This is a genomic window from Allobosea sp. (assembly GCF_017308015.1).
Taxonomy (GTDB): Bacteria; Pseudomonadota; Alphaproteobacteria; order Rhizobiales; family Beijerinckiaceae; genus Allobosea.
This window is the reverse complement of record NZ_JAFKFW010000019.1, coordinates 1-55,632: the sequence shown is the minus strand read 5'-3', so window position 1 is coordinate 55,632 and position 55,632 is coordinate 1. Positions and strand designations below refer to the sequence as shown.

Genomic DNA, 55,632 nt, shown 5'->3' with positions numbered 1-55,632 from the left:
ATAAAAAACCGGCCTTCGAGGCCGGTTTTCCCTACTCGATGCTCCGAAGCCGTTCAGGCCCGGACCCTGCTCCGGTCCCGCCGCCGGTCGGCCGCGGGCTGATAGGCGATGCGGGCATGGTGGCTGCAATAGGGCAGGCCGGTCTGCGAACGTGCACCGCAGAACCGGAATTCCGGAGTCGTCGGATCGCCCATCGGCCAGCGGCACATATATTCGCGCAGGTCCATGATGGTGACCCGCTCCGAGAACGGAATCACAACGTCCTCGGACGGCAGCGGTGCAGCTTCGACCTCGATCTCCGCCTCGGGGGCGAATTCCGGCGCAAGCGCATGGGCGCCGCGCGTCGGGGCGGAGGCTGCGCCGGCCATCGGATGGCTCGGCGAGCGGGCGGGTGCCTTGCGCGGGGCGCTGTTGCGTGGCGCGGCGGGCTGCGCCGCGCTCTTGGCCCGGCCCGAGAGGCCGAGGCGGTGGACCTTGCCGATCACCGCGTTGCGCGTGACACTGCCCAGCTCGGCGGCGATCTGGCTGGCGCTCAGCCCGTCGCTCCAGAGCTTCTTGAGCTGCTCGACGCGCTCTTCCGTCCATGCTCCGGCTTCGTTCATCCGCATCACCTGTCTTGTCCGGCCGGCCCCTCGCGGAGCCTGCCTTTAAGGGCGCTTCGTGACGGAATCCGGGACCGGCGGCTCCGTCGCAGGGACAAAGCCGTTGCTGCCGCAACAGACGGTACAGGAGGCGCCGCACGAAATGTCGTATCTGACGAAGACGACCATACAAGCTGCGGTGACTCGCGAACAAGAGTCGGCGAATCCGAATTGGGCTTTTCCCCAGACGATTCGCGATTGCAAGGTCAAGCGAATCCTTTCGGCAACACTGTCCCAGCGGCATTCAATTGACAGTCGCGGCCGCCTTAAGCATATTTATCCACAAGGTGACGCCGCCCTCGATCGGGCGGCGCTTATGTTTGGCGGATCAAGGTTCCGACGATGCGGATGACGGCGCGACGAGAGGTCCGGAGCTGGGTGCGACGATAACGTCGCCGCCGGGTCGCATCATGGCTGCATCATGCAGCGTCCATCCCCGGATCGTCGTTCACCGTCCAGCGCCAATCCGATCTCACCCCGTCCCCTTCGCGAGGATCTTCGTCTCATGGCTCCCGCCCCAGTTTCCGCCAGCCAGTCCGTACTCGTCCCGACCTATGCCCGTGCCCCCGTCGCTTTCGAGCGCGGTGAGGGCCCCTGGGCGATTACGGCCGATGGCACCCGCTATCTCGATTTCGGCGCCGGCATCGCGGTCAACGCGCTCGGCCACGCCCATCCGCATCTCGTCAAGACGCTGACCGAGCAGGCAGGCAAGATCTGGCACACCTCGAATCTCTATGGCGCGCCGGATGGCGAGCGGCTGGCGCGGCGACTCTGCGAGGCGACGTTCGCCGAGCGTGTCTTCTTCACCAACTCGGGTGCCGAGGCGAACGAGTGCGCCATCAAGATGGCGCGGAAATACCATGCCGCGAAGGGCCATCCCGAACGCTACCGCATCATCACCTTCGAGGGTGCTTTCCACGGCCGCACGCTGGCGACAATCGCCGCCGGTGGTCAACAGAAGTACATCGACGGCTTCGGCCCCAAGGTCGACGGCTTCGATCAGGTGCCCTTCGATGACGAGAAGGCGCTGCGTGCCGCGATCACGCCGGAGACGGCCGCGTTGATGATCGAGCCGATCCAGGGCGAGGGCGGTCTGCGCTCCGTGCCGGCCCGCTTCCTGAAGCTCCTGCGCGATCTCTGCGACGAGCAGGGCCTGATGCTGATCTTCGACGAGATCCAGACCGGCGTCGGCCGCACCGGCAAGTTCTTCGCTCATGAGATGTATGGCGTCGCGCCCGACATCATGTCGATCGCCAAGGGCATCGGCGGCGGCTTCCCGATGGGCGCCTGCCTCGCGACGGAGGAGGCGGCCTCGGGCATGACGCTCGGCACGCACGGCACCACGTTCGGCGGCAATCCGCTCGCCATGGCGGTCGGCAATGCCGTGCTCGACGTGGTGCTGGCGCCCGGCTTCATCGAGCGCGTCGGTCAGATTGCGCTCCGGCTCAAGCAGTCGCTGGCCGAGCTCAAGGACAAGCATCCTGGTGTCATCGCCGAGATCCGCGGCGAGGGCCTGATGCTCGGCCTCAAGCTCCACACGCCGAACACCGATTTCGTCAACGAGGCGCGTGCCCAGGGCCTGCTCGTCGTCGGAGCCGGCGATAATGTCGTGCGCCTGCTGCCGCCGCTGATCATCACCGAAGCTGATATCGCGGAGGCCGTGTCGCGTCTCGACAAGGCGGCATCCGCCGTCGAGGCCGCGCTGAAGCGCCCGGCCGCCGAATAAGCTCACCCCAGCCCCCACACCAGCGAAGCGAAGGAAGCGCCCGTGACGCGCCATTTCCTCGATCTCTCCGATTTCTCCGGCAGCGAGCTGCGCGCGATCCTGCGCACGGGCGAGGAGATCAAGGCGCGACGCCGTACCCCCGCCGCCGCCGGAGATCGCCTGCTCGAGGGCAAGGTCGTCGCGACCATCTTCGAGCAGCCTAGCCTGCGCACGCGCGTCTCCTTCGATGTCGGCATCCGTGAACTCGGGGGATCGCCGATGATGGTCGCAGGCCACGAGATCGAACTCGGCGAGCGCGAGACCATCGCGGACACTGCGCGCGTGCTGTCGCGCTATGTCGACGCGATCATGATCCGCATCCTGGATCACGACTCGCTGGTCGAGATGGCGAAATACGCGACCGTCCCGGTGATCAACGGCCTGACCAAGCGCCAGCATCCTTGCCAGGTGATGGCCGACGTCATGACCTTCGAGCAGCGCAAGGGAGCGATCGAGGGCAAGCGCATCGCCTGGACCGGCGATACCAACAACGTGCTGACCTCCTGGGTTCATGCCGCCGGCCGGCTCGATTTCGAGTTGGCCGTCGCGACGCCGGAGGAACTGGCGCCACCTCCGGCCCTGATCGCCTGGGCCAGAAAGCAGGGCGCGAAGATCAAGTTGACGAACCGGCCCGAGGAAGCGGTCGAGGGCGCCGACTGCGTCATCACCGATTGCTGGGTCTCGATGGGCGACGAGGAAGGCACCCGCCACAACCTGCTGCGGCCCTATCAGGTCGATGAGAGGCTGATGCAGCGCGCCGAGAAGGACGCGATCTTCATGCACTGCCTGCCGGCCTCGCGCGGCGAGGAGGTCACGGACGCGATCATGGACGGCCCGCAATCGGCCGTCTTCGACGAGGCCGAGAACCGCCTGCATGCGCAGAAGGGCATTCTCGCCTGGTGCTTCGGCGGAGTGGCGGCCTGATGGCCGTGGACGACACCATGAGCACCGCCGGGCTCGACGATCGGGTCATTCCCTTCGCCGTGCCCGATCTCGACGTGCGCGGCCGCGTCGTGCGGCTGGGCGCTTCGATCGACACGATTCTCGAACGCCACGCCTATCCCGAGCCCGTCTCGCGCGCGCTCGGTGAGGCGGCTGCACTCACCGTCCTGCTCGGAACGGCACTGAAATTCGAGGGCCGCTTCCAGCTCCAGACCAAGAGCGACGGCGCCATTTCCATGATGGTGGTCGATTTCAACGCGCCCGACAATTTCCGCGCCGTCGCCCAGATCGACGAGGCCAGGCTCGTCGAGGCGATCGCGCTCGACAAGGTCTCGACCGGCGAGCTGCTCGGCGAGGGCCATCTCGCCATGACCGTCGACCAGGGCTCGGCCACGACGCGCTATCAGGGCATCGTCGCGCTGAAGGGCCAGAGTCTCGAAGAGGCCGCGCATCAGTATTTCCGCCAGTCCGAGCAGATTCCGACGCGGGTTCGGCTCGGCGTCGGCACCGTCACGACGGGCGGGCGCCCGCAATGGCGGGCCGGCGGCATCCTCGTGCAGTTCATGCCGCATTCGCCGGACCGCCTGCGCGCGGCCGACATGCATCCGGGCGACGCGCCCGAGGGCCATCAGATCCTGGGCGGCACCGATCCTGACGGCATCGCCGACGATGCCTGGGCGGAGGCCCGCTCGCTGGTCGAGACGGTCGAGGATCACGAACTGCTCGACCCGACGCTGGAGAGCGAACGCCTGCTCTATCGCCTGTTCCACGAGCGCGGTGCCCGCGTCTTCGAGCCGGTCGTCGTGCACGAGGCCTGCCGCTGTTCGCGCGAGCGCGTTCTGTCGATGCTGCGCGGCTTCGCGCCGGAAGATCGCAAGGCGATGATCGCCGATGACGGCAAGCTCGGCGTCACCTGCGAATTCTGCTCGCGGCGCTATTCCTTCGACCCGGCCGAGGTTGAGGAGGGGCAGGCGGCGGGTTCGGAATAATACTCGAACCGCGACGCGACTCCTCTCCCGTAGGGAGAGGAGCAGGGGTGAGGTGTAGTCCCCTGGACCAGCGAAACTCTGTCTCACCGCTGCGCAGCGACCACCTCACGGCAAGCACGGTGAGCGGCCGACCCCTCACCCTAGGGCAGTGGGTTTCCGGCGCTTCAATGCCACGTTCTGTGCAGGCCGATCGCTGGAGAACCGGCCCGAGCATGACGCGCTCTACCCCGCCTGGCACTCCGCCATCAGCTTGCGCATGAAGGTCTCGCCGGCGGCCAGTTGCTCCAGCGTGATGTACTCGTCCGGCTGATGCGCCTGGTCGATCGAACCGGGGCCGCAGACCACGGTGGGCAGCCCCGCATGCTGGAAATGGCCGGCCTCGGTGGCATAGGCGACGGCGATTGTGTGGTTGCGGCCGGAGAGCCGCATCGCGAGCCGCTCGGCCTCCGAGCCGGGATCGGGCGCCAGTCCCGGCACGTCCGAGGTCATCTGCGTCTCGATCGCGGCACTCGGCGCGGTCGAACGCATCCGCGCCAGCACCTTGTCGGCCACCTTGGCGAAGCGGGCCGGGCCGGCCTCGGGGTCGGAGCTCGGCACCGTCCGGATCTCCCAGAGGATCTCGCTGCGATCGGCCAGGATGTTGCGGGCGATGCCGCCATGGAACGTGCCGATATGGATGGTGTCATAGGGCGGGTCGAAGCGGCCGCTCGTGTCCGGCCGCTGCTTGGCGTCCTCCGCCATCTGGTCGAGTTCGGCCGCGAGCAGCGCGCCGGCATGGACGGCGCTGGCGCCGAGTTGCGGCTTGGAGGAATGCGCTGCAAAGCCCTTTACCACGGTCTGGAAGGTCCGCACGCCCTTATGCGCGTCGCAGATGTCGAGCATGGTCGGCTCGCCGACGATGACGGCGCGCGGTCGCGGCAGGGTCTTGCCCATGGCATTGATGCCGTCGACCACGCCGAGGCAGGTCACCTCCTCGTCATAGGACAGGAAGAGGTGGATCGGCGTCTTCAGGTTCGCCGCCAGGAAATCCGGCACCAGCGCGAGCCCGAGCGCCAGGAAGGCCTTCATGTCGACGGCGCCGCGGCCATAGGCCTTGCCATCCTCGACATGCAGCGTGAACGGGTCGCGGCTCCAGGCCTGGCCGGCCACCGGGACGACATCGGTATGGCCGGAGAGAACGATGCCGCCGCGATCCTGCGGGCCGACGGTCGCGAACAGGGCGGCCTTGTCGCCGGTTTCGTTCGGGAAGCGCACGGAGGATACGCCCCAGCCGGCGAGGTAGTGCTCGACGAAATCGAGAAGGGCCAGGTTGGACTTGTCGCTTACGGTGTCGAAGGCGACGAGGCGGGCGAGCATCTCGAGCGGCGTATGGCGCTGCCCGGCAGGAGCGGAGGCGGTCAATGCAGAACCTTCTTCACATAGGGGGAATCGAGCGGGAAGAGCGGTACCTCGACATCGAAGATCGTGCCGCTCTCGTCCTGCATGGCGTAGAAACCGTGCATCGAGCCGTCAGGCGTCGTCAGCGGGCAGCCCGAGGTGTAGTGGAAGCTCTCGCCAGGTCGCAGCACAGGCTGCTTGCCGACCACGCCCTCGCCGCGCACCTCATGGACCTCGCCGCGTCCGTCGGTGATGAACCAGTGCCGGGTCATCAACTGCACGGTCTGTGTCGAGAGGTTCACGATCTCGATCGCGTAGGCCCAGAAATAGCGGCCCTGCGCGTGCGAGGATTCCGCATCCATGAAACGCGGCGCCGCGGTCACACGCACGCCATGCGTCTGGGCCTGGTACATCGAAGGCTCCGCCTTGGCCGGTCGCGGTCTTGCCGCTCTGATGTGTTATCGGCCGTCCGGCGCCAGCGTCAATGCGGGGCTGCGGTGATTCTGGCGTGGACAACCCGCTGGCCCATGCATGCCTCGCATCCACCATGCTTGGCCTTCAGGGTCTGCTTCGCTAGCTATGATCGATTATCCCCTGCGGAACGCGCATGCTGACCTTCAAGCCCGGCATCCAGCCCGACAGCTCCATCCGTGCCTTCATCGAGGCGGGTGCGATCACGCTCGCCCGGCCGCCGGCCGAGGGGCAGATCCAGCCCGCGAGCCTGGATCTGCGCCTGGGTGCGCGGGCCTACCGCGTCCGCGCCTCGTTCCTGCCGGGTCCGGGGCGCACGGTGCGCAGCCGGATCGAGGATCTCTCGTTGCACGAGATCGATCTGACGCGAGGCGCGGTGCTTGAGACGGACTGCGTCTATATCGCCGAACTGATGGAAGGCCTGCGCCTGCCCAAGGGCCTGCGCGCCGCCGCCAACCCGAAGAGCTCGACCGGCCGGCTCGACGTCTTCACCCGCGTCATCACCGACCGTGCCCGCGAATTCGATCTGGTCGAGGACGGCTATGAAGGCCCGCTCTTCATGGAGATTTCGCCGCGCACCTTCCCGGTGCTGGTTCGCTCCGGCTCGCGCCTGTCGCAGATCCGCTTTCGTGCGGGCGAAACCCGGCTTGACGACCGCGCGCTCGGCGAGATCCACCTGCGCGAGACGCTGGTCAGCGCGGCCGAGCCCTCCTTCCAGGGTGGTGTCGCCGTCAGCGTCGATCTCTCCGGTTTCGACGGTCTGCTCGGCTATCGCGGCAAGCACCACACGGCGCTGATCGATGTCGATCGTGTGGGTGCCTATCGTGCCGCCGATTTCTGGGAGCCGATCCATGATGACGGCTCTGGCAGCATGATCCTCGATCCCGGCCAGTTCTACATCCTCGCTTCCAAGGAGGCGGTGCATGTCCCGCCGGACTATGCCGCCGAAATGACGCCCTTCGATGCGCTGGTCGGCGAATTCCGCGTGCATTATGCCGGTTTCTTCGACCCTGGTTTCGGCCACCGCGCAGCCGGCGGCCAGGGAGCCCGCGCCGTGCTCGAGGTCCGCTCCCGCGACGTTCCCTTCATCATCGAGGACGGCCAGATCGTCGGCCGCCTCGTCTATGAAAGCATGGCGGCCCGCCCCGAGGCACTCTACGGCGCCGATCTCAAGTCGAACTACCAGGGCCAGGCCCTGAAGCTGTCCAAGCACTTCAAGGGGTGAGCGGACACCGGCTTCGGTCCTCTCGCGCTTGCTGGCGATTCCCGGATGACACCCGGCTTCGGACCCGCTATGAACGCGGGCCTGCCGCGCGCTGCTTCGCCAGCGTGGAGGGCATGCGGGCGTAGTTCAGTGGTAGAACGTCAGCTTCCCAAGCTGAATGTCGTCGGTTCGATCCCGATCGCCCGCTCCAATTTCCCTTGAAGCTTCAGCATGTTGTGGCGGCCTGCCGCTAAATTCGCGTTCCCCAACCCCTGTTCAGTGGTTGTTCTGCTCGCCGCGGAGCGCGACTCGCGCCTGTGCGACCTTGCGGCTCTTGCCGATGGCGCCGCGTGAATAACGCGCCGTCGTCGTGGCCTGGGCATGGCCGATCGAGCCGCGGATCGTGTCGAGCCCGGCGCTGGCGTCCTCGGCCTCGGTGACCGCCCCGGCCGCCTTCCAGCTTGCCGATGTGCCATTCACTGATGCCCGCACGCTCCTCGGCTTGCTCCCGAGACGGGTCGCACTCTTTCCGCAAGCGCGAAAATTCTCTCCGACCAACTTGCGAGTATCCGTTGGCGGCATTCCTGCCGGCACCAGGTTGCTGGACCTTTGCATGGTCGACCATCAGGCTCCGGCTTATAGCCACGGTGGCGGCACCGTTTCCCACGATGGGAAAAGCTTCGCAAAGATTCCCGGCGGCGCGCGCGGCGATACCTATGTCGGTCCCAGCTCTCCGCCGCGACAAATCCGTGATTGCGAATGGATCGTCATCGTGCACGGCGTCAGCGGCAGGGCTTTCGCCGTCATCTGCTCTGCGGTGCCCCAGCATTGCGTGCGCGATGGGCATCCCCGTCGCTGCTGCAGGTTGTCAGCGCTGCCGAGCCGGCGCAGACGGAACCACGGCGCATGACATGGGTGGGACGCGCTGGCCGGGGTCGCCGAACGGAAGCTCGTTGAAACATGGGGGACTGATCACATGGACATCCGTCAGCTTCGATACTTCCTGGTCATCGCGGAAACCGGTTCCCTTTCCGCGGCCGCGCGAACGATCGGAATTGCTCAGCCTTCGCTGAGCCAGTACATCATCAAGCTCGAAGCAGAGCTCGGCATTCAACTGCTTCATCGGTCGCCCTTGGGCGTCTCCTTGACCGAGGCCGGTCAGTTCCTGGTTGAGCGCGGCGGGCCGATCGTCACCGCAACCGAGACCCTTGTCGCCGACCTGAGCAATCTGGCGCGTACGGTTCGGGGAGCGGTTCGCTTCGGTGTGCCGAGTTCCGTGAGTATGGTTCTCTCGGTGCCGCTGGCGGAAACCATCCGGATCGAGTTCCCCGAAATCCGCTTTCGCGCAATGGACGCCATGAGCGGCTACATCGAACGCTGGCTGCTCGAAGGGTCGATCGATCTCGGGATGCTCTACGATATCCATAACCCGCGGCTCAACGCGTTGCCGATCCTGACCGAGGAGTTGTATCTCGTCACCGCGCCGGATTGCTGGCCGGATCCTGCCGGTCCCGGGGGGGTCGCCCAGGTTCCTATTACCTTCCGCGACTGCCAGAATCTCGAGTTGATCCTGCCGAGTCCCAGCCATGGGCTGAGAACGCTGATCGACCGCTGTGCGCGGGAACATCAATTGACGTTCAATATCGCTGTCGAGATGGACTCGTTGAACCCGATCAAGGATCTGGTTCTGCGAGGCTCCGGCTTCTCGATCCTTCCGCAGACAGCCGTTCAGCGTGAAGTCGCACGCGGAGATCTGATGCTCGTTCCCATTCAGGACCCCGCTCTCCGCCGCACGATCTACCTCGCCAACAATCCCCTCCATACAAGCTCGCGGGCCACAGCCGAGGTGGCACGGCTGGCTGTCGACGTTTCCGCCGAACTTGTCCGGAACTCCCTGTGGCTCGGGCGTCTGAGTGAGGAGGTTACAGGGTATAGATAGCGCCTATACCCCCCAGTAAGAATCCGTATTTTGCGAACAGATAAAAAATCGAGACACTCTCCCCAACTGAGCCTGCCGGCTTTTGAAAGTACGGAACAACCGTAACTGGTTTGGGCGGCTCGTGCCGATCCGTCCGGGGAGAGATATGCAGAAAACATCCTACGACATAAGCGGCTTAACCATTGTAACGCCGAGGAACTACGGTAGAATATTTGCTGTACTCTGCATTTGTCTTGCTCTCGCTGGGATCGCCCACGCTTTTGCCGTCGGTCAGATCGAGTGGAGCTATGTCGCGGAATTTCTGACATTCCCTGCAATATTGACCGGGTTGGTGAACACCGTCGTCATGGCCATTCTCGCCATGGTGGTCGGCATCGCTCTCGGCGTCATATTCGCCATCATGCGGCTTTCCGACAATCTCGTCCTGAGAAATGTCGCGATCGGTTATATCTGGTTCTTTCGGGCCGTCCCTGCTCTTCTGCAGCTTCTGATCTGGTTCAACCTGGCGTTGATATTCCCCAATTTTGGGATTCCGGGGCTGTTCTCAGTCAAGACCGTTTCGGTGATGACGCCGTTCCTCGCGGCTCTTCTCGGGCTTGGGATTCAGCAAGGTGCCTTCACGGCTGAGGTCGTTCGGGCAGGCCTGCTTTCTGTCGACCGCGGCCAATACGAAGCAGCGCAGTCGATCGGCATGACGCGCATGATGATGCTTCGCTACATCATCATGCCTCAGGCAATGCGTGTAATTGTTCCTCCAATCGGGAACGAATTCATCGGGATGGTGAAGCTTACATCCCTGGCTAGCGTTATTCAATTCAGCGAGATACTTTATAGTGCTCAAACAGTTTACTACGCGAATAATCGTGTAATCGAGCTGCTGATCGTATCGGCTATCTGGTACGTCATCGTCGTGACGATTCTGAGCTTGATACAGATCTGGATTGAGCGCCATTTCGATCGTGGCATCCGGCCAATCAACCATAAGAAGTGATGGATGCATCATGAAGCACTCCAAAACTGGCGAGCCTCTCGTCGTCGTCTCCGGCGCCAAAAAGAGTTTCGGTCATTTCGAGGCTCTGAAGGATGTCAGCCTTTCCGTCGAACGCGGCGAAGTCCTGTGTGTCATCGGCCCATCCGGTTCGGGCAAGAGCACCTTGCTGCGTTGCATCAATCTGCTCGAGCGCATTGAAGGCGGGGCAATTTTTATCGACGGGGAGATGATTGGTTATCGCCGGTCGGCGGACAAGCTCTACCCGCTGCAGGATGCTGAGCTGGCTCGCCAGCGCCGCAAGACGGCGATGGTCTTCCAGAGGTTCAACCTGTTCCCGCATCTCACGGCCGCAGAGAATATTGCTGTCGGGCCTATCCGTGTTCTCAACGAAAATCCCAAGGCCGCCCGCGAGCACGCTCTCGCCTTGCTGGACAGCGTCGGCCTGGCTGCAAAGCGGGATGCCTATCCCGCCGAGCTATCGGGCGGCCAGCAGCAGCGCGTGGCGATCGCGCGTGCTTTGGCGATGCGCCCGCAACTGATCCTGTTCGACGAGCCAACTTCGGCGCTCGATCCCGAACTGGTGGGAGACGTGCTGAAAGTCATTCGTGATCTCGCGGCCAGCGGCATGACCATGATCGTCGTGACGCATGAGTTGGGTTTCGCGCGCGAGGTCGGCCATCGCGTGGCCTTCATGGATCATGGCCGCATCGTGGAGATCGGCGATGCGCGCGCGGTGCTCGAAAATCCGGCGCAGCAGAGAACCAGAGAGTTCATCGCCGCGGTCAGATCCTGATCTGGAAAACAAGTTCACCAAGGAGGAACATGATGAAAATTGCTGTCTATGGCGCCGCTTGCGTTCTGCTCTCGTCGATGAGTATGCCGGCATTTGCCCAGAGCGCTTCCGCGCCGCAACTGGACCGGAAGACGATCACCATCGCCAATGCGCCGTTGTATCCGCCGATGGAGTTCAAGGACACCAAGACGGGTAAGCTCGTCGGCATCGATATCGATATCGGAGAGGCGCTCGGTAAAAGGCTGGGTCTGACGCTCAAATGGGAAGAAATCGGCTTTGAGCAGCAGCTCAACTCCCTGGCGACCGGACGTGTCGACATGATCATGAGTGGCATGTTCGATCTTCCGAGCCGGCGCGAGACGCTCGATTTCGTGAATTATCTGACGTCGGGCGCACAGTTCTATACCCGGGCCGATCGCGCAGCCGAGATCAAGTCGGAAACGGATCTCTGCGGCAAATCGGTGGGGTCCAGCCGGCGCACGACCTTCCCGGCCGAAATCGCAAAGTGGAGCGCGGCCCATTGTGAGGCCGCCGGCAAGCCTGCGATCAAGATCGTCGGCACCGAAGGCTCGGCTGATGCCAGGACACAGCTCCGGCAGGGGCGCATCGATGCTGCGGCGCAGGGAAGCGAGACGGTTCCCTACATGCTCCAGACCGAACCGAACACCTTCATCGCAATCGGCAAGCCCTTCACCGAGGCGCTGCTCGGCATGGCCTTTACCAAGAAGGATGCTGCGCTTCGCGATGGCATTGCCGGCGCGCTGAAAGACATCATGGCGGACGGCACATACAAGGCCATCCTGGCGAAATGGGGGATGGAAGCGAACGCCATCCCGGTGCCCATGGTCAACAGCAAGCCGCTGAACTGAGCGACTCGACGGGCCTGCGGATGACGGTCGTCACCCGCAGGCCCGGTTGTTGCCGCTCAAACTCATCATGAACGCTCTGGATATGACGCAAATCTCGGATGCTCACGGTACCTGGTCATCCTGCTGCGGCCTGCGGATGACAGCGCCATCTTTGCCCGGGAGGCTCCAGGCCGCCTATCCAGCCGATCTTGGGCGAGTTGGGTATCGCGGAAGGCGCGGACCTCGGCGCTCCGGGGAGCGCCCAGTCTGCGATGAGACGAGCGGGTGCCGAAGGAGTTCCCGGACGGGATCGCGGGAAGCGGGGATCGCAGCGATGCTTGCGAGCTTCGCGTCCTCCCGGCCGTACCGGAAGACCGGAAGCTGACCCCCGGCATATCGGAAAATCACCGGATTGCGGCGAGCACGCGAATTCACGGCCCCCCGCAGATCGTTTTACGGCACGACAAAAGGAATGACATGATGAGCGATCCCGTTCGCGAAGCCCTGGTTCAACGTCTCGAGACCGACGCCGAAGAAGCCATTGCCTTTCTGCGGGGCTTCCTGCGGTCCCGTTCCGCCAACCCGCCGGGGGATACGACCGAGGCGGCCGACCATATCGGTGCTTATCTGGACAAGGCCGGCGCTCCCTGGCGCTTCGAGGCGGCCGCTCCCCATCTTCCCAATGTCGTCGGCACCTTCGAGGGCGGCCGCAGCGGTAAGCATCTCGTTCTCAATGGTCATATCGATGTCTTCCCGCCCTTGGACGAGACCGGCTGGTCGGGCGATCGTCGTGACGGCAAGATATTCGGCCGGGGTGCGGCGGACATGAAGGCCGGAACGGCCGCAGCGGTCCTCACCTACGCCTGGCTGCACGACATCAGGGACAAGCTTCCCGGTAAACTCACCCTGACCGCCGTCTCCGACGAACAGACCGGCGGAGCGCTCGGCACCCGCTGGCTGCTCGAGACATTGCGGGATGAGGTTCTCGGCGATTGCTGCCTGAACGGCGAACCCTCGGGGCTCAACAATGTCCGCTTCATGGAAAAGGGAACCCGCCGATATCTGATCACGGTTCGGGCGCCGGGGGGCCATGGCGGCTATCCGCACCTGTCCCGCAATCCCAACAAGATCATCGCGACGATCATCTCCGAGCTCGACCGGCGGCTTCACATGCGTCCGGCGACGCTGCCGGAGAACATTGCGCGGTTGCTGACGACCCCTGAGGCGATCGCCACATTGGAAGCCGGCATGGGCCCGGGCGCCGCCGACGTCGTGCGCAGCATGACGTTCAATCCAGGCGTCGTGAAGGGCGGGCTGAAGGTCAACCAGATTCCGCACGAATGCTCGGTGGAGATCGATATCCGCATTCCGGTCGGCATCGATTTCGACAAGGTGCATGAAGAAGTCGTCGAGGTTTGCACCAAGAACGACGCCGAATGGGAGCTGATCGCAACCCACTCCTATCCAGGCAGCCTGGCGGACCCCGAAAGCCTGATGATGACGATCATTCGCGACAACGCCGAGGCCGCGACGGGCAAGCGCCCGATCCCGATGTCGTCGCTCGGCGGTTCGGACAGCCGTTACTGGCGCTGGGAAAATGTTCCCGCTTATCTCTACGGGCCTTCGCCGGTCACCATGGGGCGTGCCGACGAGCACGTGACGGAAGCGGAGTACCTCGCCGTGCTGCGCGTTCATCTGCTGTCCTCCTACGACTACCTGACACAGTCGGCCGACCAATAGGCCGGCGAGCGCGGGAGGCAGCTTGGCATTGGCCGCCTCCCGCCGACGGCATCGCTGTCCCCTTCGGGAGATGGCGTCCGGCTGCATTCCTTCTGATCGTGGGTCCGCAAGATGAACGGCGCTGAAAGTCTGGTCCAAACCCTGGTCAAGGGCGGGGTCGACACATGTTTCGCCAATCCCGGTACATCGGAGATGCACTTCGTTGCCGCGCTGGATCGCGTCGGCGGGATGCGCTGCGTGTTGACGCTGTTCGAAGGGGTCGCATCCGGTGCCGCCGACGGTTATGGCCGCATGACCGACAAGCCTGCAGCGACCTTGCTGCATCTCGGGCCGGGGCTGGGCAATGCGTTGGCCAACCTCCACAATGCCCGAAAAGCCAGGACGCCTCTGGTCAATATTGTCGGAGATCACGCGGTTCATCATCGCAGCTACGATGCGCCGCTCACCTCGGACGTCGAAGGGGTGGCTCGCCCGATGTCCGACTGGGTGAGAACATCGACCGATGCACGCTACGTCGCGGATGACGGGGCCGATGCTGTCGCCGCCGCCCTGTCGGCTCCCGGCGGGGTCGCGACGCTGATCCTGCCGGCCGATACGGCCTGGAACGACGCGACCGGCGTGGCTGCCCCCCGTCCAGTGAAGCCCGCTGGGATCGTCGATGCGGCTGCGGTCTCCGCCGCAGCGAAAGCCCTGAGATCCGGCGAGCCGACACTGATCTTCTTGGGGGGACGGGCGTTGCGCGCCGCTCCGCTCGATGTCGCAAGCCGCATTGCCGCAGCCACGGGGGCGAAGCTCCTGGCGCCAAGTTCGAATCCGCGCATGGAGCGTGGCGCCGGCAGGGCGCCGATCAGGCGGTTGCCCTATCCGCTCCAACTGGCCCTGCAGGAATTGAGTGCGTTCAAGCATATCATCCTCGTCGGCGTTCAGCAGCCCGTGGCGTTTTTTGCCTATCCGGGAATGCCCAGCCTGATCGCTCCTCCCGGCAGCTCAACCCACGTGCTGGCCTCGCCGGCCGAGGATTGTGTGGATGCGCTCGCGCGTCTCGCTAGCGAACTGAATGCCCCAGGGCGGGCGGCGCTTGTGCCGCCGCAAGCTCCCGCCGCGCTGCCTGCCGGGAAGATCACCGTCGAGAGCATTGGCGCGGCCATTGCTGCGCTGATTCCGGAAGGCGCGATCGTCGTTGACGAGGGCATCAGTTGCGGACGTGCGATCTACCCGGCGAGCTTCTCGGCCCCGCCACATGATTGGTTGCAGCTCAATGGCGGTTCCATCGGCATCGGCATGCCTCTGGCGACCGGGGCCGCCATCGCCTGCCCCGGCCGCAAGGTCATCTCCCTCCAGGCCGATGGCAGCGGAATGTATACGCTGCAGGCGCTCTGGACTCAGGCGCGCGAAACGCTCGACGTCACGACAATCATCTTCTCCAACCGGTCCTATGCCAGCCTCGAGGGCGAGCTCATCAATGTGGGGGCGCTCAATCCCGGCAAGACGGCGCGCGCGATGCTCGATATCGGCAGCCCGGATCTCGACTGGGTCAAGCTTGCAGGGGGAATGGGTGTCGAAGGCGCGCGCGCCGAGACAGCGGAGCGGCTGATCGATCTTCTGCAGGCGAGTCTGCGCCGTTCGGGCCCGTTCCTCATCGAAGTCATGGTCTAAGTCGCATGAGCCGCTCGAACAGCCTCGCCATCGATGTGCAGCATTCGTGGAGCGATATCGCGCAGCGGGAGCACAGCTTTTTCTTCAGAGTGTTGTTATCAATGATATAAAGTATTTATTCAGAAGATGACCATGTTTACTTGTTGAGAGATCAGATTTTAGAGCAAAATTCTAAATTAATTTGAGCAATTGTTGGCAGCTTGAGAGGATTTATGTTTGGATGTCGTTAGAGTGCCATAATACCATATTCTGGCGCTCCCTGCTGTTCGTTCCGGCGAACAAGGCCCGCTTCGTGGCAAAAGCCAGGATTTCTGACGCCGATGCCATCATAATCGACCTGGAAGACGCGATCCTGCCCGGGCAGAAGGCGGATGCCCGGGCGCAGGTTCCGGGCATGGTCGCAGATCTGAGCTCGGCTGGTCGAAACGTTCTCGTGCGGATCAACCGGCCGCTGCCGCTGGCCATCCGCGATATCGAAGCGTCGGTCTCCGCGCAGGTCAGCGCGCTCGTGGTTGCGAAAGCATCGAGCGCCGAGCACCTGGCCCTGATCGGCGAGGCCGTTGCCGAATCCGAGGCGCGGCTCGGTTTGCCCGAGGGGCACACCAGGCTCGTGCCACTGATCGAGACGGCCGGCGGCGTTGCGCGGATGGAAGAAATTGCGTCATCTCCCCGCGTCGTCGCCATGGCCTGCGGCGACGAGGATCTGGCGGCGGATCTCCTCTGCGAGCCGGATTCCGAGACGATCGTTGCGATCAAGCATCGGCTGGTGCTGGCTGCGGCCCTGAAGAATGTCTGGCCGCTTGGTCTTCTCGGCTCCATTACCGAGTTCAGGGACACCGAGGCCTATGGCGCGTCCGTCCGTCGCTCGCGCGAGGCGGGGCTCCGCGGGACTCTCTGCATCCATCCCGCGCAGGTCGCGATCGCAAATCATGGTTTCGCGCCGTCGTCATCCCTTATCGAGCAGGCTGCGCGGGTGGTCGAAGCGGCGGAGGCTGCACAACGCGCCGGTTCCGGCACGGTCGGTCTCGATGGAAGAATGATCGATGCGCCGGTGCTGCGTCGCGCCTGCCAGATACTGGCGGCGGCCCGCAGCTACGGGGCGAGCCCGGCCGGCAACGGGAATCCGGCTCCCGGTGACCGAAGCATACGCTGAAGATGCATCCCGTGTCCCAGAACCGACCGCCCCGATCTTCCTGACGGACATCCGCTATGACGAGCCGATTCAAAATCAAAGATGTCATCCTGGCCCGAGGCAATGGCAGCTTCTTCTACGACGACCAGGCCGCTATTCGTGCCGGCGCCGTTCAGGACGGCGCCTGCTATGTCGGCCAGGTCCTGACACCGGGCTTCACCTCGATCCGGATGCCTTCGCGTTCGTTGAGCATCGGCCTCGTCCTGGCCGATGACGCGATCGTCTGGGGCGATATGATGAGTGTTCAATATTCCGGGGCGGCCGGGCGCGACCCGTTCTTCCAGCCCGAGGCTATCGAGGCCTTGATCGCCAGCGTCATGGTGCCTCGCCTGCTCGACGCCGACATGTCCGGCTTCCTCGCGGCATGTGCGGAGGTGTTCGCGCCTCACGCTGGCCGCCGGCTTCCGCTGGCCGTCGAATACGGCGTCAGCCAGGCGCTCCTGCGCGCGACCGCGCATGTCAAAGGCGTAACCCTCGCCGAAATCGTCTGCGCCGAATTCAGCCTGCCGCTTCCGTCCAGGGCGGTCCCGATCTTCGCGCAGAGTGGTGACGCGCGCGAGATCAACGTCGACAAGATGATCCTGAAATCGGTCGATATCCTGCCCCATGGACTGATCAATTCCCGGGAGAAGTTCGGCCCGTCCGGGGCCACCTTCCGGGACTTCGTCAAATGGGTCGCAAACCGAACCGGCGAGATCGGCGAAGCCGGCTATCGGCCGATCCTGCATTTCGATGTCTATGGCTGGATCGGCCTCGAGATCGGCCTCGATGCGGCGAGGATCGCGGATTTCATGGCCCGCGTCGCGGATGATGTGCCCGGCTTCGGGCTCCATATCGAATGCCCTGCCGATTTCGGATCGATGTCCGCTCAGCTCGAAGCCTATGCAGAGATCGTTCGCCTTCTGGAGGCGCGGGGCACGAACGTTAAGGTGGTCGTCGATGAGCGCTGCAACACGCTGGAGGATATAAAACTGTTCGCGGAAGCGAAGGCGGCTCATCTGGTGCAGATCAAGATGCCCGACGTCGGATCGGTCGCGGATACCGCGCGCGCGGTGCTGCTCTGCAAGGAACAGGGCGTCGGCGCCTATGTCGGTGGAAGTTGCGCCGAAACCGATCTGTCCGCGAGGGCTGCCGTGCATGTCGCCGTCGCGACCCAGGCCGATATGATGCTCGCCAAGCCGGGGATGGGCGTCGACGAGGCCATCTCGATCGTCGGCAATGAACAAAGTCGCCTGCTCGCGACGCTGGAGTATCGGCGATCGCGACGCTTTCCGAAGACGAACATGGCGGTCTCGTTATGACCAAAATTCTTGAAGGCATTACGGTCGTCGCCGTCGAGCAGGCTGTTGCAGCACCATATGCATCGTCGCGGCTTGCGGATGCCGGCGCACGGGTGATCAAGGTGGAGCGCCCGGAGGGCGATTTCGCGCGCAACTATGACAAGCTCGTCCGTGGACAGAGCGCCTATTTCGTCTGGCTCAACCGCGGCAAGGAATCGATCTGCCTGGACCTGACACAGCAGGACGATCGGGCGGTGCTCGACGCGATGGTCAGGCAGGCCGACATCTTCATTCAGAATCTGAAGCCGGGCAGCATCGCCAAGTTCGGGTTCGGTTCGGCCGAGCTGCGCGAGCGCTTTCCGAAGCTGATAACCTGCGACATTTCCGGGTTCGGGGATGAAGGGGCCTTCTCGCATCTGAAAGCCTATGACCTCATCGTCCAGGCTGAAACCGGGCTTTGCGCGATCACCGGCACTGCGCATGGCCCCGCTCGCGTGGGCGTATCGGTTTGCGACATCTCCGCCGGCATGACCGCCCTGAACGCGATCCTTCTGGCGCTGCTCCAGCGCGAGCGGACCGGTGAGGGGGCCAGTATCCAGGTATCCCTGTTTGATGCGATCGCCGATTGGATGAACGTTCCCGTGCTCCAGCACGATTACAGCGGGTATCACACCGCGCGCGCCGGCGTTAACCACCCATCCCTGGCCCCCTACGGCGGATATCGCTGCGCCGACGGCAAGGAAGTCATCTTCTCGGTCCAGAACGACCGCGAATGGGTCCGCTTCTGCCAAGAGTTTCTGAAACAGCCCGATCTGACGCGCAGGACAGGCTATGCCGACAATATGGAGCGCCTCGGGAACCGGGCCGCACTCGACGCTGTCATCAGTGCCCGCTTTGCCTGCCTGACCAGCGACGAAGCAATGCGTGAGTTGGAGGCGGCAGGCTTGGCATACGGGCGGCTAAACACGGTCGAAGACCTGTCCCGGCACCCGCATCTGCGCAAGGTGCCGATTTCGACCCCGGCCGGCGAGATCGATGTCATCGCACCTGCCGCGATCGTCGAGGGGAACAGGGCTCCGCAGTTCGGCCGGGTTCCAGCTCTCGGTGCTCAGTCCGAAGCTCTGCGTGCGGAATTCACCTCTCTCCGCCTCGAGCCTGGAGCAGCGCGGGGCGTGTCGTAGATGGGGACGCTGAAACTTCCCCCGCCCGGGGCTGAGACGGGTGCAACAGCGGTGAGTGATCTGCGCGGCGCGGCATCTCAGCCAGTGCGTTCGGCGATGGCGGTCCCTGCAGCCCAGCCCGACGACCATGCCCATTGGAAGTTGTAGCCGCCCAGCCAGCCGGTGACGTCGACCACTTCTCCGATGAAATACAGGCCGTCGACCGCCCTTGCCGCCATCGTCCGTGAATTCAGTCCGGCGGTATCGACGCCGCCAAGCGTGACTTCCGCGGTTCGATACCCTTCCGATCCGATCGGCATGACGTCCCAGCCCTGAATGGCGGACGCGATCGCGGCAAGCTTCTTGTCGTTGGCATCGCCGATAGGGCCTGTCCAGCCATGCGCGTCCGCGAAATGCAGCGCCAATCGCTTGGGCAGAATATCGCCGAGCGTGTTCGCGATGCTTCTGCGCCCGTTTTCCTGTCGGGACCGGCGCAGGTCGGCGAAGACATCGTGCTTCGGCAGGAACGCGATCCTGATCGGATCCTTCTCGCGCCAATAGGATGAAATCTGCAGGATCGCCGGGCCGGAAAGTCCGCGATGCGTGAACAGAAGCGCCTCATCGAACGCGGCCCTGCCGCACGAGACTCGCGCATCCGCGGCGACGCCGGCAAGGTCCCGGAAGCCGGTAAGAAGATCTTCGCCGAAGGTCAGCGGCACCAGGGCCGGGCGGGTTTCGGTCACCGACAGACCAAACTGGCCGGCAATCTGATAGCCGAGGCCGGATGCACCCATTTTCGGGATCGATTTTCCTCCGCATGCAACGACAAACTGCCGGCATCGGATTTTTGCGGCTCCATCGCCCCCCAGCGAAACCGCAAAGCCGTCATCCAGCCGCTCGAGGCTTTCCAGGGTCGTCCTGAGACGCAGCTCGCAGGCTGCGTGCGCCATCTCGGCCATCAGCATGGCGATGATATCCTTGGCGGAATCATCGCAGAAGAGCTGTCCGAGGGTCTTTTCATGATAGGCGATGCCGTGCTTCTCGACCAGCGCGACGAAATCGTGCTGCGTGTAGCGGCCAAGCGCCGATTTTGCGAAGTGCGGATTATTCGACAGGAAGTTGCGGGCGCTCGTGCCAATATTGGTAAAGTTGCAGCGGCCTCCGCCGGAAATGCGGATCTTCTCGCCGGGGGCCTTGGCGTGATCGACGATCAGAACACGCCCGCCGCGCGATGCGGCATGGATAGCGCACATCATTCCGGCAGCGCCGGCCCCCAGGATGACAGTGTCGTAACGCTCGATCGGCATCGAATGCGGCTAGCCCCAGAACGGCTCCAAAGGCCATTGCGCAGCATCTTGGATGGCATGATGCCGCTCGACCTCGGGTAGATGATCCGCGGCGGCCCATCAACTGGCCAACCCGATGGTTTGACGCCGCGCCCCGGGCCAGGTGTCGCTGTTCACGCTGGATCGCCTCCTCCCGGAACCGCGATGGGCAGGTCGGATCGAAGGACATCTTCCGGAGCGGGGCAAGGGCACGGATGCCGCGCTCCTTGGGTTGGGCCTCACCGCTATTCTGCTGGATTGCGTCAGGTGGCGGCGGGCCGCCCGGTCTCGTCGAGGTTCGTGGCTTTCTTCTCAGCCCATGATCTGGGCGACGATTCTGCGCAGCTCTTCGCGGGAAAGGCCGCATGGCTGGGGTTTCCAGTTGGGCGGGGCCTTCGGAAGCGGTGCTCTCGAGGTGGATGCGCCAGGGGTTTGATTTTTTTTGTAGTCGTAGTGGATTTTGCTTTTCATATCGGTCCAGTGGCGCGCGGCGTAGCCGCACTGCCTGCAAGGCCGCCGGGCGGAATGCCGATGGAGGCATGTCGCAAAGCGGCGTTGGATTGTTCAGGAGTGGAATGTCGGGCTCCGCGCATGTTGCAGCGGGCCGGTCGAATCAATCGATTCGTTTGGCATTCCTAGCGCTCCATTGTGGTCTTTTGATGTCGCCGGCCCTGCCTGCGGCACTCCCTTGGCGCCGTCGATCACGACCGGCGTCCAGCCGCGTTCCGCCGATTTCAACCAGTCGGCGACTTGTTCGAAGATGATCCGCTGGAAGGGCTGGATCGGCTGTCCGCTCTGGTCGGCAATATCGGTGATCCGCCCGAGCTCTTCGGCGAAGTCACGTCGGATCTCGCTGCCCAGCCTGTTCTCGAGATGCTTGAACAGGATACCGAAGAGACTGATCTGGGCGCTGGCCAGCCCGGCGATGCAGGTATTGAGGTCATCTTGCTTCATGGCACTGGTCTCGTGATGGCCAGGGCGATGCCGCCACGGTCGTCGTGATGCGGCCTGCCTCCGGTTGAAGAAATGGGCTGTCGCGGCAGTTGACGTCAGAATTCCGACCAGTCGTCGCGGCCGCCATTCATCGCGCGCAGTACCTTGCGCTGTAGTCGGGCGGGCGCGGTCGGCGCCGGCTCGGCATCCTCCCAGGCCGGCCGGGTGAAGGCGATCGCGCCCGCCTTTTCGGTCAGCCGGTCCAGCGGAAGCTGGAACGAGGTGACGAGCGACTGCAGCCGCTTCGCCGAATCCTCCAGCGTGCCGGCAACCGCGTGGCTCTGTTCGACCATCGTGGCGTTCTGCTGCGTCATCTCGTCGAGATGGGCCACGACCTTGGCGACTTCCTCGATCCCGTTCGCCTGTTCCTGCGAGGCGGTCGAGATATCTGCCAGCGCGATGGAGACCTGCCGCGACGATTGTACGATCTCGGTCAGAGCGGTGCCGGCTTCCCGGACGAGCTTCACGCCGATGCCGACCTCCTCGGCCGAGTTGGTGATCAGCTTCTTGATGTCGTTGGCTGAATCGCTGGAGCGCTGGGCCAGCGCCCTGACTTCCGAGGCCACCACCGCGAAGCCGCGCCCCGCCTCGCCCGCGCGGGCCGCCTCGACGGCCGCGTTGAGCGCCAGAAGATTGGTCTGGAAGGCGATCGTGTCGATGACGTTGATGATCTCCGCGATATTGGCGGAGGCGCGCTCGATGCGTTCCATTGCCGCGATGGCCGCGGTGACGATGTCGCCACCGCGATTGGCGATGGCATTGGCTTTCTCGCCCAGCGTCGTCGCGTCCTGCGCCCGCGTCGCGCTCTGCTTGACGGAAGCTGCGAGTTCCTCGGTCGTTGCCGCCGTCTCTTCCAGGCTGCTGGCCTGTTCCTCGGTCCGCTGCGCGAGATTGTGGCTGTCCTGGTTGATCGTCGACGAGCCGGCCGTGAGCGTGTCGGAGATGCCGGCCGTCGTCGTCACGACATCGCAGAGCGTCTCGATCAGTGCGTTCACGCCCTCGCAGAGATTGCGCAGATCGCCATCCTTTCCGGCCGTGTCGATACGCGGATGGAGGTTTTTCTGCTTCGCCGCCGCGACGACCTGCTGCGTCTCCGCGACCGTGAGCTGGAGGGCCTCCTGTTCGAGGCGTCGTTCCGTGATGTCCGAGGCGAACTTCACCACCTTGTATGGCCGCCCCGTCGAATCGAGAATCGGATTGTACGTCGCCTGGATCCAGATCCGGCGCCCGCCCTTTCCGATGCGCAGATACTCGCCCTCGTCATATTCGCCGCGGCCGAGTTTGGCCCAGAAGCGCTTGTACTCGTCGGACTGGTGCTGCTCGGGCGCGATGAACAGGCGATGATGACGGCCCTTGATCTCGTCGAGGCGGTATCCGACGGCCTTCAGGAAGTTGTCATTGGCGTCGAGGATGGTCCCCTCGAGATCGAACTCGATGACGGCCTGCGACGTGCGTATCGCGGCGATCTGCGCCTCAGAGTTGGCGATTTCGGCTTTCTGAGCAGTGATGTCAGTAGCGAACTTGACAATCTTGGTCGGTTTGCCGTCGCGCCCGAGTACGGGCGCATAGATCGCCTGGAGCCAGAGCGGCGCGCCGTCCTTGCTCATGCGCAGGAATTGCCCCTCCTGCGGCTCTCCCTGGCGCAGTGCATTCCAGAACATCTTGTAAGCCGGCGATTGGGCCTCGTCCTTGCGCAGGAAGATGGCGTGGGGCTGCCCGACGATCTCCGTCAGTTGATATCCGGTCGCCGCGAGGAAGTTGCCGTTGGCGGAAAGGATCTTGCCGGTGATGTCGAACTCGATCACGGCCTGCGATCGATGGATCGCCGCGATCTGGGCCGCGGCGCTGTCCTTGCTGAAGAGGTTGATGGCCATTGTCCGTCCCTGGCACGATGTGACGCAGGGAACAAAGCTCAAATCAAGTTAATTAACGAACGGAGGCATTAACGAGAACGATTAAGGGCTTGGCAATCACTCTTAATGGCGCAGGAAAAATTGACGAATCGAACACCGTACCTGTCAGAATCATGGCGGTTTATGTTAATTTTGTTGCATTTTCTCAAGTTTTTCTGCACGGGAACATTAACTCGTTAACCGGTGTTAACGGTTACTTAATGAGCTTGGCACAGGCTTTTTGTCGTTTTATAACTATACGATACTATCGATTGACCTCATTAGGAGCCTCTATTCTGCCGGATAACACGAAATGCTGAGCGCAGCGCTCTGGGAAGACGAAGATTTCGTGCAACTTAAGGTTGAGATTGCAGCCTTGGTCGGCAGTATCCCTGCGCCGGTACGTGTTATGGTGGCGAGCACCGTCAAGCACTTCGCTGGCGAACTGGTCGACGAGCTCTGGACGCACCTCGCACGTCATGCGCGGGTCCAGGCTTTGTTCGACAGCGAGGGGCTCGCCAGGCGCTTCCGGGGTGCCATGTCGCAATGGCTCGTCGAAATCTTCCCTCGGGAGCCGATCGAACCGGCGCTCTTCCTCATGCGTCAGTCCGAAATTGGATCGACACATGCTCGGATCCAGATACCGACACCGTTGAGTATGCTCGCGGCGCGTGCGTTCAAGCGCGGCATCCAGAACAATCTCAAGCATACCCGGCTGTCGCGCGACGAATTCGCCCAGGCCGCGCTCTATGTCTCCGGCGTCATCGACATCGCGACGGCAGCGATTACCGCAGCCCATATCAACGGGCTCGACCGCAACCTGCGCGCCGAAGAAGCGCTTCGACAGGTGTCGATCGATCACGATTTCCGCGCGGAACGGGAAAAGCAGAAAGCGTCGCTCGCCGAATGGGTGCAGGCCGTCTTCTTCGGCTCCCATATTGCCGGCGAGACCGCGGGAATCCTGCCGCTCAGCCGTTCCGAGTTCGGCCTATGGTTTTCCCACCGGGCGAACCTCCTGTTCGGCCGGACCGCGGAATATGCCTCGATCGCCCGGCTCATCGATCAGGCCGATTCCCATATCCGGCAGTTGCATGATGGCCGGGACGCCCCCTGCAGCCATGAGCATCTGCGGGAGATCAGGCTGATCGCCGGCCAGATCAACAATCTCCTGAGCGTCCAGTTCAGCCATTCCTTCGACATGGGCGGCGCCAGGGATCCGCTGTCGCGGTTGCTGAATCGCCGCTATCTCAGGGCTGTCGTCTCCCGCGAGATCGCGCTGCGCCGGCGGACAAGCCGCCCGTTCTCGATGATCATGCTCGAGATCTCCCGGTTCGAGACGCTGCGGGCCCGCCTCGGCGAAGCCGGCGCCGACACCGTCGTCCAGCAGACGGCCGCCATGCTGCTCAACGCGGTGCGATCGAGTGACACGGTCTTCAGCATGGGCCGGGAAACCTTCCTGATCATCCGCGTCGGGAGCGATGCGGGGGAGGCGGCGGTCTTCGCCCGCAGCATCGTCGAAAGCTATGCGGCGACGCATTTCTCGATCGACGGTCAGACGGTCCTCAAGAACACGCTGAATGTCGGCGTCATCGAATATGATGGCCATCCGGATCCGCGCCGCCTGGTCGATCAGGTCGCCAACGCCCTGCGCAACGAGAAGGTCGGCAAGTGAGATGTCCGGGCGCGCACCACGGCCCGATTCTCCACCGTCGGTCCTGACCGGCACAATCCCGCTCCCGTCGCGGGATCGAATCCGCGTTTCGCGGGTTGATCCGCTACGCCGCCGATTCGGCTGAAGGAGCAGGACATGAAGACGATCAGGCAGACCACCACGACCATCGCCGCCGTTCTGATGCTGGCTGCGCCGGCCATGGCCCAGCAGCGCTCGCTCGGCCCGTCGACGGGAACCGTACGCATAGAGCAGGTCCAGGCCGGCTTCATCGCCTCCGGCGAGGCGGGCGGCGGAACCTTGCGCTACCAGGGTCGCTCTTACCCGATCACGGTGGGCGGGCTTGGCATCGGTTCGATCGGCGCTTCGCGCTCGGTCGCCTCCGGCACGGTCTACGGGCTTCGCCACGTCTCCGATTTCGCCGGTCCCTATGTCCAGCTCAAGGAAGGCTGGGCCGTCGGCCCTGCCGGCCGCGGGACCACCTGGCTGCGTAACGACAAGGGCGTGACGCTCAAGCTGGCGACCCGCCGCCAGGGGTTGCAACTCCAGCTTGGCGCAGATGGCGTGCTGATCGGCTTCCGGCGATAGTCCGGCGCGGCGGACGCGGCTAAGGCGGATAAGGCAGGCTGGCCTCTAGGCTTTTGCGCCGCCTCGACTATGGTGCGGGCACTTTGGACAGCGTGTTCCGATCTCTGATGATCTGTGCTGCCGCCGCCGTTCTGGCGGCGGTGCTGTGCGTGGCCTTGCGCCCGCTCCTGCTGCGTTATGCGCTGGCGCGGCCGAATGCCCGGTCCAGTCACAAGATTCCGACGCCGCAAGGCGGCGGCATCGCCGTTCTCGCCGGGGCCTTCCTGGCGCTAGGCATGACGTTCTGGCTCGCTCCTGTTGGGGCCGAGGCGGCTCGCGCCGTCATGGTTCTCGCCCTTGCGGCGATGGGGCTCGGCATCGTCGGTGCCTGGGATGACATCCGGCCCTTGCCCGCGAGTGTGAGGCTGGTACTGCAGGCGGTTTGCGTCGGCTTCGTGCTGTTTCGCGCCGCACCGGAACTGCGCCTGTTTCCTGAATTCCTGCCGCTTTCGGTCGAACGCGCGTTGGCGCTGCTCGCGGGGGTCTGGTTCGTCAACCTCGTCAACTTCATGGACGGGCTCGACTGGATCACCGTCGCCGGTATGGTGCCGCTGGCGGCGACACTGGCGTTCGCCGGAGCCGCGGGCATGATCGATCCGGTGACGGGCTGGCTCGCTGCGGCACTCTGCGGCGGCCTACTCGGCTTCGCGCCCTTCAACCGGCCGGTGGCACGCCTCTTCCTCGGCGATGTCGGCTCGTTGCCGATCGGGCTCGTTACCGCCTATCTGCTCTATCGTCTCGCCGGCTCCGGCGCCTTCGCCGCCGCGCTGATCCTGCCGCTCTATCACATCTCTGACGCGACGATCACGCTGCTGCGGCGCCTAGCTCGTGGCGAGAAGGTCTGGGAAGCGCATCGCTCGCATTTCTACCAGCAGGCGACGACGAACGGCTTCACCGTGATCGCGGTTGTCGGTCGGGTCGCCCTGCTCAATCTCGCGCTTACCGCAATCGCGGGCGTTTCGCTGGCTTGGCCGGCGCTGCCCGTCCAGTTCGTCTGCCTCGCCCTCGCTGCCGCTATGACGGGCCTCCTGCTGCGCCGTTTCGCGAAAGGGCCGCGGCATGGCTGAGAAGCGGATTCTCGTTACCGGCGCAAGCGGCTTTGTCGGGCCGCACGTCGTCGCGGCGCTGATCAAAGCCGGTTACAGGCCTCGCCTCGCTCAGCGCGTTCCGAGACCGGTCCCCTCGGGCGCAGAAGCCGTCGTGACCGGTGATCTTTCGGCACCGGTCGACTGGCGCGCCGCCGTGGAGGGGATCGACCATGTCGTCCACATGGCCGGGCTCGCCCATGCCGGCCCGGGACTCGACGAGGCGCTCTACCGGCGCATCAACACCGAGGCGACGCTGGAGCTCGCCAGCGCAGCCGAGCGGGCCGGGGCGCAGCGTTTCGTCTATCTGTCCTCGATCAAGGCTCTGACAGATGCCTTCGACGGCCCGCCGCTGAGCGAGGAGATGCGGCCCGCGCCCGGTGATGCCTACGGCCGCTCCAAACTCGCGGCGGAGCAAGGGCTGGCCGAATTTGGCCTGGACTGGATCACGCTGCGACCGGTGCTGATCTACGGACCGGGCGTGAAGGCCAACATGGCAGCCCTGCTCAGGCTGGCTCGCTTGCCCGTGCCCCTGCCTTTCGGCGGGCTCAAGGCGCCGCGTTCGCTGCTGGCCGTCGAAAATCTCGCCAGTGCCATCCTCTTCGCGCTGACGCCGGCCTGTCCGGCCCGGCGGAGCTATGTGCTCTCCGATCCCGAGCCGATCAGCGTTTCCAATATGCTTGCGGCGATGCGTGCGGGTCTGGGGCGCGGCCCGGGTCTGCTGCCTGTGCCCGAAGCCTGGCTGCGATGGCTGGCGCACCTCGCCGGCCGCGACGAGACCTTCAGCAAGCTGACAGGCAGTATCGTCGCCCGGCCGGAGCGTCTGCTCAGTGCCGGCTGGCGGCCGCAGGTTGAGACGAAGGCGGGACTGATGCGTCTGGCCGCTTCGAGTCGCGCAGGCTGAAATCCGGGATCGCCTCGTCGAGAACCGCATTGGCCGCGGCCTGGTCGTTGGCTTTCACCGCCGCTGCAAGTCGCGTCAGCCAGGTTTCGATTCGGGCGCGGCCGGCGAAGATCGGCTTGGCGGCCATCACGCCGTCGAGGCCGGTTTCGGCCATCGGCTCGTCCTGGGCGAACAGGATCTCATGCAACCGCTCGCCCGGCCGCACGCCGGAGACGACGATCTCGATATCCTCGCCGGGCTCGAAGCCGGCCAGTCGAATCATCCGCTCGGCCATATCCATGATCCGCATGGGTTGACCCATCTTGAGCACATAGACGGCGGCCCGCTCCGCCTCGGCCTCGCTGGAACGGGCATGGGAGGCGGCTGTGAGCACGAGGTCGCAGGCCTCGCGGATCGTCATGAAATAGCGGATCATCTCAGGGCTTGTGACCGTGACGGGCCCGCCCCGCGCGATCTGTGCCTTGAATTTCGGCACCACCGAGCCGGCCGAACCCAAAACATTGCCGAATCGCACCGCGACGAGGCGGATGCCGGAATCAGCGGCGACGAGTTCGGCATCGCGCGATTGAGCATAGATCTCGGCGAAGCGCTTGGTCGCGCCGAGCATCGAGACGGGCTCGATCGCCTTGTCGGTGGAAATCATCACGAAGGTTCGGGCATCCGCCGCGACGGCGGCATCGATGACATTCACCGAGCCGAAGATATTGGTCTTGATGCCCTCGCTCCAGTCGGCTTCCAGATAGGGGACATGCTTGAGCGCCGCCGCATGGACGACGATGTCGGGCTTGAAGGCGGCGAAGAGCGGCATGATGCGCTCGCGGTCACGCACATCGGCCAGCACGCCGGACACGGAGGTGTCGGGAGCCTGCACCGAAAGCTGCTCGCTGATCTGGAACAGGGCGGGCTCCGAGCTTTCGACGATGAGCAGCTCGGCGGCGCCGAAGGCGGCGCAGCGCAGGCAGATCTCGGAGCCGATCGAACCGCCGCCGCCGGTGACGATGACGCGCTTGCCCTTCAGGAACGAACCCAGCCGTTCGCGGTCGATCGTGGCGGTCGAACGCACCAGCAGATCCTCGATCTCGAGCGGTGCGACTTCGGCGTCGCGCACGCCCTCTCCCAGGCTGTCGATGCGGGAAATCGGCAAGGCGAGCTTGCGCGTTCGCGCGAGCCATGCCTCCGGCTGCGCCTCCGGCAGCAGCGCTGAGGGCGTGGCGACGATGCGGCGGAACGCTTCGCCGCGCTCGACGGCCTCGCCGGCAATCCGTTCGATCTCGGAGAGCAGCCCGAGCACCGGCACGCCACGGATCGACTGGCCGAGATCATCGGCGCGCGGCGACAGGATGCCGGCGGGCCGGAGGCGTCGCATTGTGCCGGTCTCCATGGCGCGGATCACCATCTCCACTTCAACGCCGCGTCCCAGCAGCAGTGCCGGCAGGTTCGCCTCGCGCACGGCTGTGGTCCGCGAGCGCGCATATTTGAAATAGCGATAGGCGAGGCGTGGACCGCCGAGCAGCGCGACCTGCACGAGCCAGTAGAGTGCGATCGAAATTTTGCCGAAATAGAAGGCGCCGTAGAAATTTGGCGCGACGAGCACGTAGTCGACCACGAGCAGGGAAACCGTCAGGACGGACACCGCCTTGACGATGTTCGAGAGGTCCGGCAGCGAGGCGAAGCGCCATTTGGAACGGTAGAGCGAGAACAGCCAGTAGACCAGCCCGGCATAGGCCACGAAGAAGGGCAGGAAGCGCGGCAGGTAGCGCAGATGTTCTTCGAGTTGAGCGCCTTCGAACCGCACGACGAAGACGAGCCAGATCGCCAGCGCCGTGACGGCGAGGTCATGCAGGACGACCGCGAGCTTCTTGAGATTCTGTTTGGGCAGGATGGCCATGACCGCGCGGTATCCCGCTCCCTCGGCGGCTTGTCAACGCGTCGGGTCAGGATCGCCCCGGGGCATTTCGAGCCAAGAAACCTAGCGAGCCTGGGGTTTTGCTTCCAGCGCGCTGAGGACGAAGGCGATCATCTCGTCCGGCGTGGGGCCCGGAATGCATTCGCATTGCGTGATCAGCAGCGGATGCATGAAGCGGATCATCGCCGTGCGGATGCAGCCCGTGGCATGGGCCGGCTCCATCGGCCGGAACTCGCCGCGCTCGATGCCGTCGGCGACGACCCGGCGCAGCACCATGTCGAAGCGCTCGATATGGGCGATGATCGCGTCCCAGCTTTCCTCCATCGCGGCGCAGACCATTTCCTGCATCCGGGCGTGGCCGGCGAAGCGGGCCGCGTTCAGGCGGTAGGAGGCAGCAAGGATGTCGCGCAGCCGCTCGGCGGCCGGCCGATCTTCATCGGCGATCTTCGCGATCGCCTCTTCCTGCTCGCGCTTGTAGCGCTCGAGTACGGCCTCGTTGATCGACTTCTTCGAATCGAAGAAGCGATAGACGTTGGCGGGACTCATCCGCAAGGATTTGGCGATGTCCGCTACGGTCGTCTTCTGGTACCCGATATCGCGGAAGAAGCGCTCGGCGGTGTCGACGATGATCTGCCTGGTATCGCGTTCGGGGTTGCTCACGGCGTCGCCGGCTGGGTTGTTTCAAACGGAAGCGGTGAAGAATTGGTTGTTATGACGAATTTCATCATTCGTCAACATAATGGCGAATAAAGACTTTTGCCTTGATGTGCATCAAACCTCCCGCGATTCTCTAGTGGGAAAGCCGCAGGCGCGGTCGAAGTTCCCGAAATCGCCTACCTCATGGAAATGCGCGTCCGGGCGAGGTCGAGCAGGGTTTCGGTATCGAAATGTTCGCCCAGATGCGCTGCAAGTGCATCCAGCGTTTCGTCGACGGCATCCTCGTAAAGCAGGTGAGACACGCGCCTCTCGCCATCGATAGCCTTGAGCCAGGCGCCGCGCACCGCGTCCGAAGCAAAGATGCCATGCAGATAGCTGCCAGCGACCCGCCCGTCCGGGCTCGCTGCGCCCTCGGTCCGCCCCACGACCCGGAAAGGCGCCCGGGTCGTGTCGGTGCCCTCCGTCCGGCCGAGATGGATCTCGTAGGCCCGGCCTCGAGCGCTGCTTCCGGTATCGATGAAATCAACTTCGCGGACAGTCTTGTCAGCGTCGAGCGTCGTCTCGACGTCGAGCAGGCCGAGGCCCGGCGCCTCTCCCGGCGGTCCCTCCAGCCCGAGCGGGTCGCGCACCACGTGTCCGAGCATCTGGTAGCCGCCGCAGAGCCCGAGGACGTGCCCGCCCCTGCGGCGATGGGCGAGGATGTCGATGTCCCAGCCCTCCCGGCGCAGCGCGGTAAGGTCCCGCAATGTCGTCTTGGAGCCCGGCAGGATGATGAGGTCGGCATCGCCCGGCAGCGGCTGCCCCGGCCCGATCATGGCAAGGTCGACATCGCCTTCCAGCTTGAGTGGATCGAGGTCGTCGAAATTGGCGATGCCCGGCAGCACCGGCACGGCGATCCTGATCCGGGCGCCGGCTTTCCGCCCAGAGTGGATGTCGAGTCCGTCCTCGGCCGGCAGGCGCACGGCATCGGCAAACCATGGCACGACGCCCAGGCAGGGCCAGCCGGTGGCCTCCGAGATCGTCGCGACGCCGGGCGCGAACAATTCAACCGCGCCCCGGAACCGATTGACCGCGAAGGCGCGGATCATCGTGCGGTCTTCCGCGTCGAGCACCGCATGCGTGCCAACCAGGCTTGCGATCACGCCGCCACGGTCGATGTCGCCGATCAGGACAGCCGGGACGTCGGCGGCACGCGCGAAGCCAAGATTGGCGATGTCGCGGGCGCGCAGGTTCGTCTCGGCCGGTGATCCCGCGCCCTCGACGATCATGAGATCGGCGCCCGCGCTCAGGCGTTCGAAGCTGTCGAGCACTTGCGGCATGAAATCCCCGCGCCGGGCGAAATCGCGCGAGGCGAGCCGGCCGGCGACGCGGCCTTGCAGGATGATCTGGCTGCCCTGCTCGCCTTCGGGCTTGAGCAGAACCGGATTCATGTCGGGATGGGGAGCAATACGGGCAGCGCGGGCCTGAAGGGCCTGCGCGCGGCCGATCTCACCGGCTTGGGTCGCCGCTGCATTGTTCGACATGTTCTGCGGCTTGAACGGACGCACCTTCAGGCCGCGATTCGCGAACAGCCGGCACAAGCCGGCGACGATCAGCGACTTGCCGACATTGGAGCCGGTGCCGAGGATCATGATCGCGGGAACGGGGGGGCGGGCCATGCGCCTGCTTAGCGCAGTTCGCATCGGTGCGGAAACCGCCGGCAATCTTCAGGCAAGGGCACGGGAAGAGCTTGGCGCGGAGCTCGCATGCCGGGAGATGGTTTGCACCATCCTGACAAGGTTCGCCGGCCTTCTGCGGCATCCTGCTGCGCCAAAGGGGCGAAGTCGCAACAGGCGTCCGCCGAAGGCCGGCTGCGACTCAATAGATACTGAACGCTGACGAATGTCAACATTCATCATTCGCTATTTTCTGTCACCCGGCCAGATCGCTTTTCCATTGGGTGCGCAGGCAGGCCCGGCATGCTAAAGCCACGGCTCCCGCCTTTGCCGAGCCGATCCGACCGCGATGAATCCGATCCTCTCCGCCCTCCCCACCACCGTTTTCGAGGTGATGTCGCAGCTCGCCCGGGAGACCGGCGCGGTCAATCTCGGGCAGGGCTTTCCTGACGACCCCGGTCCGCTCGATGTCCGCCGAAAGGCGGCCGAGGCGGTGGTCGACGGCTGGAACCAGTATCCGCCGATGATGGGCCTGCCGGAGTTGCGCGAGGCGGCGGCGAAACATTACCGGCATTGGCAGGGTCTCGATCTCGACCCGGGAACCGAGGTCATGGTGACCTCGGGCGCGACAGAGGCCATTGCCGGCGCGCTGATGGCCCTGATCACGCCCGGCGACGAGGTCGTGCTGTTCGAGCCGATGTACGACGCCTATCTGCCGCTGGTGCGGCGTGCCGGCGGCATCCCGAAATTCGTGACGCTGACCCCGCCGCATTTCGGTCTGACCGAGGAGGCGCTGGCAAAAGCCTTCTCGCCGAAGACGAGGGTCGTGCTGTTCAACAATCCGCTGAACCCGACCGCGACGATCTTCTGCAAGGCAGATCTCGACCTGCTTGCCGATTTCTGCGTCCGCCACGATGCGATCGCGATCTGCGACGAAGTCTGGGAGCATGTCGTCTTCGACGGGCACCGTCATGCCTCGGTGCTCGGGCGTCCGGACATGCGCGAGCGCACCGTCAAGATTTCCTCGGCCGGCAAGATCTTCTCGCTGACCGGCTGGAAGGTCGGGCTTGTCATGGCCGCACCCGCAATCATGCGCGTTCTGTCCAAGGCGCATCAGTTTCTCACCTTCACCACGCCGCCGAACCTGCAGGCCGCGGTGGCCTATGGCCTCGGCAAGGAGGACGGCTATTTCGAGGGCATGCGCACCGATTTCCAGCGCTCGCGCGACCGCTTCGCGGCCGGCTTGCGCGATCTCGGCTTCGCGGTGCTGCCGAGCGCCGGCACCTATTTCCTCAATGTCGACATTGCCCCGCTCGGCGAAAGCGACGACGTCGATTTCTGCCGGAGGCTGGTGACCGAAGGCGGCGTCGCCGCGATCCCCGTGAGCGCCTTCTATGCCGAGGGTGCGGTCAGGAACGTCGTCCGCTTCTGCTTCGCCAAGCGCGACACGACCCTCGACGCGGCGCTGGAACGGCTGGCGTCGCGGCGTCCGCGCTGAGGCTCGGGGCCGGAGGCTTCAGCCGGCGATCAGCTTGGCGGCGGTCGTGCCGGCGGCTGCCAGCCGCTTCTGCAGGTCGGTGGCGACTGCACCGCCATTGGCCGCCTGGAGAGCGGTCTCGGTCGCACCCATCAACTGGGTGAGCGCCTGCTGCGCCAGGACCTTGTCCTTGTTGCGCCGGGCGAGCTGTAGCATGGCTTCGGCCTGGTTGGCTGATGTCTGCGCCCAGAGCAGCGGTGTGCGCTCTTTGCGATACTCCTCCAACGCCGCCGCGAAGGCGGCGATCGCCTCCTCGATCACGACGGATTCGCTGTAGCGTTCGCCCATCGCCGCCAGCACACCGCCCATCTGATCCTGAAGTCCGGCCCAGCGCATGGGATCGTGGCCGCGATCGGTTGCCTGGGCGACGCGGTTGAGGCCGTTGAAGGCGCGCTCGAGCAGGGACAGGTCGCTGCGGCGGCGGCCGAGTGTGGCCCGGGCGCGGGAGATCATGTACTCGGCTTCGAGCCAGCGTGCTTCGTCGTCGCTGCGCTTCCAGACGGCGAGCGCGGTAGCGTAGGTCGCGACGGCTTCCTCCAGCAGATTGTCGTCCTTGTGCGAAACGCCGAGGTTCACCGCGAGCTTGCCGAAGCGCAGCTTCAGGGCGCGCCAGAGAGCGGGCGCCTCGTCATGGCGCAGATCCTCCAGCCCGGCCCGGCAATGGGCGAGGGCTTCGTCGAGCAGCCTGACATCGCCACTGATGGCTGCGAGTTTGTCGAGCGTGGCGGCCAGCGCCTCCTGGGCCCCGGCGAAGGCGATGGTATCGGCGAGACTGTCGAGCCCTTCGAGCAACCGGCGCAGGGCGGCGATCGAGCCATCATAGCCTTCGCGGCCGCCGAAATCCTCGCTGATCCGGGCGAGCACCTTCGCCTGCTCGAGCGCGGTATCGCGGCTGCGGTCGACCTCGGCGAGGCCGATCAAGGCGGACGCTTCGCCATAGCGCGCGGCGGCTTCGCGATAGGCCTCGGAGGTCGTGCGCAGGAAGCTCAACGCGGCGCGGTCGGCGCGGTTCTCGCCGATCAGCAGCCGCCGTTCGAGCGGGAGCGCGGAAAGGTCGGTGGAGCCGCCGATGGCGTGCAATTCGGCTTGGGCGAGGTTCTTGTCGGCGTCGGCGAAACGGCCGGCAGCAATGGCATCCGCCGCTTCGCCGCGCAGCCGCTGGATCTCCGTATCGCCCAATGGCGCAGTGAGACGCTTGGCCAGCGCTAGGAAATCGAGGGCTTTGCGATCCAGCAGGTTTTCGCCCGGCGGGGCGGAACCGGGACGACGCAGCCAATCCCCGATCATTGCCGCCAGCGCCAGTGGCGCGATGCCACGGCGCCCGGCGACGCGCGCCAGGAGCGGAGCGATCTGGTCGGTCTGGCTGATGGTCGCCTCCCGCTCCGGTCCGGTGTCGCGGATCGTCGCGCGCCCGTGTGGAAGCGCGACGATCCGGAACGGCTTACTTGGCCGCGATGACCGCGATCTCGACGGTGAACTGCGGCGCGGCCAGCTTGGCCTCGACCGTGGCGCGGCCCGGCGTGGCGCCGGCAACGACCCACTTGTCCCAGACGGCGTTCATCTCGGCGAAGGTCGAGATGTCGGAAAGCCAGATGTTGACCATCAGCAGCTTCGACTTGTCGGTGCCGGCTTCGGCCAGGAGGCCGTCGATGATGCCGAGGATGTCGGCGGTCTGCTCGCCGACGCTCTTGCCGGCCGCCTTGTCCGCGACCTGGCCGGCCAGATAGACGGTGTTGCCGTGCACGACGGCCTTGGACATGCGCGGGCCGACGCCGATACGCTGAATGCTCATAGTCAAATCTCCTTGGACGGACGTCTTCGCTGGTAGCCCGGCCCGGCCGGTTTCGCAAATGGTATGCGCGTGACCATAGGGAAGTTTTCGCAGAAGCCCTCGGGCGAAGCCACGATAGTCAGGCGAGGCTAGCCCAGCCGGCCCAGAGTGCCGCATAGCGCCCGGCCTTGCCGATCAGGACGAGAAGGGTGAAGCGGAGGAACGGGTAGTTCAGCGTGCCCGCGACGAAAGTCAGCGGATCGCCGACGATGGGCAGCCAGGCCAGCAGCAGGGACGGCCAGCCGAAACGCGCGAAGAGAGCCTGTGCCTGGACAATGCGTTTCGGATCGGGCCGCAGACGGGTCGGCAGCCTGTCGACGCCATGGCGTGCGATCAATCGGCCGAGCCACCAGTTGAGGATCGAGCCGGCCGTGTTCGCGATGCTCGCGGTCAAGAACAGCGCGACCGGATCGACGTGTCCGGCTGCCAGCAGCCCGACGAAGACGGCCTCCGACTGCGCCGGCAGCAGCGTCGCCGCGACGAAGGCGGCGGCTGCCATGCCACCGAGCGATGCGAGGGCTTCCATGGCGTCAGCCGTCCGAGAGATCTGCCTTGTGACGAAAAAGTGTCATGGCGCGGAGCGTGGCGACGAAGCCATTCCGAGGCCGTGGCGTAGACGGGTTCGGCCCGGTTCCCCTGGACTGCTTCTCTGCGCGCGCGATGACGGGGCGGAAGACGCGAAGCGACATCACAGCCGGCGCAAGGCGACCTGCTGGATGCGGTGGCTCGCGCCCTTGGTCAGAATCAGGCTGGCGCGCTGGCGCGTCGGCAGGATGTTGTCCTGCAGGTTCGGCAGGTTGATGCCGGTCCACAGCTTCTCGGCGATCGCGAGCGCTTCCTCCTCACCGATTTCCGCATACTTCCGGAAGAACGAGCGCGGATCGCGGAAGGCCGTCTGTCGCAGGGTCATGAAGCGGTTGACGTACCAGCGATGCAGGTCGTTCTCGTCGGCATCGAGATAGACCGAGAAGTCGAAATAATCGGAGACGAAGGGGATCACCGTGCCGTCCTTCGGCATCCGGCTCGGCTGGAGGACGTTGAGTCCTTCGAGGATCAGGATGTCCGGCCGCTCGACGGTCACCGTCTCGCCGGGCACGACATCGTAGACGAGGTGCGAATAGACCGGCGCGGTCACCCGCGGCTTGCCGGCCTTGACGTCGGAGAGGAAGCGCAGGATGGCGGCCCCGTCATAGCTTTCCGGGAAGCCTTTGCGTCCCATCAGCCCGCGCCGCTCCAGCTCGGCATTGGGCAGCAGGAAGCCGTCGGTGGTGACGAGCTCGACCTTCGGCGTGTTCGGCCAGCGCGAAAGAAGCGCCTTGAGCACGCGCGCGGTGGTCGACTTGCCGACCGCGACCGAGCCGGCGACGCCGATGATATAGGGCACCTTGGGCTCGGACTCGGCCATCAGGAAGCGCTGCGTCGCCTTGAACAGCCCCTGTGTTGCCGCGACATAGAGCGAGAGCAGGCGCGACAGCGGCAGGTAGATCGCGACGATCTCGTCGAGCGAGATCGGGTCGTTGAGCGATTGCAGCTTGGCGAGGTCGTCGACCGAAAGCGTAAGGGGCGCATCGGCGCGCAGATGCGCCCATTCATCCCGTGAGAAGGCGCGATAGGGCGAGACGAGGTCGCGATCCGGGGGAGTGGAGATCAGGCGCTGGTCCATGACGCGACCCGCAATCCAGGCTTCGAGGTTCAAGGGAGGGTCATCCTGCCGGGTCCGTCCTCACGCAACTCCGCCGGCAAGCTACCGGGGTCTGGACGCCTTTTCCGCCAGCCCGGAGCGGGCCGTGCGGGCCTCAAGCTGGCTCAAGACGTCTTGCAATGCAACATTGCGCGCCCGAAGCACAACCAAAAGATGATAGAGCACGTCGGCGCTCTCGGCGATCAGTTCGGCGCGATCGCCCTTCACGGCTGCGATCACGGCCTCGACCGCCTCTTCGCCAAATTTCTTGGCGGCGCGTTCGGGACCGGCGGCCAAGAGCTTCGCCGTCCAGGATTCCTCGGGTGAGGCGGCGGCGCGCTCGGCTACGCGGGCCTCGAGATCGGAGAGGGTGAATCCGGCCATCTCAGTCCAGCCTCATCCTGAGCCCGGCTTGCGCCATATGTGCCTTGGCCTGGCCGATCGTGTAGGTGCCGAAATGGAAGATCGAGGCAGCGAGCACGGCCGAGGCATGGCCCTGCGCGACGCCCGCGACAAGATCGTCGAGATCGCCGACGCCGCCCGAGGCGATGACCGGGACAGAGACCGCATCCGCGATCGCGCGCGTCAGGCCGAGATCGTAACCGACCTTGGTGCCATCGCGATCCATCGAGGTGACCAGCAATTCGCCGGCGCCGAGCGAGACGACCTCGCGCGCGAAGGCGACGGCCTCGATCCCGGTGGCATTGCGCCCGCCATGCGTGAAGATCTCCCAGCGGCCGGGAGTCACCTGCTTGGCGTCGATCGCGACGACGACGCATTGGTCGCCGAATTTCTCGGCCGCTTCCTTGACGAACTGGCGGTTGGTCACGGCGGCCGTGTTGATTGAGACCTTGTCGGCGCCGGCAAGTAGCAGCGCGCGGATATCCTCGACCTTGCGCACCCCGCCGCCGACGGTGAGCGGCATGAAGCAGGCTTCGGCCGTGCGGGTGACCACGTCGAGCAGGATGCCGCGCGCCTCGTGGCTCGCGGTGATGTCGAGAAAGCAGAGCTCGTCGGCCCCGGCCGCATCATAGGCCTTGGCCGCCTCGACGGGGTCGCCGGCATCGACGAGGTCGAGGAACTTCACGCCCTTGACGACGCGGCCGTCCTTGACGTCGAGGCAGGGGATGATGCGGGTCTTCAGGGTCATCGGCGGCATCGCTGTCTGCGGGGCGCAGGGCCGACCAATCGCCAGCGGCAGCCCGGCTCTGCTGGCGGGGACTGATAGCAGTCCGAGGAGGGGAGTTCCATGGCTATTGCATCGATGAATCTGCGGGGCGCGACGATCCTCGCGCAGACTGCGGTCCGAGATTCGCACGGGCCGGAATATTCACGGCGAGCGATGCAGCGCTTGTTCACGAATTATCGGTAGGTTTAGCGCGACCAGCGACGGGAAACCTCCCGTCCTGATGCGGGGGAGCTGTCATGTGCGAACGTTGCATTTCTGATGCCCGACGGGCCGGCCTGTCGCGCCGCTTCTTTCTGACCGCCGGTGTTGGCTTTGCTGCTGGCGCGGCCGGGCTTGCCTCGCCGGCGGATGCCCGGACCGGAACTGTGGTGACGGGGGACGAGGCGCTCAAGCGCCTGATGGCGGGCAATGCCCGTTATGTCGCCAACAAGCCGCGGCGGCGTGATTTCTCCGCGGGCCGTGCGGCGCGCGCACGTTCCCAGCATCCCTTCGCCTCGATCGTGAGCTGTGCCGATTCCCGTGTCGCGCCTGAGCTCGCCTTCGACCAGAGCGCAGGCGACCTGTTCGTCGTCCGGGTCGCCGGGAATTTCGTCAACGAGGATGGGCTCGCCAGCCTCGAATTCGGTGCCGCCATCCTGCAATCGCCGCTGATCATGGTGCTCGGGCATACGCGTTGCGGTGCGATCGCCTCCACCATCGATGTCGTCAAGAATGGAACGCAGCTTCCTGGCCACCTCCCGGCGCTGGTCAGCGCGATCCGCCCGGCTGTCGAGGCGGTACAGAAAGCCGGCGCCGCCGACCTGCTCGCGGAAGCGACGGAGGCGAATGTCCTGCTCAACGTCGAACGCCTGAAGACGGCAGGGCCGATCATCGCCCAACGCGTCGCGGAGAAGAAGCTGACGATTGCCGGCGGAGTCTACGATCTCGCGACCGGCAAGGTGAAGCTGATCTGAGGCTCAGGCCGCCCGCGCCAGCCGCTTCAGGGCGGCCGTGGGATCGATACGCCCGTCATAGAGTGCCCGGCCGGTGATCGCGCCCTCGAGGATTGCGGCGTCGTCGTTGCAGAGCCGCTCGATATCGGCCATCGAGGCCAGCCCGCCCGAGGCGATCACCGGGATCGAGACGGCTTGCGCCAGCGCGATCGTGCCTTCCCAGTTGATGCCCTGGAGCATGCCGTCGCGGGCGATGTCCGTGTAGATGATCGCAGCAACCCCGGCATCCTCGAAGCGCTTGCCGAGATCGGCCGCTGCGAGCGAAGAGGTCTCGGCCCAGCCTTCCACGGCCACAAAGCCGTCGCGCGCGTCGATGCCGACCGCAACCTGGCCCGGAAAAGCCTTCACCGCCTCGCGCACGAAGCCGGGATCGCGCACAGCTGCCGTCCCGATGATGACGCGGCGGATACCCTTTTCCAGCCAGCCGGCGACCGTCTTCATGTCGCGGATGCCGCCGCCGAGCTGGACCGGAAACGCCACGCGCTGCAGGATCGCCTCGACCGCGGCCGCGTTCATCGGCTTGCCGGCGAAGGCGCCGTCGAGATCGACGACATGCAGCCACTGGAAGCCCTGGACCTCGAAATCGGCGGCCTGCGCGGCCGGATCGTCGTTGAAGATCGTGGCCTGTGCCATGTCGCCCTGCTTGAGGCGGACGCAGCGGCCTTCCTTCAGGTCGATTGCGGGAAAGAGGATCATGGTGCCCAGCTCAGGAAATTCGTGATGAGCTTCAGCCCCAGCTTCTGGCTCTTCTCGGGGTGGAATTGCGTGCCGGCGACATTGCCATGCGCGACCATCGCCGTCACAGGCCCGCCATGGTCGGTCAGGGCCAGCACGTCCTGCGAGCGCTCGGCCGCGAGTGCATAGGAATGGACGAAATAGGCGTGCAGCCCTTGCGGGCCGGTCTCGATGCCGTCGAGCAGCGGATGCTCGTCCTGCTTGTGCAGGGTATTCCAGCCCATATGCGGGATCTTGAGGGCCTCGTCCTTCGGCTTGATCAGCGTGACGTCGCCGGGAATCCAGCCTAGGCCCTGTGTGATCGTGTATTCCAGCCCGCGCGAGGCGAGGAGCTGCATGCCGACGCAGATGCCGAGGAAGGGACGGCCCTTGCCCCGCACGATCTCTTCCAGCGTCTCGACCATGCCCGGCACCGCATCGAGCCCGCGCCGGCAATCGGCGAAGGCGCCGACACCCGGCAGCACGATGCGATCGGCCGCGCGCACCACGTCGGTGTCGCTGGTGACATGAATGGTCGAGCGAATGCCGGCTTCCGCCGCAGCCCGCTCGAAAGCTTTCGCGGCCGAGTGCAGGTTGCCCGAGCCGTAATCGATGATCGCGACGCTCTGGCTCATCGTCCCCGGGCCTCCGGAAACAGCCCGATGATCGGCAGCGGGCCGCTTGGCCGCACCGCCGCTGCGGGCGGAGCAGCTTCGGCGCGTGGCATCGTCGTTTCTCCGGCCAGCGCCCGCTCGAAATAGCGGCGCTCGGCCTCGGGCAGGCTGCGGGCCTCGACGACATCGGCGAGCCGCCAGCCCTTGCGGGCAAGCTTGCGGACGACGAGGTTGTTCCCCTCGATGCCCAGGAACAGCGCGATCGACCAGTAGATCAGTCCGAGCGCGGTCGGATGCAGGCCTAAGCGGGTTTGGACATAGAAGATGGCGATCCAGGCCAGCATCAAGATCAGGGTGGCCAGCCACAGCCGCTTGCCCAGAAGCCATAGCCCTGTGAGCAGGAAGGCACCCAAGGCGAAGCTCTCGGGGATGAGGCGTGCCTGCTCGATCTCCTCGCGCCGGTCGCCGCCGTCGGGCGGCGGCGTCATGACGGTGTAGAATGCCATCGAGACCTCCTACAAGGCGCCCTTGGTCGAGGGCACGCGGTCGCCCTCGCGCGGATCGACGTTCAGCGCCTGACGCAGCGCCCGCGCCAGCCCCTTGAAGCAGCTTTCGGCGATATGGTGGGCGTTGTCGCCGTAGAGCGTCTCGACATGCAGCGTGATGCCGGCATTGATCGCGAAGGCCTGGAAGAACTCGCGCACCAGCTCGGTATCGAAGGTGCCGATCTTCTGCGTCTTGAACTCGGTGCGGAAGACCAGGAACGGGCGGCCGGAGACATCGACGGCGACGCGGGTCAGCGTCTCGTCCATCGGCAGGTGCACATCGGCATAGCGGCGGATGCCCTTCTTCGTGCCGAGCGCCTGCTTCAGGGCTTCGCCCATGGCGATGCCGGCATCCTCGACGGAATGGTGGTCGTCGATATGCGTGTCGCCCTTCACTTTGACCGTGAGATCGATCAGCGAATGGCGGGCGAAGAGGTCGAGCATATGGTCGAAGAAGCCGACGCCGGTGGCGATATCGGCCTTGCCGGTGCCGTCGATCAGGAGCGAGACCGCGATATCGGTCTCGTTGGTGCGGCGCTTCACTTCGCCCGAACGCATGCTGGCCTCTCAAGCCTTTAGCGGGAAACGGCCCCGCTTTAGCAGGGGCTGGCGGCGATGGCCACAGGGGCGACCTTGTTCAAACCCGCCGCCGTCATCCCGGACAAGCCGCGAAGCGGCGCCGATCCGGGACCCATGCCTGAACCTCTATCGGTAGCGCTCCGGAATGGATCCCGGGTCTCCGCTTCGCTCCGCCCGGGATGACGGTGGAGGTTCGTGCGGAAAAGCCCTCAAACCTTCGCCAGCGCCTGCTCCAGGTCGGCGATCAGGTCGTCATGGTGCTCGAGCCCGATCGAGAGGCGGATCAGCCCATCGCTGACCCCCATCGCGGCGCGCACTTCCGGGGTGAAGCGCTGATGCGTCGTCGTCGCCGGATGGACGATCAGGCTCTTGGCGTCGCCGAGATTGTTCGAGATCCGGATCAGTTTGCAGGCATCGAGCAGGCGATAGGCGCCTGTCTTGCCGCCGGGCACCTCGAAGGCGATCATGGTCGAGGGGCCACTCATCTGGCGCTTGATGATCTCGGCCTGCGGGTGGTTCTTGTGGCCGGGGAAGATCACCTTGGTCGGCTTGCTCTGCGCGGCCAGCCAGTCGGCGACCTTGGTCGCGTTCTCGGCCTGCCTGCCGACGCGCAAAGGCAGCGTCTCCAGCGCCTTCAGCATCACCCAGGCGTTGAACGGCGAGAGCACCGGGCCGGTCTGGCGCAGGAAATTCTGGATATCGGCCTCGATCAGCGCCTTCGAGCCGAGGATCAGCCCGCCGAGGCAGCGGCCCTGGCCGTCGATATGCTTGGTCGCGGAATAGACGACGATATCGGCGCCGAGCTCGAGGGGGCGCTGGTAGAGCGGTGTGGCGAAGACATTGTCGACGACGAGTTTTGCGCCGGCCTCCTTCGCGATGGCCGCGATGGCCGCGATGTCGAGCACTTCGAGTGTCGGGTTCGACGGCGATTCCAGGAAGAACAGCTTGGTGTTGGGCCGGATCGCCCGGCGCCAGGCATCGAGGTCGGTGCCTTCGACCAGCGTCGTCTCGACGCCGTAGCGCGGCAGATGGTCCTCGATGATGTAGCGACAGGAGCCGAACAGCGCGCGCGCCGCCACGACATGGTCGCCGGCCCGCACCGGGGCCATCATCGCAGCGGTGACGGCCGCCATGCCGGTCGCGGTGGCGCGGCAGGCCTCGGCACCCTCGAAGGAGGCCATGCGCTCCTCCAGCATCGCCGTCGTGGGATTGCCGAGCCGGCCGTACTGGAAACCGGGATCGGTGTTCAGGAAGCGGCCCTCGGCCTGTGCGGCGCTGTCGTAGACATGGCCCTGTGTCAGGAACAGCGCCTCTGAGGTCTCGCCGAACTGCGAGCGCTGGATGCCGTCATGGACGAGGCGGGTCTCGGGATGCAGCTTGGCTGCGGCGTTGTCCGGTGCCGGCATGGAACTCTCGATCCGTTCTTTATAACGGACAAGAGCAGTATCAGCTCCCAAGAGGTTCGTAAAGAAGAACGGAATTTCCTTTTCCAAGGAAGGCGGGTGGAAGAAAAGCTCTCCCGCTCAGGCCTGGCGTTCGTCCGAGCGACCGAGCGGCGTCAGGAAGCCGGTGAGGTCGGCGGTGACGTGATGGACATGGCCGGCATCGCTCGCGACCTGCTCCCAGTCCTCGCGGAAAGGGTCGGGCGTCTTGGGCACGATCAGCACGGTCTTCATGCCGAGATCGCTCGGCACGATGAGGTTCTTCTCGATATCCTCGAACATCGCGGCGCGTCCGGGGTCGACGGAGTGCTTGGCGAGGAAATTCTCGTAGGTCGCGCGTTCAGGCTTCGGCAGGAAGCCGGCATGGACGATATCGAAGATATCCTCGAACTGGTCGAGGATGCCGAGTTTGCCGGCGACATTCCTGGCATGACCGACCGAGCCATTGGTCAGGATAAGCTTGCGGCCGGGCAGGGCCGCCAGCGCCGCCCCGAGGTTCGGATCCGGCTCGAGCAGCGTCAGGTCGATATCATGGGCGAAATCGAGGAACTGGTCGGGATCGATCCGATGCTCCTCCATCAGCCCCTTCAGCGTCGTGCCGTAGCGGTGATAGTAATATTGCCGCAGCGCATGCGAGGACAGGCCGTCGAGCCCGAACAATTCCTGCAGGAACAGCGTGATCCGCTCGTTGACCTGCGGCCAGACACGGCTCTCATGCGAGTAGAGTGTGTTGTCGAGATCGAAGATCCAGTGGTCGACATGCGCGAAGGCATCTGTCGTCAGGAGTGGTGGCGCGGCCGGTGTGTCTGCGAGTGTTTTCATGGGACTCTGAGATGTGGCGAGCCGAAGTCTGCGCCGCAAGTCCTTGGTGGGTGCTTAATCGCGCAGCTCTTGAAACCTTCACCGCCGTCATTCCGGACAAGCGGCGTCAGCGACGCCGATCGAGTATCCATTTCGGAGCCCTGCGATCAAGGTTCTGGCATGGATTCCGGGTGCCCTTTCAGTCACCCGGGATGATTGAGCGCGTGTGCTTCAGCGCCGGATGATCGTGCCGGCGCCGGTATCGGTGAAGAGCTCGATCAGCGCCGCATGCGGCACCTTGCCATCGAGGATGACGACGGCCTCGACACCCTTTTCCAGCGCGTAGATGCAGGTTTCGATCTTCGGGATCATGCCGCCGGAGATCGTGCCGTCGGCGATCAGGTGTCGGCATTCCTCGACCGTCAGCTCGGGGATGAGCTGCTTGTCCTTGTTCAGCACGCCGGGCACGTCGGTCAGCAGCAGCAGGCGCTTGGCGTTGAGCGCACCGGCGATGGCGCCGGCGAAGGTATCGGCGTTGACATTGTAGGTCTGGCCGTCCGCGGCGGCGCAGACTGGGGCCAGAACCGGGATCAGTTCCGCCTTCAGCACCGCGTCGAGCACGGTCGTGTTCACCTTCTCGGGCTCGCCGACAAAGCCGAGATCGAGGATTTCCTCGATCTTGGAATCGGGATCGACCACGGTGCGCGTCACCTTGCGCGCGGTGACCATGTTGCCATCCTTGCCGCAGAGCCCGATGGCGCGCCCGCCCTCGCGGGTGATGTAGCCGACGATCTCCTTGTTGACCGAGCCGGCCAGAACCATCTCGACGACCTCGACAGTTGCCTCGTCGGTGACGCGCAGGCCCTGCTTGAACTCGGACTGGATGCCGAGCTTCTTGAGCATCGCTGCGATCTGCGGGCCACCTCCATGGCAGACCACCGGCTTCAGGCCGGACTGCTCGAGCAGCACGATATCCTCGGCGAAATCCTCGGCGGTGGCCGCGTCGCCCATGGCGTTGCCGCCGTATTTGATGACGATGATTTCCTGGTCGTAGCGCTGCATATGCGGCAGTGCCTGCACCAGGAGTTCGGCGGATTGCGACGGCGTCAGGTTGGGATGGTCGGTCATTCGGGCAGGCTCCGCGCGGCCGCAGGGAAAGGGGCGGCCGCGCTTCTACCCGAACTTGCGTGGCTGCGGAAGAATGGCTGCAAAAACACAACCATAGATTGCGTAAAATTGGAAATACACGTTAACTGGTTGCGGAGACGTCGATTCGCAGACAGGGAGAGATCCAATGAGCAGTTGCACCGACCGGAGCGGGGACAGGTGGGAAATATATCCGTCCGGTAACGAATGGCGATGGCGCCGGATCGCCTCGAACGGGCGTATCGTTGGGGCCTCAACGGAGGGTTATGCCAGCAAGGCAAACTGCATCGCCAATGCGCAGCGCAATGGCATGACCTGCATGCCTCAATAGGCTCGATCCGCGGGGGGCTTTGACAGAACCGCGGCTACAGCCAACCCGAGCCAGCCAAGGAGCATGAACCAGCCGCCGGTCGGTGCCGCGCGGGGAAAGAGCGCCGTGCCGCCAAAACCGCGCCGGGCGAGATCGGCCGAGAACAGGCACGCGCCGACGATGATCGCCGAGAGCGCGACCCGCGCCAGCAGGTCGTGGAGATGGCCGCCCCGTCGCGCCGCCGTCGCGCCGATAACGACCGAGGCATGGAACAGCAGCATCTGCCCGGCGATCTGGACATGGCCGGGATCGGCGGCGACATGGGCCGCGGCCGCCAGCAAGGCGACGCCGGCGAAGCCCATCAGCGCGGCAAGGGCCAGATGCAGGCGGGTCGCGGTCATGCGGGCTCAGCCGTGCTCCGCCAGCACGCGGCCGATCGCGGCGCGGAATTCCGGGATTCCCAGCCCGGTCTCGCTGGAGGTCAGCAGCACTTCGGGAAAGGCGGCCGGGCGGCGCTTGATCTCGTCATAGGTCGCCTCGGTCATGAACTGCTGGTCGGCCTTCTTCAACGCATCGCCCTTGGTCAGCACGACCTGATAGGACACGGCGGCCTTGTCGAGCGTTTCCAGCACGGCGCCGTCGACGTCCTTGATGCCGTGGCGGGCGTCGATCAGTACATAGACGCGCATCAGGTTGGAGCGTCCGCGCAGATAGTCATGGATCAGCCGGGTCCAGGCCGCGACCTTCTCCTTGCCGACGGCGGCATAGCCGTAGCCCGGCATGTCGACGATGGTCAGGCGCTCGTCATGGTCGACCTGTCGGAAGAAGTTGAGCTGCTGGGTCCGGCCGGGCGTATGCGAGGTGCGGGCCAGGGAGTTGCGCCGCGTCAGCGCGTTGATCAGGCTGGACTTGCCGACATTCGACCGCCCGGCGAAGGCGATCTCCTGACCGCGCATCGGCGGCAGATCGTCGATCTTGGTCGAGGCCCAGACGAAATCCCACGGGCCCTCGAAGAGCTTGCGGGCCGCCTCGATCTCCTCGGCGTCATAGGGCTTTGTCGTCGATGTGGTCATGATGCCTTGCCTACACGGCCCTGCGCAGCGCGTCGATATCGGCGCCCTGAATCGCGTCGATATGGCGCGCGATTCTGTCGGCATCCCAGTCCCACCAGCGGATCGCCAGCAACTCCGCGACGATATCGCACGGAAAGCGCATCTTGACGATCCGGCCGGGATTGCCGGCGACCACCGCGTAGGCCGGGACGTCCCTGGTCACCTGTGCCCGGGTGCCGATGATCGCGCCGTCGCCGATCGTCACGCCCGGCATGATCACCGCCTCGCGCCCGATCCAGACATCGTTGCCGATCACCGTGTCGCCGCGATTGTTCGGGCCGGGCCGCTTCAGGCTCTCGGGATCGCCGAGGCCGAACATCTGGAAGGGGAAGGTCGAGAAGCCGCCGATCGGGTGGTTGGCGCCGTTCATGATGAACTGCGCCGCTTGCGCGATCGCGACGAACTTCCCGATGATCAGGCGGTCGCCGATGAAGTCGAAATGATAGCGCACGCAGCGGGCGACGAAATGCTCCGGCCCGCGCGAGTCGTCATAGTAGCTGTAGTCGCCGATTTCGATCAGCGGATGGTCGACCACCGTCTTCAGGAAGGCCGTGCCCTTCCAGCCGGGGATCGGATGGCGCGTGCTCGGATCGGGCAATGGCATCGGGGCGGAGGCCTTCAAAAGCGAAGGGCGGGAAACCCCGCCCTTCGATCACTCACTTCTTGTTGCTGTTGGCGGGGTTGGGCGCGCCGCCTGCGGCTGCCGGCTTCTTGCCGAACATGCCCTTGAGGTTGTCGAAGAGTTCGATCTTCACCCCGTTCTTGCGCATGATGTAGCCCTGCTGGATCACCGAGAGCAGGTTGTTCCAGCTCCAGTAGATCACCAGGCCGGCCGGGAACGAGCCGAGCAGGAAGGTGAAGAACACCGGCATCCAGGTGAACATCATCTTCTGCACCGGATCCGGCGGCTCCGGGTTCATCTTCATCTGGATGAACATCGTGATGCCCATGATGATCGGCCATAGGCCGAGATGCAGCATGGCGGGAGGCGTGAAGGGCAGCGCGCCGAACAGGTTGAACAGGTTCGTCGGGTCGGGCGCCGCGAGGTCGTGGATCCAGCCGAAGAACGGCGCGTGCCGCATCTCGATGGTGATGAACAGGATCTTGTAGAGCGCGAAGAACACCGGGATCTGCAGCAGCACCGGCCAGCAGCCGGCCACCGGGTTGATCTTCTGCGTCTTGTACAGCTCCATCAGAGCCTGCTGCTGCTTCATCTTGTCGTCGGCATAACGCTCGCGGATCGCGGTCATTTCCGGCTGCAGCGCCTTCATCTTCGCCATCGAGGCGTAGGATTTGTTGGCGAGCGGGAAGAACAGGGTCTTGAGCAGGACGGTGACGATCAGGATCGCGACACCGAAATTGCCGATGTGCTTGTAGATCCAGTCGAGCACGAAAAAGAGCGGCTTGGTGATGAAATAGAACCAGCCCCAGTCGATCAGGAGCTCGAAGCGCTTGATGCCGAGGTTCTTCTCATAGCCGTCAATGGCCGCGACTTCCTTGGCACCGGCGAACATGCGGGCGTTCGAGGAGGCGGTGGCGCCCGGTGCGACCGCAACGCTCTCGCCGAGGAAATCGGCCTGGTAGGTATGGCCGGTTCCTGTCTGCACGGCGGAGTAGCGGCCTTCGTACTTGCGCTGCTGGTCGGGGATGACCGCGGCGGCCCAGTACTTGTCGGTGATCCCGACGAAGCCGCCGACCGCGTCCTTCCAGGACTTGCCGGTGGTGCCAGGCGAGAGCAGCGGCTCCTTGTCGAGCTTGTCGTAGGTGTATTCCTGCAGGCCCTGTTCGCCGAGATTGCCGACAAGGCCCTCATGCAGCACGTAGTAGCCGAGTGTCGTCGGCTTGCCCTGGCGGACGATCTGGCCATAGGGGAACAGGGTGACGGCGGTAGAGCCCTTGTTCTCGACCTCGTCGCGGATCGTGAACATCGCGTTGTCGTCGACGCTGACGATGCGCTTGAAGGTCAGGCCCTGGCCGTTGTCCCAGCTCAGCGTCACCGGCTTGGCTGGGGTCAGTGTCTGGCTGTCGGCGGTCCAGACCGTCGTCGCGTTCGGCAGAGAAACGGCGGTTCCGGGCGCTGCGACCCAGCCGAAATCGGAATAGTAGGCGTTCGGGCCGCCGACCGGCGAAAGCAGGACGATGTTCGCGCTCTTCGGGTCCACGGTCTCGCGATAGGCCTTGAGCGAGACGTCGTCGATGCGCGCACCGGTCAGCGAGAGCGAGCCGGCGATCTTGGGCGTGTCGATCTTGACGCGGGGGCTCGCCGCCAGCGCCTGCTCGCGGGTGCCGATCTGCTGCGGGGCTGTGGTGCCTGGGGCGGCGGAGCCTGTAGGCTGGCCGGGCGTGGAAGGTGCCGGAGCGGAGCCGGACGTGCCGGGCGCCTGCTGGCTCTGGGCCTGCTGCGCGGCCTGCTTCTGCTTTTCCATCTGCGGCACGCCGTAGAAGAACTGCCAGCCGAGCAGCACGACCACGGACATGACGATCGCGAGAAGCAGATTGCGGTTGTCTTCTTTCATCATGGTCGGAAACGGATCTCGCTTGGTCCGGTAAGGCGCTGGCGGGGTCAGGCTTGCGCCGGCGTGCCGCGCTTGGGGTGCGGGCGGCGCCGGTCGGCATGCGGCTTGTGAGGCTTTGCCCGGTCGATGGCAATCGAAAGATCGGCGACGAGCGTCTTAAATCGCGCGGTCAGCACCTCGGAGCGCGCGACGATCACGAGGTCGCAGGGGCGTTCTGTCTGGCTGGCGAGCGCCTGCTTGGCCGCCTCGCGCAGGCGGCGGCGGATGCGGTTGCGCTTCACGGCGTTGCCGGTCTTGCGCGAAGCGGTGAGGCCGAGCCTCAAAGCCACGGGTTCGCCGTCCTTGCGGACTTCGTCTGGCGCGGCATCGCGCACCTGCGCCATGAAGGCGGACGAACGAAAACGGCGGCCGTGTTCGGCCGCCGCCAGAAATTCTTTGCGTTGCGTCAGACGGGCGAGGCGCATGGCGGTTGGCCTGTCTTCCGAAACCGGCGCGCTGTCGTCACGCGCCAGGGCTCGTCAGGCCGACAGGCGCTTGCGGCCGTGGGCGCGGCGAGCGGCGATGACCTTGCGGCCACCCTTGGTCGCCATGCGGGCGCGATAGCCGTGGCGGCGCTTGCGAACCAGCTTGCTGGGTTGATAGGTTCTCTTCACGGTCCGTCTCCGGGGCCTTTATGAGCACGACGGCCGCGGCTTTCCGGGGAAAGCATGGCCAACCGAGCCTGTCATGCGATAAGGGTCGGCGCCGCCTTTCGGCTGCGCAGGTCGCGGGCTTATGACGGATGGACGACACCAAGTCAACGCCAAACTGGCAGATTTGACGCCCGCTGCGACGAAGCTTCGCGGCTCCTGCGATGCCAGCTTGCGATTCACGCGGACATCCCCGATATAGCGGGCGGGAGGTTGGCGAGGGACGTCTCACTCGCCAACCGGGTCAGGTCCGGAAGGAAGCAGCCCTAACGAGACCGAACGGGTCTTCGTCCAGCCTCCCACCTCATGCGCCCGATAAAGCGCCGGACCAAAGCCTGGGACCGGCGCGGCGCCATTGACCCTCGCCTCCCGATTGGCGAAACCAGTCCGCATGACCGACCAGATCGACGCCGCCTCTGCTGACGAACCGGGATTTGCCGGTTTCGATCCGGTGCCAGCGCCGCAAGCCGCCGCCACGGGGGCGCCCGCGCCCTATCGCGTGCTCGCACGAAAATATCGCCCGGCGCATTTCGGCGACCTGATCGGCCAGGAAGCGATGGTGCGCACGCTGACCAACGCCTTCGCGGCCGGCCGCATCCCGCAGGCCTGGATGCTGACCGGCGTCCGCGGTGTCGGCAAGACCACGACCGCCCGCATTCTGGCGCGCGCGCTGAACTTCCAGACGCCGGACGGGCAGGGCAGCCCGACCACGGATCTGCGCGAATTCGGCATCCATTGCCGCGAGATCATCGAGGGGCGCCATATCGACGTGATGGAGATCGACGCGGCCTCGAACAACAGCGTCGACAATATCCGCCAGATCAACGACGCCGTGCGCTATGCGCCGGTCTCGGCGCGCTACAAGGTCTATATCGTCGACGAGGTGCACATGCTCTCGACCGGCGCCTTCAACGCGTTCCTGAAGACGCTGGAGGAGCCGCCGCCGCATGCGAAGTTCATCTTCGCGACGACGGAAATCCGCAAGGTTCCGATCACGGTGCTGTCGCGCTGCCAGCGCTTCGACCTGCGCCGCGTCGAATCCGACATGCTGGTCGATCACCTCGCCAATATCTGCCGGGCCGAAAGCGTCGATGCCGAGCAGGAGGCGCTCGCGGCGATCGCCCGCGCCGCCGAGGGCTCGGTGCGCGATTCTCTCTCGATCCTCGACCAGGCCATCGCGCATGCGGCCGGCCGCATCACGCTCGACGATATCCGCTCGATGCTCGGCCTCGCCGACAGGGCCCGCGTCATCGATCTCTTCGAAGCGGTGATGAAGGGCGACATCGCCGCTGCACTCGGCGAATTGCGGGCGCAATACGATGCCGGCGCCGATCCGGTCGTGGTGCTGAACGACCTCGCGGAGTTCACCCATCTGGTGACGCGCCTCAAGCTCGTGCCCGAGGCGGTGAAGGACAACAGTCTCGCCCAGGCCGAGCGGGTGCGCGGCGGCGATTTCGCCCAGCGCCTTTCGGTCCGCATCCTCGCCCGCACCTGGCAGATGCTGCTCAAGGGCATTGCCGAGGTGAAGCAGGCCGACCGGCCGGTCATGGCCGCCGACATGGTCCTCGTCCGCCTCGCCCATGCCGCCGACCTGCCGACGCCGGACGAAGCGCTCAAGATGCTGCGCGACGGCATGGGTTCTGCCCCCGCCGGCAATGGCGGTGGCAATGGGATGGGGATGCCGCGCCCGCCCTCCGGCGGCGGCAACACCGCGCTCGCCGCCCGCCCGATCCTCGCCAGCGCCAACCCGGCGCCCGCCCCGGTCGCCCGCGCAGCCGCGGCACCCATGGCGATCGTCGCCTCGCTGGAGGATGTCGTCGCACTCGCCTCGCAGCATCGCGACATCACGCTCAAGATCGCGCTGGAGCGCGATATCCGGCTCGTCCGTTTCGAGGCCGGCCGCATCGAATTCTCGTTGGCCGAGGGCGCCTCGCGCACTCTCGCGCAGGACCTCTCCCGCCGCCTCAAGGAATGGACCGGCCAGACCTGGATGGTCGCCGTCGTCAACGAGGAGGGCGGCGCCACCATGCGGGAGCAGGCGGCGGCCGCGAAGGACCAGCGCGAGAGCGACGCCGCGGCCCACCCGTCGGTCAAGGCTGTGCTGGAGCGCTTCCCCGGCGCGCGCATCGTCGATGTCCGCGACCCTCGCGCCATCGCGGCCGCCGAAATGGCGGCTTCCGTACCGGCTGAAGACGAATACCTGCCCGATGCCGAACCCCTGTTCGACGATTCCGAGCCGGATTTCGACGGCATCGATTTCTGACGATCCTGAGGAGGATTTTCCCGTGCGTGACATGATGGGCCTGATGAAGCAGGCGCAGCAGATGCAGCAGAAGATGGCCGACATGCAGGCCGAGCTCGACAATATCGAGGTCGAGGGCGGCGCCGGCGGCGGCATGGTCACGGTGACGATGACGGCCAAGGGCGCGCTCAAGGGCGTGAAGATCGATCCCAGCCTGATGGTGCCGGACGAGCGCGAGATCCTCGAGGACCTGATCGTCGCCGCCGCCAACGACGCCCGCACCCGCGGCGAGCGCGTCATGCAGGAGCGCATGGCCGAAATCACCAAGGGCCTGCCGATCCCGCCGGGCATGAAGCTGTTTTGAGTATGGCGCGAGCCGCCCGGAATGACGGGGTAGCGTGATGTCCCGCGCCATTGCCGGTCCCGAGATCGAAAGGCTGATCCAGCTCCTGGCCAAGCTGCCGGGGCTCGGGCCACGCTCGGCCCGGCGTGCGGCGCTGCATCTGGTGAAGAAGCGCGAGCAGCTGCTCGGCCCGCTCTCGGAGGCGATGGCGGTAGCGCGCGAGCGCATCGTCGTCTGCGCCCGCTGCGGCAATGTCGACACCCGCGACCCCTGCGGCCTCTGTATCGATCCGCGTCGTGACGATTCCCTCATCGTCGTCGTCGCCGATATCTCCGATCTCTGGGCGCTGGAGCGTTCGGGCGCCGTTTCCGGCCGCTATCATGTGCTGGGCGGCGTGCTCTCGGCGCTCGACGGCGTGCGCCCCGAGCATCTTTCGCTCGACGCGCTGGTGGCGCGCGCTTCCGATCCGGTGGTGAAGGAGGTCATCCTCGCGCTTAACGCCACGGTCGACGGCCAGACCACGGCGCATTTCATCACCGACCTCATGGCGCATCTGCCTGTGAAGGTGACCAAGCTCGCCCATGGCGTGCCGGTCGGCGGTGAGCTCGACTATCTCGACGACGGCACGCTGGCCGCCGCCATCCGCCAGCGCACGGGGTTCTGAGGAAGCCTCAGAACTTGTAGGCGACGCTGGCGCGGGCGCTGTGGCTGGACAGTTCCTGCGAGCCGGTGAGGCCCGGGAAGGCGCCGGAGCTGGCGAAGCGGTTCCGCCCGAAATCGGTGTAGCGATATTCGGCGCCGAGGATCAGGTTGTCGGTGAAGGCGAAATTGACGCCCGCGCCGAGATTCCAGCCGGTCCGCGCGCTGGTCAGCCGCTCGCCGAAGCCGCCGCCGGCCGTGAAGACGCGTCGCTCGTATTCGGTGAAGGAGACGCCGCCGGTGCCGTAGACCATCAGCCGGTCGAAGGCGAGGCCGAGACGCGCCCGCGCAGAGCCCTGCCAATCCTGGCTAACGCGGGCGGAGAGGCCGATCCCGTCGAAGCGGCTGCGGCTGTTCAGCGCTTCGACATCGCCCTCGATGCCCAGCACTACCCCGCCGAGCTGATAGTTGAAGCCGCCATGGGCGCCGCCGAATGCCGTATCCTCGCCGGCACGGAAGCTGATCGGGGCGAAGCCTCCGCCGGCGGTGTCGATCCGCACCTTGTTGCTGCCCCAGGCATAGCCGCCTTGCAGGCCGGCATAGAAGCCCGTCCAGGAATAGAGCGTGGGCAGCTCGGGCGCCGGCGGCAAGGCGACCTTGTGCAGGTCGGCCGCTCCGGCTGCACCCGACAGCAGGATCGCGAGGCCCGTCAGGCCGGTTCTGAACAGCTTCGTCATCGGGCTTTCCGCAGGATGGGACCGCGCCTGCCGCTCGCGGCTGCGCCCCGTCATAACGAAGCATTAAGGTTAACAATCGGCTAAGTTGCCTCGTGGGCGAGGCGGGGCCGGAACGATTGCGGATGACGCCGGTTGCCCTCAAGCTGCGATGGCAACAACCGGCGGAGCGTGAATCCGGATATGGCTTTCCTCAAACGGATCACGGGCGCGGCCGGGATCGGGGTCGCGCTCGGCTATCTGTCGGGAGTGCTGTCCGACAAGTTCGGGCGTCGTCGCGAGGAGGCGGTGCGCGGCCGGTTGGCGAAGACGCCGCTGCAGATGACCTGGCTGGGCTGGAAGGACGTGCTGCTGCGTTTCATCGGCAATGTCGCCGAGAACCGCCTGACCTCGCTTGCCGGTGCGGTCGCTTTCTACACCCTCCTCTCGCTCGTACCAGCCCTGTCCCTGCTGGTCACGATCTACCGTTATTTCACCGACCCTGCGACCATCGCCGGGCAGCTCGATGCGGTCACGACCATGTTCCCGCAGGCCGCGCGCGAGCTCATCCACGAGCAGGCGATGCGGCTTTCCAGCCAGTCCGGCTTCAGCCTGTCCCTGACCTTCTGGATCAGCCTGGGCGTTGCGACCTGGTCGGCCAATGCGGCGGTGAAGGCGCTGTTCGACGCGCTCAACATCATCTATCGCGAGGCCGAGAAGCGCAGCTTCCTCAAGCTCAACGCGATCTCGCTGCTCACCACCGTCAGCGGCGTCGTCCTGCTCACCGCTGCCTTGATCGCCATCGCCAGCCTGCCGGTGGTGACCGCGCTGTTTCCCTTCCATTCCGAGCTGGAGCGCCTGATCCGGCTGGTCCGATGGCCGTCCTTCTTCGTCATGGCGACGCTCTCGATCGCGGTTCTCTACTGGATCGGCCCGAGCCGCGAGCGCGTACGCTTCATCTGGGTCATGCCCGGCGCCATCGCCGCGGCCCTTCTCTGGGGCGCAGCTTCCTATGCCTTCTCCTGGTATGTCTCGACGCTCGGCAACTACACGGCGGCCTACGGCTCGCTCGCGACGGTCGTGGTGTTCATGACCTGGCTCTGGCTCTCGGCGACGATCGTGCTGGCCGGGGCCGAGCTCAACGCTGAGCTGGAGCACCAGACGGCGCATGACACTACGACCGGGCGGCCGAGGCCGCTCGGCCAGCGTGGCGCCACGATGGCGGACCGGATCGGTCCGGCAAGGGCAGAGTGATGCTGGATCCGCGCGACACGCGCCAGGACGATCTGCGCACCGGAAAGGGACCGTGGCGTCCGCTTCCGCAGCGCCCGATGGGGCGGGAACTCGAAGTCGACACGCGCTGCGACGTTGCGATCGTCGGTGGTGGCATCACCGGCGCACTCGTTGCTGAGCACCTGACGGCGATGGGCCGCGATGTCGTGCTGATCGATCGGGAGCGCGAGGGCTTTGGCAGCACGGCGGCCTCGACCGCGATGCTGCAATGGGAAATCGATCTCAGGCTGTCCCAGCTCGCGGCGTTCTATGGCTTTGCCGCTGCGGCCGAAGTTTACCGCTTGAGCTTCCAGGCGGTCGAGGGCCTGCGCAGGCTCGTCGGCGATCTCGCCCTGCCTTGCGGCTTCGCACCCCGCCAGACCGTCTATATCGCCGCAGGCGAAAGCGGCCCGCGCGAGCTTCTGGAGGAGGCAGCCTTGCGCGAACGGGCTGGGCTCCCCGGCAGCTTCGTCGAGCATGCCGCCCTGCGCGAGGCCTTCGGCTTCGACCGGGCGGCGGCCATCGTCTCGCCTGGCTCGGCCGAGGCCGACCCGCTCAGCCTCTGCCATGGGCTCCTCGCGGTGTCCGTGACGCGCGGCGCGCGCTTGATCCGCGACGAGGCGGTCGCTTTCGACGGGGCCGGCCGCTCGGCCGCCGTTACCCTCGCAAGCGGACGGGTGATCGAGGCCGGCCATGTCGTGCTTGCCACCGGCTATGTCATGCCGGACATCGTCAGCGACGACCTGCACCGCGTCGCGTCGAGCTGGGCGATCGCGACGGTCCCGCAAGCGCCGCAAGCGCTCTGGCCCGGTCACGCGCTCGTCTGGGAGGCGTCTGAGGACTACTGCTATTGCCGGACGACCACGGATGGCCGCATCGTCTTCGGCGGCGAGGACGAGGATTTCGACGATCCCGACCGGCGCGAGGCGCTCGGTCCCGCGAAAACCGAGGCCCTGCAGGCGCGCTTGCACGCCCTGAACCCGCAGGCGAGTCTCGATCTCGACCATGCCTGGTCCGGCGCCTT

Annotated in this window: 56 protein-coding genes, 1 tRNA gene and 1 other RNA gene; 28 read left to right on the top strand and 30 right to left on the bottom strand. The window is 65.3% G+C overall.

Features of this window, described 5'->3' with window-relative positions; translation table 11 throughout:
* Positions 1-53 precede the first annotated feature (53 nt).
* Positions 54-602, bottom strand: a complete 549-nt coding sequence (locus tag J0I42_RS16210; RefSeq protein WP_291656226.1) for a GcrA family cell cycle regulator — start codon at positions 600-602, stop codon at positions 54-56.
* Positions 603-1,146: 544 nt separating this feature from the next.
* On the opposite strand from J0I42_RS16210, the gene J0I42_RS16205 reads away from it, so the two are divergent.
* The 3 genes from J0I42_RS16205 to J0I42_RS16195 are packed head-to-tail and all read left to right on the top strand — an operon-like array spanning position 1,147 to position 4,337.
* On the top strand, positions 1,147-2,367 hold the full coding sequence (locus J0I42_RS16205; RefSeq protein WP_291656225.1) for an aspartate aminotransferase family protein: 1,221 nt from the start codon (positions 1,147-1,149) through the stop codon (positions 2,365-2,367).
* A 42-nt stretch (positions 2,368-2,409) separates the two neighbouring features.
* Positions 2,410-3,330 carry an ornithine carbamoyltransferase gene (gene argF, locus J0I42_RS16200; protein ID WP_291656224.1) on the top strand — a complete coding sequence of 307 codons (921 nt, stop codon included), beginning with the start codon at positions 2,410-2,412 and terminating at the stop codon, positions 3,328-3,330.
* A complete protein-coding gene (locus tag J0I42_RS16195; protein WP_291656223.1) occupies positions 3,330-4,337 on the top strand; it encodes an Hsp33 family molecular chaperone in 1,008 nt (335 codons plus the stop codon). Before argF ends, J0I42_RS16195 begins: the two co-directional genes overlap by 1 nt.
* Before the next feature lie 222 nt (positions 4,338-4,559).
* Here J0I42_RS16195 and argE read toward each other — a convergent pair whose 3' ends face one another.
* Together argE and apaG are read right to left on the bottom strand one after the other, a co-directional pair.
* Positions 4,560-5,738, bottom strand: coding sequence for an acetylornithine deacetylase (argE, locus tag J0I42_RS16190; RefSeq protein WP_291656221.1), 1,179 nt, complete (start codon positions 5,736-5,738; stop codon positions 4,560-4,562).
* Positions 5,735-6,127: a Co2+/Mg2+ efflux protein ApaG gene (gene apaG, locus J0I42_RS16185; RefSeq protein WP_291656219.1), complete on the bottom strand. Its 393-nt coding sequence runs from the start codon at positions 6,125-6,127 to the stop codon at positions 5,735-5,737. The genes argE and apaG overlap by 4 nt, the downstream gene beginning before the upstream one ends.
* 194 nt (positions 6,128-6,321) lie before the next feature.
* On the opposite strand from apaG, the gene J0I42_RS16180 reads away from it, so the two are divergent.
* Both J0I42_RS16180 and J0I42_RS16175 read left to right on the top strand, forming a co-directional pair.
* Entirely contained in the window at positions 6,322-7,410 is a 1,089-nt protein-coding gene (locus J0I42_RS16180) for a 2'-deoxycytidine 5'-triphosphate deaminase (protein ID WP_291656217.1), read from the top strand.
* A gap of 115 nt (positions 7,411-7,525) precedes the next feature.
* A tRNA-Gly gene (locus J0I42_RS16175) sits at positions 7,526-7,600 on the top strand.
* Positions 7,601-7,665: 65 nt separating this feature from the next.
* On the opposite strand, the gene J0I42_RS16170 is transcribed toward J0I42_RS16175, so the two are convergent.
* Positions 7,666-7,869, bottom strand: a complete 204-nt coding sequence (locus tag J0I42_RS16170; RefSeq protein ID WP_291656216.1) for a hypothetical protein — start codon at positions 7,867-7,869, stop codon at positions 7,666-7,668.
* A 133-nt stretch (positions 7,870-8,002) separates the two neighbouring features.
* On the opposite strand from J0I42_RS16170, the gene J0I42_RS16165 reads away from it, so the two are divergent.
* From J0I42_RS16165 to J0I42_RS16120, 10 genes are all read left to right on the top strand, one after another.
* Positions 8,003-8,299 carry a hypothetical protein gene (locus tag J0I42_RS16165; protein WP_291656215.1) on the top strand — a complete coding sequence of 99 codons (297 nt, stop codon included), beginning with the start codon at positions 8,003-8,005 and terminating at the stop codon, positions 8,297-8,299.
* Between the two features lie 66 nt (positions 8,300-8,365).
* Positions 8,366-9,328 (top strand): LysR family transcriptional regulator, encoded by a 963-nt coding sequence (locus J0I42_RS16160; protein ID WP_291656213.1) that lies wholly within the window; start codon positions 8,366-8,368, stop codon positions 9,326-9,328.
* A 145-nt stretch (positions 9,329-9,473) separates the two neighbouring features.
* Positions 9,474-10,319: an amino acid ABC transporter permease gene (locus J0I42_RS16155; protein WP_291656212.1), complete on the top strand. Its 846-nt coding sequence runs from the start codon at positions 9,474-9,476 to the stop codon at positions 10,317-10,319.
* Positions 10,320-10,329: 10 nt separating this feature from the next.
* Positions 10,330-11,112: an amino acid ABC transporter ATP-binding protein gene (locus J0I42_RS16150; protein WP_291656210.1), complete on the top strand. Its 783-nt coding sequence runs from the start codon at positions 10,330-10,332 to the stop codon at positions 11,110-11,112.
* 29 nt (positions 11,113-11,141) lie between these two features.
* Entirely contained in the window at positions 11,142-11,981 is an 840-nt protein-coding gene (locus J0I42_RS16145; protein WP_465247687.1) for an ABC transporter substrate-binding protein, read from the top strand.
* Between the two features lie 264 nt (positions 11,982-12,245).
* Positions 12,246-13,700 carry a M20/M25/M40 family metallo-hydrolase gene (locus J0I42_RS16140; RefSeq protein WP_291656209.1) on the top strand — a complete coding sequence of 485 codons (1,455 nt, stop codon included), beginning with the start codon at positions 12,246-12,248 and terminating at the stop codon, positions 13,698-13,700.
* Positions 13,701-13,811: 111 nt separating this feature from the next.
* Positions 13,812-15,356: an acetolactate synthase large subunit gene (locus tag J0I42_RS16135; RefSeq protein ID WP_291656207.1), complete on the top strand. Its 1,545-nt coding sequence runs from the start codon at positions 13,812-13,814 to the stop codon at positions 15,354-15,356.
* Positions 15,357-15,576: 220 nt separating this feature from the next.
* A complete protein-coding gene (locus J0I42_RS16130) occupies positions 15,577-16,509 on the top strand; it encodes an HpcH/HpaI aldolase/citrate lyase family protein (RefSeq protein ID WP_291656206.1) in 933 nt (310 codons plus the stop codon).
* A 56-nt stretch (positions 16,510-16,565) separates the two neighbouring features.
* A complete protein-coding gene (locus J0I42_RS16125; RefSeq protein WP_291656204.1) occupies positions 16,566-17,849 on the top strand; it encodes a methylaspartate ammonia-lyase in 1,284 nt (427 codons plus the stop codon).
* On the top strand, positions 17,846-19,009 hold the full coding sequence (locus J0I42_RS16120; RefSeq protein ID WP_291656202.1) for a CaiB/BaiF CoA transferase family protein: 1,164 nt from the start codon (positions 17,846-17,848) through the stop codon (positions 19,007-19,009). The genes J0I42_RS16125 and J0I42_RS16120 overlap by 4 nt, the downstream gene beginning before the upstream one ends.
* Positions 19,010-19,086: 77 nt before the next feature.
* Here the strand turns inward: J0I42_RS16120 and J0I42_RS16115 are convergent, their stop codons facing one another.
* The 3 genes from J0I42_RS16115 to J0I42_RS16105 all read right to left on the bottom strand — a co-directional run bounded on the left by J0I42_RS16115 (position 19,087) and on the right by J0I42_RS16105 (position 23,180).
* On the bottom strand, positions 19,087-20,289 hold the full coding sequence (locus J0I42_RS16115; RefSeq protein WP_291656300.1) for a BaiN/RdsA family NAD(P)/FAD-dependent oxidoreductase: 1,203 nt from the start codon (positions 20,287-20,289) through the stop codon (positions 19,087-19,089).
* A 588-nt stretch (positions 20,290-20,877) separates the two neighbouring features.
* Positions 20,878-21,267, bottom strand: a complete 390-nt coding sequence (locus J0I42_RS16110) for a hypothetical protein (protein WP_291656200.1) — start codon at positions 21,265-21,267, stop codon at positions 20,878-20,880.
* A 95-nt stretch (positions 21,268-21,362) separates the two neighbouring features.
* Positions 21,363-23,180 carry a methyl-accepting chemotaxis protein gene (locus J0I42_RS16105; RefSeq protein WP_291656198.1) on the bottom strand — a complete coding sequence of 606 codons (1,818 nt, stop codon included), beginning with the start codon at positions 23,178-23,180 and terminating at the stop codon, positions 21,363-21,365.
* Between the two features lie 427 nt (positions 23,181-23,607).
* Between J0I42_RS16105 and J0I42_RS16100 the strand changes: the two genes are divergently transcribed.
* The 4 genes from J0I42_RS16100 (at position 23,608) to J0I42_RS16085 (ending at position 27,483) form a co-directional block, all read left to right on the top strand.
* Positions 23,608-24,870, top strand: a complete 1,263-nt coding sequence (locus J0I42_RS16100) for a GGDEF domain-containing protein (RefSeq protein WP_291656196.1) — start codon at positions 23,608-23,610, stop codon at positions 24,868-24,870.
* A 135-nt stretch (positions 24,871-25,005) separates the two neighbouring features.
* Positions 25,006-25,455, top strand: a complete 450-nt coding sequence (locus tag J0I42_RS16095) for a hypothetical protein (protein WP_291656195.1) — start codon at positions 25,006-25,008, stop codon at positions 25,453-25,455.
* Between the two features lie 107 nt (positions 25,456-25,562).
* On the top strand, positions 25,563-26,561 hold the full coding sequence (locus J0I42_RS16090; RefSeq protein WP_291656194.1) for an MraY family glycosyltransferase: 999 nt from the start codon (positions 25,563-25,565) through the stop codon (positions 26,559-26,561).
* Positions 26,554-27,483, top strand: a complete 930-nt coding sequence (locus J0I42_RS16085) for an NAD-dependent epimerase/dehydratase family protein (RefSeq protein WP_291656193.1) — start codon at positions 26,554-26,556, stop codon at positions 27,481-27,483. The genes J0I42_RS16090 and J0I42_RS16085 overlap by 8 nt, the downstream gene beginning before the upstream one ends.
* Here the strand turns inward: J0I42_RS16085 and J0I42_RS16080 are convergent.
* From J0I42_RS16080 to J0I42_RS16070, 3 genes are all read right to left on the bottom strand, one after another.
* Positions 27,407-29,362, bottom strand: coding sequence for an SDR family NAD(P)-dependent oxidoreductase (locus J0I42_RS16080; RefSeq protein ID WP_465247689.1), 1,956 nt, complete (start codon positions 29,360-29,362; stop codon positions 27,407-27,409). The genes J0I42_RS16085 and J0I42_RS16080 overlap by 77 nt on opposite strands.
* Before the next feature lie 90 nt (positions 29,363-29,452).
* On the bottom strand, positions 29,453-30,049 hold the full coding sequence (locus J0I42_RS16075) for a TetR/AcrR family transcriptional regulator (protein ID WP_291656190.1): 597 nt from the start codon (positions 30,047-30,049) through the stop codon (positions 29,453-29,455).
* A gap of 173 nt (positions 30,050-30,222) precedes the next feature.
* On the bottom strand, positions 30,223-31,704 hold the full coding sequence (locus J0I42_RS16070; RefSeq protein ID WP_291656188.1) for a cobyric acid synthase: 1,482 nt from the start codon (positions 31,702-31,704) through the stop codon (positions 30,223-30,225).
* Positions 31,705-32,050: 346 nt separating this feature from the next.
* Between J0I42_RS16070 and J0I42_RS16065 the strand changes: the two genes are divergently transcribed.
* Entirely contained in the window at positions 32,051-33,199 is a 1,149-nt protein-coding gene (locus J0I42_RS16065) for an aminotransferase (RefSeq protein WP_291656186.1), read from the top strand.
* A gap of 18 nt (positions 33,200-33,217) precedes the next feature.
* On the opposite strand, the gene J0I42_RS16060 is transcribed toward J0I42_RS16065, so the two are convergent.
* From J0I42_RS16060 to hisF, 6 genes are all read right to left on the bottom strand, one after another.
* The gene (locus J0I42_RS16060; protein WP_291656184.1) at positions 33,218-34,525 is read right to left on the bottom strand and encodes a tetratricopeptide repeat protein; all 1,308 of its coding nucleotides are present in this window, start codon (positions 34,523-34,525) and stop codon (positions 33,218-33,220) included.
* A gap of 154 nt (positions 34,526-34,679) precedes the next feature.
* Positions 34,680-35,030, bottom strand: a complete 351-nt coding sequence (locus J0I42_RS16055; RefSeq protein WP_291656181.1) for a RidA family protein — start codon at positions 35,028-35,030, stop codon at positions 34,680-34,682.
* Between the two features lie 118 nt (positions 35,031-35,148).
* Positions 35,149-35,595, bottom strand: coding sequence for a YqaA family protein (locus J0I42_RS16050; RefSeq protein ID WP_291656179.1), 447 nt, complete (start codon positions 35,593-35,595; stop codon positions 35,149-35,151).
* Positions 35,596-35,757: 162 nt separating this feature from the next.
* On the bottom strand, positions 35,758-36,732 hold the full coding sequence (gene coaA / locus J0I42_RS16045; RefSeq protein ID WP_291656299.1) for a type I pantothenate kinase: 975 nt from the start codon (positions 36,730-36,732) through the stop codon (positions 35,758-35,760).
* An 81-nt stretch (positions 36,733-36,813) separates the two neighbouring features.
* Entirely contained in the window at positions 36,814-37,134 is a 321-nt protein-coding gene (locus J0I42_RS16040; protein WP_291656177.1) for a phosphoribosyl-ATP diphosphatase, read from the bottom strand.
* 1 nt (position 37,135) lies between these two features.
* On the bottom strand, positions 37,136-37,900 hold the full coding sequence (hisF, locus tag J0I42_RS16035) for an imidazole glycerol phosphate synthase subunit HisF (RefSeq protein ID WP_291656175.1): 765 nt from the start codon (positions 37,898-37,900) through the stop codon (positions 37,136-37,138).
* 275 nt (positions 37,901-38,175) lie between these two features.
* On the opposite strand from hisF, the gene J0I42_RS16030 reads away from it, so the two are divergent.
* Complete coding sequence (locus tag J0I42_RS16030) at positions 38,176-38,892, top strand: carbonic anhydrase (RefSeq protein WP_291656173.1); 717 nt, start codon at positions 38,176-38,178, stop codon at positions 38,890-38,892.
* Between the two features lie 3 nt (positions 38,893-38,895).
* On the opposite strand, the gene hisA is transcribed toward J0I42_RS16030, so the two are convergent.
* The 7 genes from hisA to argB form a co-directional block, all read right to left on the bottom strand.
* The gene (gene hisA, locus J0I42_RS16025; protein WP_291656298.1) at positions 38,896-39,636 is read right to left on the bottom strand and encodes a 1-(5-phosphoribosyl)-5-[(5-phosphoribosylamino)methylideneamino]imidazole-4-carboxamide isomerase; all 741 of its coding nucleotides are present in this window, start codon (positions 39,634-39,636) and stop codon (positions 38,896-38,898) included.
* On the bottom strand, positions 39,624-40,280 hold the full coding sequence (hisH, locus tag J0I42_RS16020; RefSeq protein WP_291656171.1) for an imidazole glycerol phosphate synthase subunit HisH: 657 nt from the start codon (positions 40,278-40,280) through the stop codon (positions 39,624-39,626). The genes hisA and hisH overlap by 13 nt, the downstream gene beginning before the upstream one ends.
* Positions 40,277-40,747 (bottom strand): DUF2628 domain-containing protein, encoded by a 471-nt coding sequence (locus tag J0I42_RS16015; RefSeq protein WP_291656169.1) that lies wholly within the window; start codon positions 40,745-40,747, stop codon positions 40,277-40,279. The genes hisH and J0I42_RS16015 overlap by 4 nt, the downstream gene beginning before the upstream one ends.
* Before the next feature lie 27 nt (positions 40,748-40,774).
* Positions 40,775-41,362 carry an imidazoleglycerol-phosphate dehydratase HisB gene (gene hisB / locus J0I42_RS16010; RefSeq protein WP_291656167.1) on the bottom strand — a complete coding sequence of 196 codons (588 nt, stop codon included), beginning with the start codon at positions 41,360-41,362 and terminating at the stop codon, positions 40,775-40,777.
* Positions 41,363-41,592: 230 nt separating this feature from the next.
* A complete protein-coding gene (metZ, locus tag J0I42_RS16005) occupies positions 41,593-42,789 on the bottom strand; it encodes an O-succinylhomoserine sulfhydrylase (RefSeq protein WP_291656166.1) in 1,197 nt (398 codons plus the stop codon).
* Positions 42,790-42,906: 117 nt separating this feature from the next.
* Positions 42,907-43,647, bottom strand: a complete 741-nt coding sequence (locus J0I42_RS16000; protein WP_291656165.1) for a pyrimidine 5'-nucleotidase — start codon at positions 43,645-43,647, stop codon at positions 42,907-42,909.
* Between the two features lie 210 nt (positions 43,648-43,857).
* Positions 43,858-44,754 (bottom strand): acetylglutamate kinase, encoded by an 897-nt coding sequence (gene argB, locus J0I42_RS15995; RefSeq protein ID WP_291656163.1) that lies wholly within the window; start codon positions 44,752-44,754, stop codon positions 43,858-43,860.
* Positions 44,755-44,920: 166 nt separating this feature from the next.
* On the opposite strand from argB, the gene J0I42_RS15990 reads away from it, so the two are divergent.
* Positions 44,921-45,103: a YegP family protein gene (locus J0I42_RS15990; RefSeq protein WP_291656162.1), complete on the top strand. Its 183-nt coding sequence runs from the start codon at positions 44,921-44,923 to the stop codon at positions 45,101-45,103.
* Here the strand turns inward: J0I42_RS15990 and J0I42_RS15985 are convergent.
* From J0I42_RS15985 to rpmH, 6 genes are read right to left on the bottom strand one after another with little or no spacing between them, the layout of a single operon-like run.
* On the bottom strand, positions 45,097-45,483 hold the full coding sequence (locus J0I42_RS15985; protein ID WP_291656159.1) for a DUF423 domain-containing protein: 387 nt from the start codon (positions 45,481-45,483) through the stop codon (positions 45,097-45,099). The genes J0I42_RS15990 and J0I42_RS15985 overlap by 7 nt on opposite strands.
* A gap of 6 nt (positions 45,484-45,489) precedes the next feature.
* On the bottom strand, positions 45,490-46,155 hold the full coding sequence (gene yihA / locus J0I42_RS15980; RefSeq protein WP_291656158.1) for a ribosome biogenesis GTP-binding protein YihA/YsxC: 666 nt from the start codon (positions 46,153-46,155) through the stop codon (positions 45,490-45,492).
* A gap of 10 nt (positions 46,156-46,165) precedes the next feature.
* Entirely contained in the window at positions 46,166-46,798 is a 633-nt protein-coding gene (locus J0I42_RS15975) for a CatB-related O-acetyltransferase (protein WP_291656156.1), read from the bottom strand.
* Between the two features lie 52 nt (positions 46,799-46,850).
* On the bottom strand, positions 46,851-48,710 hold the full coding sequence (gene yidC, locus J0I42_RS15970) for a membrane protein insertase YidC (RefSeq protein ID WP_291656297.1): 1,860 nt from the start codon (positions 48,708-48,710) through the stop codon (positions 46,851-46,853).
* A 47-nt stretch (positions 48,711-48,757) separates the two neighbouring features.
* Positions 48,758-49,174, bottom strand: coding sequence for a ribonuclease P protein component (gene rnpA / locus J0I42_RS15965; RefSeq protein WP_291656154.1), 417 nt, complete (start codon positions 49,172-49,174; stop codon positions 48,758-48,760).
* Between the two features lie 54 nt (positions 49,175-49,228).
* The gene (rpmH, locus tag J0I42_RS15960) at positions 49,229-49,363 is read right to left on the bottom strand and encodes a 50S ribosomal protein L34 (RefSeq protein ID WP_038364779.1); all 135 of its coding nucleotides are present in this window, start codon (positions 49,361-49,363) and stop codon (positions 49,229-49,231) included.
* A gap of 243 nt (positions 49,364-49,606) precedes the next feature.
* Between rpmH and ffs the strand changes: the two genes are divergently transcribed.
* The 4 genes from ffs (at position 49,607) to recR (ending at position 52,648) form a co-directional block, all read left to right on the top strand.
* An RNA gene (gene ffs, locus J0I42_RS15955) (signal recognition particle sRNA small type) lies at positions 49,607-49,703 on the top strand.
* An 87-nt stretch (positions 49,704-49,790) separates the two neighbouring features.
* Positions 49,791-51,662, top strand: coding sequence for a DNA polymerase III subunit gamma/tau (locus J0I42_RS15950; protein ID WP_291656153.1), 1,872 nt, complete (start codon positions 49,791-49,793; stop codon positions 51,660-51,662).
* A 22-nt stretch (positions 51,663-51,684) separates the two neighbouring features.
* Complete coding sequence (locus tag J0I42_RS15945; RefSeq protein ID WP_047572605.1) at positions 51,685-52,005, top strand: YbaB/EbfC family nucleoid-associated protein; 321 nt, start codon at positions 51,685-51,687, stop codon at positions 52,003-52,005.
* A gap of 37 nt (positions 52,006-52,042) precedes the next feature.
* A complete protein-coding gene (gene recR / locus J0I42_RS15940) occupies positions 52,043-52,648 on the top strand; it encodes a recombination mediator RecR (protein WP_291656149.1) in 606 nt (201 codons plus the stop codon).
* Positions 52,649-52,655: 7 nt separating this feature from the next.
* Here the strand turns inward: recR and J0I42_RS15935 are convergent, their stop codons facing one another.
* Positions 52,656-53,360: an outer membrane protein gene (locus J0I42_RS15935; protein ID WP_291656146.1), complete on the bottom strand. Its 705-nt coding sequence runs from the start codon at positions 53,358-53,360 to the stop codon at positions 52,656-52,658.
* Between the two features lie 180 nt (positions 53,361-53,540).
* On the opposite strand from J0I42_RS15935, the gene J0I42_RS15930 reads away from it, so the two are divergent.
* Both J0I42_RS15930 and J0I42_RS15925 read left to right on the top strand, forming a co-directional pair.
* Positions 53,541-54,590 carry a YihY/virulence factor BrkB family protein gene (locus J0I42_RS15930; protein WP_291656144.1) on the top strand — a complete coding sequence of 350 codons (1,050 nt, stop codon included), beginning with the start codon at positions 53,541-53,543 and terminating at the stop codon, positions 54,588-54,590.
* Positions 54,590-55,632, top strand: a 1,043-nt coding sequence (locus J0I42_RS15925; protein ID WP_291656143.1) for an NAD(P)/FAD-dependent oxidoreductase, incomplete at its 3' end; no start/stop codon positions are given. The genes J0I42_RS15930 and J0I42_RS15925, both read left to right, overlap by 1 nt.

Bases quoted from the DNA above. Each gene is read 5' to 3' on its own strand.
- J0I42_RS16210 (WP_291656226.1), bottom strand. From the start codon at position 602: ATGAACGAAGCCGGAGCATGGACGGAAGAGCGCGTCGAGCAGCTCAAG.
- J0I42_RS16205 (WP_291656225.1), top strand. From the start codon at position 1,147: ATGGCTCCCGCCCCAGTTTCCGCCAGCCAGTCCGTACTCGTCCCGACC.
- J0I42_RS16195 (WP_291656223.1), top strand. From the start codon at position 3,330: ATGGCCGTGGACGACACCATGAGCACCGCCGGGCTCGACGATCGGGTC.
- apaG (WP_291656219.1), bottom strand. From the start codon at position 6,127: ATGTACCAGGCCCAGACGCATGGCGTGCGTGTGACCGCGGCGCCGCGT.
- J0I42_RS16180 (WP_291656217.1), top strand. From the start codon at position 6,322: ATGCTGACCTTCAAGCCCGGCATCCAGCCCGACAGCTCCATCCGTGCC.
- J0I42_RS16165 (WP_291656215.1), top strand. From the start codon at position 8,003: ATGGTCGACCATCAGGCTCCGGCTTATAGCCACGGTGGCGGCACCGTT.
- J0I42_RS16160 (WP_291656213.1), top strand. From the start codon at position 8,366: ATGGACATCCGTCAGCTTCGATACTTCCTGGTCATCGCGGAAACCGGT.
- J0I42_RS16155 (WP_291656212.1), top strand. From the start codon at position 9,474: ATGCAGAAAACATCCTACGACATAAGCGGCTTAACCATTGTAACGCCG.
- J0I42_RS16150 (WP_291656210.1), top strand. From the start codon at position 10,330: ATGAAGCACTCCAAAACTGGCGAGCCTCTCGTCGTCGTCTCCGGCGCC.
- J0I42_RS16145 (WP_465247687.1), top strand. From the start codon at position 11,142: ATGATGAAAATTGCTGTCTATGGCGCCGCTTGCGTTCTGCTCTCGTCG.
- J0I42_RS16135 (WP_291656207.1), top strand. From the start codon at position 13,812: ATGAACGGCGCTGAAAGTCTGGTCCAAACCCTGGTCAAGGGCGGGGTC.
- J0I42_RS16130 (WP_291656206.1), top strand. From the start codon at position 15,577: ATGTCGTTAGAGTGCCATAATACCATATTCTGGCGCTCCCTGCTGTTC.
- J0I42_RS16125 (WP_291656204.1), top strand. From the start codon at position 16,566: ATGACGAGCCGATTCAAAATCAAAGATGTCATCCTGGCCCGAGGCAAT.
- J0I42_RS16120 (WP_291656202.1), top strand. From the start codon at position 17,846: ATGACCAAAATTCTTGAAGGCATTACGGTCGTCGCCGTCGAGCAGGCT.
- J0I42_RS16110 (WP_291656200.1), bottom strand. From the start codon at position 21,267: ATGAAGCAAGATGACCTCAATACCTGCATCGCCGGGCTGGCCAGCGCC.
- J0I42_RS16105 (WP_291656198.1), bottom strand. From the start codon at position 23,180: ATGGCCATCAACCTCTTCAGCAAGGACAGCGCCGCGGCCCAGATCGCG.
- J0I42_RS16100 (WP_291656196.1), top strand. From the start codon at position 23,608: ATGGTGGCGAGCACCGTCAAGCACTTCGCTGGCGAACTGGTCGACGAG.
- J0I42_RS16095 (WP_291656195.1), top strand. From the start codon at position 25,006: ATGAAGACGATCAGGCAGACCACCACGACCATCGCCGCCGTTCTGATG.
- J0I42_RS16090 (WP_291656194.1), top strand. From the start codon at position 25,563: ATGATCTGTGCTGCCGCCGCCGTTCTGGCGGCGGTGCTGTGCGTGGCC.
- J0I42_RS16085 (WP_291656193.1), top strand. From the start codon at position 26,554: ATGGCTGAGAAGCGGATTCTCGTTACCGGCGCAAGCGGCTTTGTCGGG.
- J0I42_RS16070 (WP_291656188.1), bottom strand. From the start codon at position 31,704: ATGGCCCGCCCCCCCGTTCCCGCGATCATGATCCTCGGCACCGGCTCC.
- J0I42_RS16065 (WP_291656186.1), top strand. From the start codon at position 32,051: ATGAATCCGATCCTCTCCGCCCTCCCCACCACCGTTTTCGAGGTGATG.
- J0I42_RS16060 (WP_291656184.1), bottom strand. From the start codon at position 34,525: ATGATCGGGGATTGGCTGCGTCGTCCCGGTTCCGCCCCGCCGGGCGAA.
- J0I42_RS16055 (WP_291656181.1), bottom strand. From the start codon at position 35,030: ATGAGCATTCAGCGTATCGGCGTCGGCCCGCGCATGTCCAAGGCCGTC.
- J0I42_RS16050 (WP_291656179.1), bottom strand. From the start codon at position 35,595: ATGGAAGCCCTCGCATCGCTCGGTGGCATGGCAGCCGCCGCCTTCGTC.
- coaA (WP_291656299.1), bottom strand. From the start codon at position 36,732: ATGGACCAGCGCCTGATCTCCACTCCCCCGGATCGCGACCTCGTCTCG.
- J0I42_RS16040 (WP_291656177.1), bottom strand. From the start codon at position 37,134: ATGGCCGGATTCACCCTCTCCGATCTCGAGGCCCGCGTAGCCGAGCGC.
- hisF (WP_291656175.1), bottom strand. From the start codon at position 37,900: ATGACCCTGAAGACCCGCATCATCCCCTGCCTCGACGTCAAGGACGGC.
- J0I42_RS16030 (WP_291656173.1), top strand. From the start codon at position 38,176: ATGTGCGAACGTTGCATTTCTGATGCCCGACGGGCCGGCCTGTCGCGC.
- hisH (WP_291656171.1), bottom strand. From the start codon at position 40,280: ATGAGCCAGAGCGTCGCGATCATCGATTACGGCTCGGGCAACCTGCAC.
- J0I42_RS16015 (WP_291656169.1), bottom strand. From the start codon at position 40,747: ATGACGCCGCCGCCCGACGGCGGCGACCGGCGCGAGGAGATCGAGCAG.
- hisB (WP_291656167.1), bottom strand. From the start codon at position 41,362: ATGCGTTCGGGCGAAGTGAAGCGCCGCACCAACGAGACCGATATCGCG.
- metZ (WP_291656166.1), bottom strand. From the start codon at position 42,789: ATGCCGGCACCGGACAACGCCGCAGCCAAGCTGCATCCCGAGACCCGC.
- J0I42_RS16000 (WP_291656165.1), bottom strand. From the start codon at position 43,647: ATGAAAACACTCGCAGACACACCGGCCGCGCCACCACTCCTGACGACA.
- argB (WP_291656163.1), bottom strand. From the start codon at position 44,754: ATGACCGACCATCCCAACCTGACGCCGTCGCAATCCGCCGAACTCCTG.
- J0I42_RS15990 (WP_291656162.1), top strand. From the start codon at position 44,921: ATGAGCAGTTGCACCGACCGGAGCGGGGACAGGTGGGAAATATATCCG.
- J0I42_RS15985 (WP_291656159.1), bottom strand. From the start codon at position 45,483: ATGACCGCGACCCGCCTGCATCTGGCCCTTGCCGCGCTGATGGGCTTC.
- yihA (WP_291656158.1), bottom strand. From the start codon at position 46,155: ATGACCACATCGACGACAAAGCCCTATGACGCCGAGGAGATCGAGGCG.
- J0I42_RS15975 (WP_291656156.1), bottom strand. From the start codon at position 46,798: ATGCCATTGCCCGATCCGAGCACGCGCCATCCGATCCCCGGCTGGAAG.
- yidC (WP_291656297.1), bottom strand. From the start codon at position 48,710: ATGAAAGAAGACAACCGCAATCTGCTTCTCGCGATCGTCATGTCCGTG.
- rnpA (WP_291656154.1), bottom strand. From the start codon at position 49,174: ATGCGCCTCGCCCGTCTGACGCAACGCAAAGAATTTCTGGCGGCGGCC.
- J0I42_RS15950 (WP_291656153.1), top strand. From the start codon at position 49,791: ATGACCGACCAGATCGACGCCGCCTCTGCTGACGAACCGGGATTTGCC.
- recR (WP_291656149.1), top strand. From the start codon at position 52,043: ATGTCCCGCGCCATTGCCGGTCCCGAGATCGAAAGGCTGATCCAGCTC.
- J0I42_RS15935 (WP_291656146.1), bottom strand. From the start codon at position 53,360: ATGACGAAGCTGTTCAGAACCGGCCTGACGGGCCTCGCGATCCTGCTG.
- J0I42_RS15930 (WP_291656144.1), top strand. From the start codon at position 53,541: ATGGCTTTCCTCAAACGGATCACGGGCGCGGCCGGGATCGGGGTCGCG.